Source organism: Flagellimonas algicola, from assembly GCF_005937185.1.
In the GTDB taxonomy this organism is placed as follows: Bacteria; Bacteroidota; Bacteroidia; order Flavobacteriales; family Flavobacteriaceae; genus Flagellimonas; species Flagellimonas algicola.
The window spans coordinates 288,356-346,026 of record NZ_VCNI01000002.1 but is presented as its reverse complement, the minus strand read 5'-3'; the positions used below and the strand labels follow the sequence as shown (position 1 = coordinate 346,026).

37 protein-coding genes (2 of these 37 running past the window's edge) are annotated in these 57,671 nt (G+C 40.6%); 16 read left to right on the top strand and 21 right to left on the bottom strand.

Features of this window, described 5'->3' with window-relative positions:
• Positions 1-1,976, bottom strand: the 5' portion of a protein-coding gene (locus FGG15_RS10415) for a LamG domain-containing protein (protein WP_138835970.1). 211 nt of this gene lie to the left of the window's left edge; the window shows 1,976 of its 2,187 coding nt (coding positions 1-1,976); its start codon is at positions 1,974-1,976; the stop codon falls past the left edge of the window.
• A 158-nt stretch (positions 1,977-2,134) separates the two neighbouring features.
• Complete coding sequence (locus FGG15_RS10410; protein WP_138835967.1) at positions 2,135-3,742, bottom strand: alpha-L-fucosidase; 1,608 nt, start codon at positions 3,740-3,742, stop codon at positions 2,135-2,137.
• Between the two features lie 481 nt (positions 3,743-4,223).
• Between FGG15_RS10410 and FGG15_RS10405 the strand changes: the two genes are divergently transcribed.
• From FGG15_RS10405 to FGG15_RS10370, 8 genes are all read left to right on the top strand, one after another.
• The gene (locus tag FGG15_RS10405; protein WP_138835965.1) at positions 4,224-5,096 is read left to right on the top strand and encodes a hypothetical protein; all 873 of its coding nucleotides are present in this window, start codon (positions 4,224-4,226) and stop codon (positions 5,094-5,096) included.
• 24 nt (positions 5,097-5,120) lie between these two features.
• On the top strand, positions 5,121-8,156 hold the full coding sequence (locus tag FGG15_RS10400; RefSeq protein ID WP_138835963.1) for a SusC/RagA family TonB-linked outer membrane protein: 3,036 nt from the start codon (positions 5,121-5,123) through the stop codon (positions 8,154-8,156).
• A gap of 10 nt (positions 8,157-8,166) precedes the next feature.
• Positions 8,167-9,681, top strand: a complete 1,515-nt coding sequence (locus FGG15_RS10395; RefSeq protein WP_161991953.1) for a RagB/SusD family nutrient uptake outer membrane protein — start codon at positions 8,167-8,169, stop codon at positions 9,679-9,681.
• A 174-nt stretch (positions 9,682-9,855) separates the two neighbouring features.
• Positions 9,856-12,255 (top strand): glycosyl hydrolase family 95 catalytic domain-containing protein, encoded by a 2,400-nt coding sequence (locus tag FGG15_RS10390; protein WP_138835959.1) that lies wholly within the window; start codon positions 9,856-9,858, stop codon positions 12,253-12,255.
• Between the two features lie 37 nt (positions 12,256-12,292).
• The gene (locus FGG15_RS10385; RefSeq protein ID WP_138835958.1) at positions 12,293-13,675 is read left to right on the top strand and encodes an SGNH/GDSL hydrolase family protein; all 1,383 of its coding nucleotides are present in this window, start codon (positions 12,293-12,295) and stop codon (positions 13,673-13,675) included.
• Positions 13,676-14,171: 496 nt separating this feature from the next.
• Positions 14,172-14,747 (top strand): sigma-70 family RNA polymerase sigma factor, encoded by a 576-nt coding sequence (locus FGG15_RS10380; protein ID WP_417936031.1) that lies wholly within the window; start codon positions 14,172-14,174, stop codon positions 14,745-14,747.
• Between the two features lie 92 nt (positions 14,748-14,839).
• Positions 14,840-16,918, top strand: a complete 2,079-nt coding sequence (locus FGG15_RS10375; protein WP_161991952.1) for a LamG domain-containing protein — start codon at positions 14,840-14,842, stop codon at positions 16,916-16,918.
• 41 nt (positions 16,919-16,959) lie between these two features.
• Positions 16,960-17,943: an aldo/keto reductase gene (locus FGG15_RS10370; protein ID WP_138835951.1), complete on the top strand. Its 984-nt coding sequence runs from the start codon at positions 16,960-16,962 to the stop codon at positions 17,941-17,943.
• A 113-nt stretch (positions 17,944-18,056) separates the two neighbouring features.
• Here FGG15_RS10370 and FGG15_RS10365 read toward each other — a convergent pair whose 3' ends face one another.
• From FGG15_RS10365 to FGG15_RS10350, 4 genes are all read right to left on the bottom strand, one after another.
• On the bottom strand, positions 18,057-19,037 hold the full coding sequence (locus FGG15_RS10365) for a phosphotriesterase family protein (protein ID WP_237561801.1): 981 nt from the start codon (positions 19,035-19,037) through the stop codon (positions 18,057-18,059).
• 68 nt (positions 19,038-19,105) lie between these two features.
• Positions 19,106-21,862, bottom strand: a complete 2,757-nt coding sequence (locus tag FGG15_RS10360; RefSeq protein WP_138835947.1) for a LamG domain-containing protein — start codon at positions 21,860-21,862, stop codon at positions 19,106-19,108.
• A gap of 281 nt (positions 21,863-22,143) precedes the next feature.
• Entirely contained in the window at positions 22,144-23,694 is a 1,551-nt protein-coding gene (locus FGG15_RS10355; RefSeq protein WP_138835945.1) for a RagB/SusD family nutrient uptake outer membrane protein, read from the bottom strand.
• Positions 23,695-23,721: 27 nt separating this feature from the next.
• Positions 23,722-26,898 (bottom strand): SusC/RagA family TonB-linked outer membrane protein, encoded by a 3,177-nt coding sequence (locus FGG15_RS10350; RefSeq protein ID WP_138835943.1) that lies wholly within the window; start codon positions 26,896-26,898, stop codon positions 23,722-23,724.
• Positions 26,899-27,333: 435 nt separating this feature from the next.
• On the opposite strand from FGG15_RS10350, the gene FGG15_RS10345 reads away from it, so the two are divergent.
• Together FGG15_RS10345 and FGG15_RS10340 are read left to right on the top strand one after the other, a co-directional pair.
• Positions 27,334-28,998: a ribulokinase gene (locus FGG15_RS10345; RefSeq protein ID WP_138835941.1), complete on the top strand. Its 1,665-nt coding sequence runs from the start codon at positions 27,334-27,336 to the stop codon at positions 28,996-28,998.
• A 1-nt stretch (position 28,999) separates the two neighbouring features.
• Entirely contained in the window at positions 29,000-29,704 is a 705-nt protein-coding gene (locus FGG15_RS10340; protein WP_138835939.1) for an L-ribulose-5-phosphate 4-epimerase, read from the top strand.
• A 26-nt stretch (positions 29,705-29,730) separates the two neighbouring features.
• Here FGG15_RS10340 and FGG15_RS10335 read toward each other — a convergent pair whose 3' ends face one another.
• From FGG15_RS10335 to FGG15_RS10285, 10 genes are all read right to left on the bottom strand, one after another.
• On the bottom strand, positions 29,731-30,483 hold the full coding sequence (locus tag FGG15_RS10335) for an SDR family NAD(P)-dependent oxidoreductase (protein ID WP_202619547.1): 753 nt from the start codon (positions 30,481-30,483) through the stop codon (positions 29,731-29,733).
• Between the two features lie 141 nt (positions 30,484-30,624).
• Positions 30,625-31,617, bottom strand: coding sequence for a ThuA domain-containing protein (locus FGG15_RS10330; protein WP_237561800.1), 993 nt, complete (start codon positions 31,615-31,617; stop codon positions 30,625-30,627).
• Positions 31,618-31,637: 20 nt separating this feature from the next.
• Positions 31,638-32,858: a hypothetical protein gene (locus FGG15_RS20190; protein WP_138835936.1), complete on the bottom strand. Its 1,221-nt coding sequence runs from the start codon at positions 32,856-32,858 to the stop codon at positions 31,638-31,640.
• 26 nt (positions 32,859-32,884) lie between these two features.
• Entirely contained in the window at positions 32,885-33,697 is an 813-nt protein-coding gene (locus FGG15_RS10320) for a sugar phosphate isomerase/epimerase family protein (RefSeq protein ID WP_237561799.1), read from the bottom strand.
• A 4-nt stretch (positions 33,698-33,701) separates the two neighbouring features.
• Positions 33,702-34,502 (bottom strand): alpha/beta fold hydrolase, encoded by an 801-nt coding sequence (locus FGG15_RS10315; protein WP_161991951.1) that lies wholly within the window; start codon positions 34,500-34,502, stop codon positions 33,702-33,704.
• Complete coding sequence (locus tag FGG15_RS10310; RefSeq protein ID WP_138835930.1) at positions 34,499-35,398, bottom strand: sugar phosphate isomerase/epimerase family protein; 900 nt, start codon at positions 35,396-35,398, stop codon at positions 34,499-34,501. Before FGG15_RS10310 ends, FGG15_RS10315 begins: the two co-directional genes overlap by 4 nt.
• A 13-nt stretch (positions 35,399-35,411) precedes the next feature.
• Entirely contained in the window at positions 35,412-36,251 is an 840-nt protein-coding gene (locus FGG15_RS10305; protein ID WP_138835928.1) for a sugar phosphate isomerase/epimerase family protein, read from the bottom strand.
• A 63-nt stretch (positions 36,252-36,314) separates the two neighbouring features.
• Positions 36,315-37,535, bottom strand: a complete 1,221-nt coding sequence (locus FGG15_RS10300; protein WP_138835927.1) for an MFS transporter — start codon at positions 37,533-37,535, stop codon at positions 36,315-36,317.
• Positions 37,536-37,653: 118 nt separating this feature from the next.
• Entirely contained in the window at positions 37,654-40,776 is a 3,123-nt protein-coding gene (locus FGG15_RS10295; protein ID WP_237561798.1) for a DUF6797 domain-containing protein, read from the bottom strand.
• A gap of 273 nt (positions 40,777-41,049) precedes the next feature.
• Positions 41,050-41,640, bottom strand: a complete 591-nt coding sequence (locus FGG15_RS10285; RefSeq protein ID WP_202619545.1) for an endonuclease/exonuclease/phosphatase family protein — start codon at positions 41,638-41,640, stop codon at positions 41,050-41,052.
• A 972-nt stretch (positions 41,641-42,612) separates the two neighbouring features.
• Between FGG15_RS10285 and FGG15_RS10280 the strand changes: the two genes are divergently transcribed.
• On the top strand, positions 42,613-43,383 hold the full coding sequence (locus FGG15_RS10280) for an HNH endonuclease signature motif containing protein (RefSeq protein ID WP_138835923.1): 771 nt from the start codon (positions 42,613-42,615) through the stop codon (positions 43,381-43,383).
• A gap of 12 nt (positions 43,384-43,395) precedes the next feature.
• Here the strand turns inward: FGG15_RS10280 and FGG15_RS10275 are convergent, their stop codons facing one another.
• The 3 genes from FGG15_RS10275 to FGG15_RS10265 all read right to left on the bottom strand — a co-directional run bounded on the left by FGG15_RS10275 (position 43,396) and on the right by FGG15_RS10265 (position 51,055).
• The gene (locus FGG15_RS10275; RefSeq protein ID WP_138835921.1) at positions 43,396-45,135 is read right to left on the bottom strand and encodes a hypothetical protein; all 1,740 of its coding nucleotides are present in this window, start codon (positions 45,133-45,135) and stop codon (positions 43,396-43,398) included.
• A gap of 170 nt (positions 45,136-45,305) precedes the next feature.
• Positions 45,306-48,047 carry a hypothetical protein gene (locus FGG15_RS10270; protein WP_138835919.1) on the bottom strand — a complete coding sequence of 914 codons (2,742 nt, stop codon included), beginning with the start codon at positions 48,045-48,047 and terminating at the stop codon, positions 45,306-45,308.
• Positions 48,035-51,055 carry an SIR2 family protein gene (locus FGG15_RS10265; protein ID WP_138835917.1) on the bottom strand — a complete coding sequence of 1,007 codons (3,021 nt, stop codon included), beginning with the start codon at positions 51,053-51,055 and terminating at the stop codon, positions 48,035-48,037. Before FGG15_RS10265 ends, FGG15_RS10270 begins: the two co-directional genes overlap by 13 nt.
• 155 nt (positions 51,056-51,210) lie before the next feature.
• Here FGG15_RS10265 and FGG15_RS10260 point away from each other — a divergent pair, with 155 nt between their 5' ends.
• Positions 51,211-52,302, top strand: a complete 1,092-nt coding sequence (locus FGG15_RS10260) for a Fic family protein (protein ID WP_138835910.1) — start codon at positions 51,211-51,213, stop codon at positions 52,300-52,302.
• Positions 52,303-52,391: 89 nt separating this feature from the next.
• On the opposite strand, the gene FGG15_RS10255 is transcribed toward FGG15_RS10260, so the two are convergent.
• Positions 52,392-52,787, bottom strand: coding sequence for a helix-turn-helix domain-containing protein (locus FGG15_RS10255; RefSeq protein WP_138835907.1), 396 nt, complete (start codon positions 52,785-52,787; stop codon positions 52,392-52,394).
• Positions 52,788-52,932: 145 nt separating this feature from the next.
• Here FGG15_RS10255 and FGG15_RS10250 point away from each other — a divergent pair, with 145 nt between their 5' ends.
• The 4 genes from FGG15_RS10250 to FGG15_RS10235 all read left to right on the top strand — a co-directional run bounded on the left by FGG15_RS10250 (position 52,933) and on the right by FGG15_RS10235 (position 56,751).
• Complete coding sequence (locus FGG15_RS10250) at positions 52,933-54,138, top strand: HEPN domain-containing protein (RefSeq protein ID WP_138835905.1); 1,206 nt, start codon at positions 52,933-52,935, stop codon at positions 54,136-54,138.
• An 18-nt stretch (positions 54,139-54,156) separates the two neighbouring features.
• Positions 54,157-54,498 (top strand): hypothetical protein, encoded by a 342-nt coding sequence (locus FGG15_RS10245; RefSeq protein WP_138835902.1) that lies wholly within the window; start codon positions 54,157-54,159, stop codon positions 54,496-54,498.
• Positions 54,499-55,410: 912 nt separating this feature from the next.
• Entirely contained in the window at positions 55,411-56,163 is a 753-nt protein-coding gene (locus tag FGG15_RS10240; protein WP_138835901.1) for a DUF4230 domain-containing protein, read from the top strand.
• 198 nt (positions 56,164-56,361) lie between these two features.
• Positions 56,362-56,751 (top strand): hypothetical protein, encoded by a 390-nt coding sequence (locus tag FGG15_RS10235; RefSeq protein ID WP_138835899.1) that lies wholly within the window; start codon positions 56,362-56,364, stop codon positions 56,749-56,751.
• A 404-nt stretch (positions 56,752-57,155) separates the two neighbouring features.
• Here the strand turns inward: FGG15_RS10235 and FGG15_RS10230 are convergent, their stop codons facing one another.
• Positions 57,156-57,671, bottom strand: partial view of a Fic family protein gene (locus FGG15_RS10230; protein WP_138835897.1) — the end only. It continues 600 nt past the right edge of the window; only the last 516 of its 1,116 coding nucleotides appear in the window; its start codon lies beyond the right edge, outside the window — the gene reads right to left on this strand; the stop codon is at positions 57,156-57,158.

Here is a 57,671-nt window from a genome sequence, read left to right as displayed (position 1 = left end):
GCATCCAAAGTAATGGCCAAAGAAGGTACTTGATCATCAAGTGCAATTGTATAGGCTTTTTCCTCCGGCTTGTAATAGGCCTTGGAAGCATTATCTCCCAATGAAATGGCAGCGGGATTGGACCAACTTTTATTTTGTTTGACCACGGTCTCAATATTTTGGTCCGTCATTCCACATAGCATGATCTTGGTCATGGAACGATCCGTTGTTTTATAGGCATTCCAGAAGTAATGGGACAGAGAGGCATGGGAGCCGCGATCCGCTACCATGGCAAATCTACCGTCGGTGGGCCTTGTTGCCACAGGCCAGTGATTCCACCATGGGAATACACTGATGTTTCTTCGTAACTCCCCTGCATAAACATCCATACTGGCGGGTTGGCCACCGTTGATCCCACCTGCAATATCTTGTGGACGAAGGGATGAAAAAGGCTTGTATTTCGATTTTGTGTTTACAATCTGATTGGTGATGTTTTGCGGATACGGAGGCCATAAAGGGGGTGCTTGGTGCTCCCAAGAATAGGTTTTACTATCACCACCAATGTTGGATACGGTAAGGGCTTCAAATTCCAATACACTTTCAGGCCTTTGACCAGGTTCCATGACCACCATACTCTCCTGCCATTCATGGGCAGCGTTGGGAGCATTACTAAGCAGAACATCTTCACGTACCGCGGACATGTCTGGATAAATAGTATAGGTTTCATTGGTCCAGTCGCCCCATCCGGTCTGTGGATCTTCAAAAGCGAAGTTCCCAACCACATCAACCAATCCGTAGCGCCATTGTACCACCACCCGGGCGGGAGTACTCTCAATGATCTTTACGCTGGAGTATTTGGTTTTTTTGTCCGACATCGGCTCGCAACTTCCATGGTCATTCCAGCCTTCATTAAAACCATTGTTGAAGAAAATACCATTTTCACTTACCCAGCTGGGGATATAGCCTGTGCCTCTCCAGAATACGAACTTGCAATCCGTTTCATCAAATTGTACCACAACATCCGCATGTTTGTCCACGGCCCATGGGGCATCCCATCCAGGGTAATATTCCAAGGTAGTATTAACTGCTCTAAAAACACCGGGAGATTGTGGCCCGGATGGGAATTTTCTTTTCGGGAGGGCAGGTGCGCTCAATGATTTCGATTCCTTTTTGTAGGCCGTAGCAATGGTTTTTGCGTCCAAAGATTTATCATATAATTTTAGTTCATCTAGAATCCCGTCCAAATAGGTCAATGACTTTTCGGTACCTTCAGGCCGAATGGTTCCAGTAGGTCTGGCGGCTACCCTGCTTCTACCTATTAGCTTTTCTACATCACCATGGTAATTGATAGTGGAGAAGGTGCCTTCAAACTTTCTATTGGCAACTTGTTCCCCGTTGATATAGAGGGTCATTCCACCTGCTGGTGAATAGGTTCCTGCAACATGGGTCCATGCATTGAGTTCCAACTGTTTATCGCTCATCACCGTTTCCATTTTTCCCTCATAAGTTCCCAACTTTAGAACAGGTCTTCCCCAGGAATCCAATTCCAGACTGTAACCTTCAGTGGAGCCGTCGGATAAAGGTCTTCGGTGATTGAATATGGAACAGAAATTTTTAGGATAGGCACCAAGGGCCACCCAGCTTTCAACAGTAAATTCTGTAAGTTCATCGCGAATTGCTGCGTCAGCTTCCTCATCAAATTCCTCCTCAATGTTTACGTAAGCAGTGTATCCGTCCAACAAAACAGCATTTCCCTTTACACCGGGAACGCTTTTGTAATATTTTCCATTTAGATTGTGTTCTTTTCCACTTGCTTCGGTAACATAAGCAAATACCTCCTTGGGCACATAGGTTTCTCCTCTTTCCAAATTGGCCTTTTGCCGTTCCACCCTGATCTTGTCAAAATCGAAGTGCTGGATTGGGTTGACCTGGCTCCAGGAGTAGGTCAAGGAAATTAGAAATAGCGCAATGGCTATCGCATAGGATTTAGTTCTCATCTTTTTTATTTTTCCAATTACATATAGTTGTATTCTTTCAGCGCTTTCCTTACCAAATTAAGTTGTGCGGAATCCGCTGTCTCCAAACTTACTAAATTAAAGTTAGAAACTAATAAATATTAACATATAGTTTCTGAACTCACCTTTACATTTATGCTCTATTTGCGAACTATTTTAAGCACATAGGCGTATTCACAGGGGCGGGACTTGGGCATTTGCACTTTGAGTCCCACAGCAGGGACGAGTTCCCAGTCCAACGCATTTCCGTCGCCCAACATGGTTATGGATTCAATTTCATCTGGGTAAAGGTAATAGCCCGAAATGTGATTTTGTGCATCCTCGTCCAAATCAACATAGCCCCAGGCTTTTTTGCCTTTCGTATCGCCTGAATGCCGTACTAATGATTTAATGGTCACCGAATCACCGGGCCAACCCAGTATGGTTGCATACAGCACATTGCCTTTAGTGGTGAATCGGATGTCCTCTTTTCCAAAATCCATGCCTTCGTCCTCGTCCTCTTCATCTGGATTCAGGTCTTTTAGATCGTCCACCACTTCATATTCTTCTTCGGTTTCTTCGCTTCCAGGTCCTTCTCCCGATTTGGTCCAAGCCCTTGTACCATAGATGGCCTCACCATTGATTTTTAGCCAATTCCCCATGCCCAATAGGGCATTTTTGGCTTCTTCGGGAATAGTTCCATCCCATTTTGGTCCTATATTCAATAATAGGTATCCGTTGTTGCTCACCCGATATACCAAATTATCGATGAGGTTGTTTACGGGTTCATATTCCAAATTAGGTCTGTAGCCCCATGATGGCCCATTGTCAATAGTGGTATCCGTTATCCAATCGTAGTGGGTTAATTTGGAAGCTGCGCCCAATTCTAAATCAAAGAGTCCCACCCCAGGAGGTAGGTCATGGTGCTTGTATGAAATGATCACCTCTTCGTTGCGGTCCAATCCAGAGTTGTAGTAATGCGTCACGAAGTCTTTTACATAATCTTCCCGGATAATGTCCAGCGCAAAATCAAACCACACAAAATCTGGCTGGTAATTATCCACCACCTCGATCAACTTCCCTTTCCACTCCTCCATATATTCCTTGGTGGGCACATCGCCTTCTTCATGAATTGGGCCATAAAGGCCAGAAAATTCGGGATTGCTTGAATCCTTGGTTTTATCCCAAGTAGGGAAAAAGTACCAATTGGCCGAGTGATGAAAAGCGGTGACGAATTTCATTCCTTTGGCTTTAATGGCTTTGCCCAGCTCGCCCACCACATCTCTTTTGGGTCCCATTTGGGCGGCGTTCCATTTGGAATATTGGCTATCCCACATGGCAAAGCCATCGTGATGTTCTGCCACAGGCCCGGCGAATTTGGCGCCTGACTTGGCAAATAAATCCGCCCATTCATCTGCATCAAATTTCTCGCCGGTAAATTTGGGAATTAGGTCCTTATAGCCAAAATCGGGGGTAAGCTTGCCATGCACCCGTTCAAAATCTTGTCCCCATTCACTTTCAGGATTCATATACGCCACACTCGAGTTCCAGGTAACATTTCCATTGATTCCGGAATAGCAGTAGATGCCCCAATGGGTATAAATACCAAACTTACCATCCTTTAACCATTCTGGGGTTTGATGTTGGGAGAGCGACTCCCAATTGGATTCATAATATTGGATTTGGACCACTTCATTGCTTCGGTTTTCATTGCAGCTATAAAGAATAAAGGTCGCCAATAGTAAGGCTGTATTGCGCACTAATCTCATAGGTTTGTCTTTTGGAATTCTTATTGATCTCTATTAAAAGGATACAACTTAGTAAAAGTTCAAAAGTAAGTTATTTAATTTATATGATTTTTAAGCTAAAACAGATATTTTAGAGAGATCAACCTATACTAAACAACGAACAGAATGATAATAGGTGTTGTTTTTGCGCTTAAGGTAACATTGAAAGGTGTAAAATAAGTTGCGATTGAGATTTAACAAACCATGTGGTAAAGTAGGAATTAGCTTAAATTTTGTCGATTGATTTGTTAAATGTGTAAAATGTAGTATGAAAAAATACTGAATTCATAATTGGTTTAATAATTGGGAACTGCCCTATAAAATATAGGGGTCGGGCTGATCGAAAACCAAAATGGGTGAAGTGCGTATTGCCAACTTAACAAAACTTACTTACTAAATTTTAAAAAGTAAAAATAATTTTTATACATTTATCCGAACTTTACAACAATTAACTAAATAACTCATGAAAAAAATTATTGGAAAAATTACTTTGATGGGTCTGATTCTGATTTTGGGCTTTTCTTCGTGTGAGAACCCAATTGAGGTTGAATTTCCAGAAGTACTTATTATTAATCAGGCTCCCCAAGTGACCCCGATTAGTAGCAAAACCCTAAAAGAAATAAGCGGACCAAAAACGTTTGATCTATCTACCAATGTAAACGATCAGGAAAACGATGCCTTGTCCTTTGTTGTTAATTCCAGTGACCCGGGTGTGGTAGAAGCCAGTATTAACGGTTCTATATTAACCTTACGGTCTGTTTCCATCGGAACTGCGGTTATTAGCGTTGACGTCACAGATTCCAACGGGAATGCGGTGAGTACCACTATAGGCGTATCGGTAGAAGAAGGAGTTGATTTGGTATATGCTCTTGAAATTAATTTCGATGTGCCAGATGGAGGTTTTACAGAGCAGATGCAAGGTGCTGTAGAAGAAGTGAACGACATATATTCAGAAGGTAGCTTTATTAGCAGTGGTTCTGCTTTGATTGGTCCATCTTCAGGCGATTGGGTCGGGATTGAACTGTTCACTCAAGAACTTGATATTTCTAACCAACCGAGATTCGAGTTTAGTTATGCGAACGTGAACGATGCTACAAACGTGAACATATTCTTTGGTGCTGGGGAGGAATTCTCCATTACCATGGCAGATTTGGGTGAAGACGTAGTTCTGGGCAACCCTGGCTTTAACACTATAGTGGTGGAAGACTTGCAGGCTGTTTTTGACGACTTGGACATTGAAGCTGATTTGTCCGCCGTATTCGCCATCGGATTTAATACGGAAGCTTCAGGAAATTCATTCAACGTTGACGATGTACGATTGGGCATCAAGGAATAATTCACGCATAACAAAGAGATTAAAATGAAATATATAATAAGATTTAAGAGTGCCCTATTATTTCTGGGGCTGATAGTTGGGCTGCAGTCAAGTGCAATCGCCCAAAATACAATTACAGGTACAATTACCGATGCAGATGGACAGCCACTTGCTGGCGCCACGGTAGTTGAGCAATCCACAACCAATGGTGTGGTGGCCGACTTTGATGGAAACTACAGCATCGTGGTAGGCGATTCCAATGCAGTTTTAACCTTTAGCTTTGTGGGATTTGTCACCCAAGACATACCTGTAGGGGCAAGAACCACAATCAATGTTAGTCTTCAAGCAGATCAAAATGTTTTGGATGAAGTAGTGGTGATTGGTTATGGTAAACAAAAGAAAAGTTCCTTGACAGGGGCTGTTTCCATTATCGATGTAGGAGAAACAGAAAAAAGTCAGTACACCAATATTACCGACCGACTTCAAGGTAGGGCTGCGGGGGTTACCGTTGTGGCCAATGGTGAGCCGGGATCCATTGGTGATATCAGGATTAGGGGTTCGGCATTCTTTGATGACAACAACCCGCTGTATGTGGTGGATGGGGTTATTCTTTCAGGAGCACCTACGATCAATCCCAACGACGTGGAAAACATCCAAATTCTTAAAGATGCTTCTTCCGCTGCCATATACGGTTCACGTGCTGGTAACGGGGTCATTGTGATTACAACTAAAAAGGGGCAAAAAGGAAAGCTTCGTGTTAGTGCCAATGTAACCACCGGTTTTCAGCAAATTGCTGAAAAACTTGATATGACCAATGCTGAAGGTTGGGCCAGAATTGTTAGGGCAGCCTTTGATTCGCCCAACGCTAGCGGACTTCAGCCTGCCCACGCCTTTAATCTACCAGGTATTGATACAGATTGGCAAAGCGAAGTGTTCAGAACAGCCACCCTTCAAGATTTTAACGCCAACGTTTCTGGAGGAGGTGATCGTTTCACGGTGTTGTTCGGGGTTAACCATACCTATCAAGATGGAACCGTTCCAGGACCGAAATTTGATAGATCGGGGATTCGATTGAATTCTTCCTTTGAAGTTATCAAGGATCGTCTTACAGTAGGGCAGAATGTTGCCTTTAATAGAGTTCGCTTAAGCGGTGGAGCAGAAGAGGACAATGCGGCTGCAGCGGGTCTAGCCGTTCCTACTGCCATAGATGCTCTTCCTGTTATTCCGGTATTTGATCCAACCAAAATTAGTGGCTATGGTCATGGAGATACCAATAATTTGAGCTTTATGGTCAACCCTATTGGATTTGCGGCCCTGTACAAAAACACCACGGAGACCCACAACATATTAGGAAATGTCTATGCAGACTTTACCATTTTTGACGGTTTGAATTACCACTTTAGTTTGGGAATAGAACGGGGAACAAGCTATAACAAGCTCTTTAACCCGCGTAATCAGATTCGTCGTACCACCTTAGTAGGTTCAGCTTTATCTGTAGCTGATTCGGAGGACCAGACTACCTATATTGAACATAGGCTTACCTATGAGAAAACCTTTGGTAAACATACCTTTTCACTTATGGGGGCATTCAATGATTTGGAGGAAACCTCTTTTGGCACTTCCATCGCATTTGATAATTCCCTCAATGCATTCGAAGCAGGTTTGTTTGAAGTCTCGGCTGCAACACCTCAAGGAACTGGAATCCCAACTGTGGGAAGCAGCAGGTCAACAGTGGCGACACACTCATTACTATCGAGATTCACCTATGATTTTGATGATCGATATTTGTTGAAGGCATCTGTTCGCCGCGATAGTTATTCTGTATTTCTTGGAGAGAACAGGGATGATGTATTTCCATCCCTTGATATAGGTTGGAACGTACACAATGAAGCCTTCTTTAACGTTGATGCCATTTCCCAGTTAAAGCTTAGGGCTGCCTACGGGGAGGTTGGGAACAATGATGCAGGGGATAATCCCTATATCGGAACCACAGGAATTTCCCAAGGCGCTGGAGGACCCAACTATAACCTAGGTCCAACAGGAACGGCAGCGGCAGGTGCAACAAGGGATGCTGCATTAGGGAACCCGGATTTGACCTGGGCCAGGGTGAGTGAGTATAACTTTGGTGTGGATTTGGAAATGTTTAATGGAAAATTGGCCTTTGAAGGAAACTATTACTTTGGTGAGGTTGAAAACTTGTTGGCCGATGTTCCTGTTCCCGCGTCAGCCGGTATTGGGTTTGGCAGTACTATAAGATTAAATGCCGTGACCAATGAACGTAAAGGTTGGGAAACTGCACTAACGTTTAGAAAGCTTGAAGGGGATTTTACCTATAGCATCAGTGCCAATGCATTTGCAACGGAGACCTCGGTAAAAAGTGTTCCTGCCGGTTTTACGGGTATTGTTGGAAGCTCTATTACATCAGTAGGATCTCCAAGAGCAAGATTATTTGTTTGGGACTACCAAGGATTGTACACTTCAGAGGATATTGCCGCCCTACCAGCTGGATTTATGGTGGGAGAGTTTGAACCCATTGTGGGAGATGCCAAATACAGGGACGTGAACGGAGACAATATTATCGATCAGAATGATAGGGTAGCCGTGGGGAATACCTTACCGACTGTCAACTTTGGATTAAATTTCACAGCAGCATATAAAAATTGGGATTTCACTGCATTCTTTTCGGGCTTGTTTGGAAGAGATGTACTGAATGGGCCTATTCAAGGATTGCATGCGGATATCGCGAGCAATTATCCGGCCAATTATAATCCATACATTAATGGGGTTGGAACCCATCCAAGGCCTCAGACAGCTGGCGATCACGGGAATTACGCAGCAAGTACCTTGTATGTAGAGGATGGCAGTTTTGTAAAACTGAGAAATCTGCAGATTGGTTATACGGTTCCTTGGAAAGATGTAGATAATTTAAGATTGTTTATTTCAGGACAGAACTTGTTCACGTGGACGGATTTCACAAGCATAGAACCAGAGTTTGAAGGTGGTTTCTTTACGGCTGGTGAAGCTGAACTGGGATACCCAGTGGTTCGATCTATAGCGTTAGGTTTAAATGTTTCTTTATAAAAAAATGATGATGAAAAATAAGATAAAATTAGTTTACGCTTTTGCATTGACCTTTTCGTTGGTTGCCTGTTCCGAGTTGGACCAAGTAGATCCAAACCAAGTATCGGAGTCCACTTTCTGGCAAACAGAATCGCAACTGGACCAGGGTGTCATTGCAGCTTATGATGTATTGCAGTTTGATACCATGTACGGACAGAACCTTCATATCATCTATTCGGGGCTTTCGGATGAAGGTACCAATGAGCATCCATTTGAATTCAATGCCTTGGTGCGCTTCACTCTTTCGGATACCGATGCCTTTGGAGGTCCACACTGGGGAAGCAATTATACCATGATTAGTAGGGCGTATCAAGTTTTGGAAAACGAGCCAAGATTTAATAAACCCGCCATTGCTGGACAAGCCGAATTTTTGATTGCACTGGCCTACTTTAATTTGGTAGGATATTTTGGAGAGAATGTAGCGTATGTTGATCGCGTACAAAATCCTGGTGACAGACCCTCCACAGCTGAGGATGGGCAGATTTACGCCTTGATTGAATCCATGTTGCTTTCTGCAATTGATAAGCTTCCCTTGGGTTGGTCGGAAAATGATTATGGACGTGCTACCAAAGGTGCTGCGCAGGCACTGCTGGCCAAGACCTATTTTCAACAACAGCGTTTTGCCGAGGCTGAGCCTTTGTTAAAAGCAGTTATTGATTCGGGGCAATATAGTTTGTTGGCGAATTATGCTGATAATTTTATGGAAACCGGCACCGTGAACCCAGAAGCTGTGTTTTTAGTTAACTTTATTGAGGACGGTCCCACGAACGAGACGGATTCCAACAGACGTCACCAAATTTTCAGTGTTTCTGAACAAGGAGGCGCCTTTGGGGATATCCAATGTTCCAATATGATTTTCAATGCTTTCAATAGGGAAGAGGATGCCACGGGAAGTAAGGACTCAAGAATGGATCAAACGATAATTTACCCAGGTTCGGAATTGACCTATTATGGTTTGAGCGGGCAAGCATGGGCGGATGAGGCACCCGACCAGAATTTGCTTACAGGGTTCTATAAATATTCGGAACAAGAACACACGGCCAACAATGTTGATCCAAGTTCTGGACTTCCAACCTTTATGACCATTTTGGCCGATGGAGGTACGGACTATATAGTAATACGCTATGCAGATGTTTTGTTGATGTATGCCGAGGCCCTAAATGCTGCGGGCAATACAGCACAAGCGGTTACTTATGTGGATCAAGTAAGGGCCAGATCGGAAAGACCGGCTTTGTTGGATGCCTACCCTGGAGCTGCAGACAGCCAGAGTGCCTTTCGGGATCAACTGGAGCAAGAACGTATTCTGGAATTGTCAGGCGAGAATTGGAGGTTCTTTGATTTGAAAAGATACGGCAAGTATAACAATGCGCAACAGGCAGAGGATGCCAATTTTGGCACTTTTACAGATGGTCAGGATGAAGTAGCGGGTATTCCCCAGAGTGAACTGGATACCAATGCGAATCTAAGACCTAACCAGGCCAATTAAAAAATAGTTCCTTGGATTTTGTTTTCCCTTTTATGGATTGTTTGGGGAAAACCATGTTGAAGTAACGTTGCACCATGCCATTTAAAATTAAGTGGTGTGGTGCTTTTCTTCATACCAGGAACAAATGAATCAGCTTTTTAAAGTCAATAGTTAACCAAATAGATACGATACAACATGAACGCAAAGAGATTTATGGCCATTCTAGTGGGAGCGGCTCTTGTGTCTTGCAACTCAGAAAAGCAATTGGACATTGCTTACGTTTTTGACCAAAACCCTCAACATGGTTTTATAAGCGATAAACCAGCTTCCAAATGGGAGGAATCCGCCATCAGCGGAAATGGGACGCTAGGGATTCTAATCCCGGGCAATCCTCATAAAGATAGAATGGTCATTAGCCATGAGAAATTGTTTATGCCGGAATATCCTCCTTATGATGCTCCAAATTTGGGGAGTCGGTTGGCTGAAATCCGGGAACTTGTTTTAGAAGGTAGGGAGCAAGAAGCTTCCATGATTGCCGTGGAAGAGGGGGTAAAAATTGGAATAGAAGACGAATTTATTTGGACCAATCCCCATATCCCGGCCTGCCAACTGGAATTGGAGAACCTAAATCCAATTAAGGATGACCTATATTCCCGAAAGGTAAACTACGAAACCGGAGAAATAACGGTTAACTATGGGACTAAAAATGAAGTTATCTCTCGAAGAGCCTTTGTTTCCCGTACTGACAGTGTTGCCGTTTTGCACATTCAAAGTCTTACTGCTGGCAAACTCAATTACAAGTTTAACTTGAACCAATTGCCCTTGCCCGAAGCAGAAGAAGAGGAAGATGCTTTTGATCCAACAGAATTTGTTTCGAAATTGGACATAAAGGCGCAAAGTGATTGTTTGTCCTATGAGACAACCTTTGAAAGGGAATGGGAAGGATCATTGAAATCGTACACGGTGGTATCCAAGATTATGCCACGGAATGGTTCTCTGAAGGTAGATGGAAACAGCATCCAGGTAAAGAATGCTGATGAGATTTTGGTGTTATCCACAGTTAAATTGAACTATAAAAAAGAAGAGGGCTCGCAATCCATCAAATTGAAGAAAAAATTGGATGCATTAGGGTCTTCCTATGATACTCTTTTGGAACCACATGCCCAAATCCATGGGGAATTATTTAACCGCTTTAGTTTTCAGTTGGGTGAGACTGACAGAAGAAATATCACTTCCGAAGCGCTTTTGAGCTCCTCCACATTTCAGGCCACTAATTCAGAATTGGTGGTTCAAACCGTAGAAGCTTCCAGATATAATGTGATTTGCAGTACTGGGGAAACCCCTCCAGCCTTACAGGGTATTTGGGGAGGTACCTGGCGGCCAGCATGGTCGGGGGATTTTACCCTGAACGGGAATGTCCCATCGGTAATTGCATCCGGGTTAAATACCAATTTGCGAGAACTTACGGATTCGTATTTGCAAATGATGGATGATATGTTGGCGGATTTTGAGAAAAATGCCAAAGGCCTTTATGGATTGGACGGCATCTATGTGCCATCCAGGGCAAGTGAATTTGGTAGTGTGTACCATTATTCAGAATATTTCCCCCATATCTATTGGTATGCTGGCACGGCTTGGGCAGCACATTTTCATTATGACAAATGGCTGTATACCATGGACGAGGACTACCTAAAGGAACAGGCATTGCCATTTATGCTCAAGGCCTATGAATTCTTGAGTCAGATCTTGTATCGGTCGGCAGATGGACAATACATGTTTGTTCCTTCGTATTCGCCCGAAGTTGGGCCATTGGACAAACATCCAGTTGCTATAAATGCCACTATGGATGTGGCGTCCATGAAGCAACTCTTGAGGAATCTGATCACTTTGGCCAATCAAGGATATATTTCAATACAGAAGATTGCTGAGTACCAAGGTATTTTGGACAATTTGCCAGACTATGCCGTTGACGATAAGGGTGAATTGAAAGAATGGATTTGGGCATCCTATGATAACAACAATGAGCATAGACATGCTTCGCATTTGTATCCACTCTATGATGGCGTGGATGAAGATTTCAAGAATAATCCGGAGTTGGTCGATGCCGCCAAAAATGCCATTGAGGCACGTATGGAATATAGACGGGGCAGGGAAGGGGGAGAAATGGCCTTTGGTTTGGTACAGCTGGGAATGGCCGCATCCCATTTGAAAGATGCCGAACTGGCCTACGAATGTATCCGTTGGCTGGTAAACTCTTATTGGACCCCATCCTTTGTGAGCTATCATGATCCACAAGAGATTTTCAACCTCGATATTAGCGGAGGCATGCCCGCCGTGGTCTCCTATATGTTGCTTCAATCCACTACCGAGGAGATTGTATTGCTTCCTGCGTTACCCAAGGAATGGCCCAACGGTAAGGTAAAGGGATTACCTGCCCGTGGAGGATTTATTGTGGATATGGAATGGCAAAATGGAAAACCTACCCATTTGAACATTAGCTCAAAAACGGAGCATACGACCAAAATTCGATTTGGGGACCAAGTTTGGGATGTACAAATCAAAAAGGGGGAATCCAGAGCATTGTCATTGAATTAATATTGATAAAACAAAATTCACCTGAGGCCTTTGTAAAATGAAATACAGCAAAAAATACATTAGTACCTTATTTTTCACCCTTGCCCTTGTTTCCACGCAGCTAGGGGCTCAGAATTTTAAGAACACCCAGCAGAAGGTTCAATTGGAAGATGGGGATACTTTTGTTTTTATCGGTAATAGTATAACCCACCAATGCGCCTACACACAGTACGTAGAGGATTTTTTCTATACCAGGTATCCTGATAAAAAGCTCAGTATTGTGAATGCCGGGGTTTCGGGAGACTTCGCTGGCGATGTGCTTAAGCGTTTGGAAGAAGATGTGTTAAAACATCAGCCCAAATATGCAAGTATTCTTATTGGAATGAATGATGGGGAATATGCGCGATGGAACGATACTATTTTCAATACCTACAAAAGGGATATGCTGGAACTCACCCAAAAGTTGGTGAATGCCCAGGTCAAACCATTGCTGCTTACCCCGACTATTTTTGATACCCATCAAGCTTTACTTGGGGAAAATTGGGTAGATAAGGAAAAGATACCCAATATGCATTACGATGCCGTTCTTGCCTACTTTGGCGCTTGGTGTTTGGAGCAGGCAAACTTAAGAGGTTATGGGTACGCAGATTTACATGGCTATCTTACCCATTACACCAGAGAAGCAAGAAAAAAGGATGCGGATTTTACCTTTATCCCTGATGCCGTGCATCCTGAGTATGATGGCCAATTGATTATGGCCGTTGCCTTATTGGAGGGTATGGGGGTGGATACTATGGTCTCGGAAATTGAAGTGGTCAAAAAAGAGGGGCTTTGGAACTATGCCTCCAAAAATGGGATTTTGAGCAATGAAAAATCTGAAGCCCTTGAGTTTGATTTTAAAGCAAACGCCTTACCGTGGGTGGTACCAGCAGATGCCCAATATGCATATAATTTGACCAACGCCGACTCAAGACTGGGATTAGAGATTATCCGTGTGGTCGGATTGGAATACGGGAATTACCATGTAATCATCGACAATATAACTGTTGGGACCTATTCCCATATGGACCTTGCCAAGGGAGTGGAATTGCAAAACAATCCAAGAACTCCTCAGTACCGGCAGGCATTAGCGGTGGCCGAGCTCAATAAGAAACGAAATGAAGAGGTAATCGAGAAAATCAGGGATGAATGGTTGTTGAGAAAGGGACTGGCTAATCCTGAGTTGATGGAAGAAGAGGAGGAAGAGGAAGACCTTTCTGGTGATCCTGAGCATCAGCGTTACTTACGGCTTAGGGAGATAGGGTACGAACGTTATGTCCAAGATAAATTTTCCAAGGTTATCCAAGAATTGGAGACCAAATCAAAAATCATGGTTGATGCCATCTATGAGATAAACCAACCTAAAACACTTCATTATTCCGTTGTGCGGGCGGACAAATAATACTTCAAAAAAAAGCATAACCATCAGGGTCCATTAGTATCCTAAAGGGGATTGGGCTATGCTTGATTTTAAGCATCCATTTTTTTTTGCTATTTGACCACTTCAAGGTTGGGTAAGTAGCTTACTGAGCTGTTTTAATTATGGTTCGGTGGTTTTTTGGGAATATACATTTTCCCAAATGTTGTTCATGGAAAAGGGCATCGTAAACGCGATGCCCTTTTTACCACTAACTCAATCAGAATTGACTAACTAAACTTAAAGTCTCTGTAGAATTTAAGACTCTAGAATTGCACTGTTATAATTGACTTTTTATAACATAGTAAATGTATGAAAAAAAGTATTATTATTTATTATAACAATGTTAAAGTTTAATAATAAAGAGCTTAAGGGTAAAATTATTAATTTTAGGTTCATTGAATAACAATTTATTATTTACTTTTAAAATATAAGAAAGTAAATAAAAATTCAATGGCCAAACAATGACGGCTATTTGATTATGGAAATTAAGGATGAAGTATTGGTTAAAAAGTATATGGAAGGAAATGAAGCGGTTCTTGGTCAATTGATCAATAAACACAATCGTCGCATTTCGGGGTATATTTTTTCCAAAGTAAAGGATAGGGAGATTACTGAGGATATTTTTCAGGACACTTTTGTCAAGGTTATCAAAACGCTAAAAAGAGGAGATTACAGGGAGCAAGGCAAATTTTTACCATGGGTAATGCAGATCGCCCATAATCTTATTGTGGATTATTTAAGGAAAAGAAGGCGACTGGCCATATTTGAGAGCAAGGATGACTTTGACATCTTTTCAGTAATTGAAGACGGCGAACCAAACGCGGAAAGTAATCTCATAAAGCAGCAATTGGACAAAAACCTGATTAGACTGGTGGAACAGCTCCATCATGATCAGAAGGAAGTTTTAATGATGCGAATTTTTCGGGGAATGAGCTATACCGAAATTTCGGAAAACACTGGTGTTGGAATCAACACCGCCCTGGGAAGAATGCGATATGCGCTTATCAATCTTCGCAAGTTGGTCGAATCCCAAAATGTAAATATTATGGAATAGATGGTTGAAACTGCTTTAGTTCCATTATGGAATCAAGCAAATTGTTGCCATCCAAAGTATACAATCTTTTAAACCCAGTTAAACTAAGTTTTATGAAAGTACGTACACTGTTATTTGTTGCCATTCTTGTGCTGTCCAATTGTTTATCAGTTGTGGCACAAAATATCCAAAATGAAGGCATTGCCTATTGGGCATTTGATGATTTGGATACCCCAGGGACCAAGGACATGGTTTCGGGTTATGTGGATCAAATTGACGGCCATTACAAATCGGTTGCCGGGGTGGTGGGTAAAGCCATTAAATGTGACGGATTTACCACATCCATTGTTCGGGATGAGGAAGAGGCGCCTGTCATATCAGGGCCCTTTACCATAGAGGCATGGGTCGCACCCCAGGCCTATCCGTGGAATTGGTCCGCTATTTATAATCAGGAATATAAAAAGCAAAGAGGTATTTTCTTTGGGATTGATGGCGAGGGCCGTGTTGGGCTGCATGCTGCGGTAGCTCGTCAATGGCGGGAATGCATCAGCACAGCAACCATCCCTTTTATGGAATGGTCCCATATCGCTGCCACATTTGATCCAGAGGAAGGTATGAAAGTGTATATCAATGGGGAGCTCTCCGGGTACCTAAAAGTACAGGGAGATTTGCTATACGACCGAGAATTTCCTATGCAAATTGCAAGAAACCACCAACCTTCGCCACCCTCTTCACTTAATAGGGCAGGCTTTGTTAACGTTCCGGCAAAATTCTCTTTTGATGGTATCATTGATGAGCTGAAAATTTGGAACAAGGTTTTGACGGGAGATGAACTGAACGGGAATTACCAAAAAATCAAACCTTCGGAGGCTCCTCAGTTAACATGGAGAAGGCTCCCGGAGATACAGTTGGATGAAGCAGCATTTGGAGCTTTCTATACCAAACTAAAGTACGATGAAGATTGGGATCGTCTCTGGAGGGATGACCAGTACCCGGACATAGTAGTGACTTTTGACAAAAAAAAGCATTCCATGGTGTTTTGGAAAGGGACCAATTACAATATGAACCTAGTTACTGAAAATGGGAAATGGATTGCCGATCAGAGTGCAGAAACCTTTGGTGAATTTGGTTGTATGGAACATATGTCCGACAAGCAGAATCGATACAGCCATGTACGGGTAATTGAAAACAACATGGCACGTGTGGTGGTTCACTGGCGCTATGCCCTTGCGGATATTAACTATACCATTGCCAATACAGATCCAGTGACCAACTGGGGAGATTGGGCCGATGAGTACTACTACATTTATCCGGATGGATACGCCATAAGGCATTATCGTATTCACGGTATGGACGATGGCTACAGCATAACGGAACCAGCCTTACTGTCAAATCCGGGCGAACGACCAGAGGACAATATTGATATGGTTGCCGTAACCTTGGCCAATGTCAACGGGGAAACCAGTAGTCATTCCTTTGAGACCTGGCCTTCCGATCAATTACAAGGAGGAAGATTCAAGAATTCGGTAGATGATGAGGTTCTTTCTATTATCAATGTTAAGTCGAACACAAAGCCCTTTTTTATTTATGAGGAACCCGGAGGTATTGGTCCGTATGGTGGGGGGCGTAAGGAAATTGACTATCGCCTTTCCAAATTCCACTGGAGAAACCATTGGCCCGTAAGTCAAATTCCAAGTGATGGTAGATTTGTGCTGGCAAATGACAGGGTGACCAGTTCGGCTATAACATCGCCCAAGGCTGGAATACAAAAAGAATATGAGGAAGGGGACTTTGAAGGGCGTTTTGTTCTTGGACTCAGTGATGGCCCTATGGAAGATTTGGTTCAATTCGCAAAATTTTGGTTGAATACTCCAGAAATTGCTCTATCGGATGATTCCTTTAGCTATGATGGCTTTAACAGAAATGATCGAGCTTATCATATGACCCGTAATTCCCAAACAACAGAGACATTACAAATGGAAATTGCTGCGGACAAGGAATCCCCGCTTGTAAATCCGGTTTTTATTATTCATAATTGGGGAGATGTCACACCTCGTATAAGCTTGGAGGAAGAAGTACTGCCATCAGAAAAGTTCAGGTATGCCGTACGAAATACGCTGGATTCCAGAGACCTTATCCTATGGTTTGATTTAGCTCTTGACAAGAAGACAAAATTGGTGCTGTCTAAGTAAAAAAGAGCTTCAATAGAGAACAAAACCATATATAGTTTATAATGAACACAAGAAAATTAGGGAAGAACGGATTTGACGTTACCGAAATTGGTCTAGGGTGCTGGCAACTTGGAGGCAAAAATTGGGGGACTCAAATGGATGATGACGCGGCCATGGAAATTCTTCAGGCTGCGGTTGATAACGGCATTCGCTTTTTTGATACAGCTGATGAATATGGGGAGGGCCAAAGTGAATTGTTAATTGGCAAATTCCTGAGGACTTCGAATGCTAATATCAAAGTGGCCACCAAATTTGGAAAATCTGTTCGCGTAGGGAATAATTTCAATGAAAAAATTCTTCGTGAATCCGTGGAAGGTTCTGCAGATCGTCTTGGGATGAAGACCCTGGATTTACTGCAGCTTCATTGTGTCCCCAAGGCAATTCTCGAGGATGGAGAGGTTTTTGACTGGTTGCGCGCATTGCGTAAAGAAGGTAAGATTGCCCATTTTGGGGCCAGTGTTGAAAGTGTTGAGGAGGCCATGATTTGCCTTGAGCAGGAGGGCTTGCTTGCCCTCCAGGTGATTTATAATATTTTCAGACAAAAAATCACATCAGAACTATTGCCCAAAGCCCAATCTAAAGGAGTTGGAATTATTGTAAGGTTGCCTTTGGCCAGTGGGCTTTTGACCGGAAAGTTCAAAAAAGACACCCGGTTCGCTGAAACCGATCATAGAAACTTCAACCAGGGTGGAAAATTTTTCAATGCCGGTGAAACTTTTGCGGGACTTCCTTTTGAAAAGGGCGTTGAACTTGCCAATAAAATCAAGGCGTTTTGTCCCGCAGAAATGACCATGGCGCACCTGGCTTTGCGTTGGATCTTGGAGCATGAAGCAGTTTCCACGGTAATTCCTGGTTCCAGTTCCCCAGAGCAGGCAGCGGCCAATGCCAGAGTGAGTGGTTTAGATCCTTTATCCGTAGAATTGATGGATTCATTGAAGCATTTTTATAGGAATGAAGTTCACAACTTTATACAAGGAGTATATTGATCCGTATTAGGTGGAATTCTGTAGCAGCTAAACCCAAATTAAAAAACTTTGTAGAGGCCATGAACATTAGCCGGCCAAGACGGGAAGTTTTGGCTTTTTATTAATCCATTTGGTTAATCAAATGGGTGATTTCTGATTTCTATTCCAAATGCTTTTGAGGGATTGACAGACATCAATACGTTAAACTCTTCATCCGTGAAGCCCCGCGATTTAAGTGTTGGGTAGAGCTTTTCAAATATGGCCGTATAGGGTTGAATGGATTGTTCTTCTTTTTGTGGATCGTACCAGCCAGCGTCATGGGAAATTAAAATCCTGTCCAGAATACCGTTTGATTTGGCGAATAGAATTTTCTCAACATGATTTTCCAGTTCCCAGCCTAAGCCATCCAGACTTATCCAGCATCCCATTTTTGCTGCTTTGAGATAGCTGTCGTTGTTGTTTTCCTCTTGAGAATGTACCCAAATAAAGGCCTCTGGAGAGACGCCCTTTTCCTTTAGAATCTTTAATTGTGGCCATAATCCTTTTGCTTTTCCCGTATGGGAAGCTATGGTTAATCCTGTTTTTAAATGGGTAAGCGCTGCGGCCTCAACTAATTTTTGATGTGAAGTGCTTAGGGTTTTCGAATTATCAATGCTAATTTTTATAAAACCTGGTTTTATCGAAGTTCTGTCAATACCATGAGTAAATTCCTTGGTCCACTTTTTAGCAAGGTCTTCAGCCGAACTTTCTTTGACGTAATCTGGGAGAAATTTATCTTTTTGTGCGCCATATAGGCCTGTATTGGTAAGAATTCTTAAGCCGGTTTTGGTTGCAATTTTTTCGAGAAGAACTACATCTCTTCCCAAGTAATTGGGTGTGGCATCTACAAAATATGTTACATGATGGTCTTTAAGTACTTCAAGATATGGTAGCACAGCCGCCATTATTGCATCATGGTCCCAATTGGCTTGTTGAATTTTTTTCGCTCCTATAAAATCAACCAAGATATGTTCGTGGGATAACCATATTTGATTTGGTGTCAACTGATGGGCTTGGTTCACATCCTGAATGGTCACCTGACTTTTGGAAGTAGCACATCCAAAAATTATGGTCAAGAAAAACAGTATGTATAATTTTTGCCTTTCTGTCATCGGGTTATGGCATTTTCCAATGCTGTTTGGTTCTACAGGGCTGTTATGCTTACGTTAACTGCGGTACTTGTTGTATATTTCAACCAAATCACCAGCCTTTTTTTGCCATTGGCATCTCTTTCAATCCCTGTTCTGATATCTTTGGAAACAGGCTGTCCATTAATTGAAAACTTTGCATCACCGTTCCAATTGGATAATACAAATGCAGGATTCACAATGGGTTGTTCTTCGGAGGCATTGATGGTAAAACTAATTTCATTTGCTGAGGAATCTATCAAAAATGCCTTTTGTTCCTTGGAATACGCTACGGATGTAGCTCCTTGCACTTGCGTAACTGGAGGAGGTAGTTTCCAGGATCGAGCCAAAGGAATTAGAGACTCAATACTTTGGTTGGTCATCCCATGCAATACCATGGCCCCAACCGAAGGAATAAAATCATTGGCTCCAAGTGCAAAATGCCCGATACGGTCATTGCCGATGGCATACCTGCCATCAGAGGGCAACAAATTAACCGGCCAATGATTCCAAGGACCGGCAAATGGGTCATCGGTATAGTCTGAATTCTCTGCAAGTCCCCATGGGGTAATATATCCACCTTGGAAAACCTCAAATGTTTTGTATTCAGATTTGGTCTTGACAAGTTCTATGGATGCATCATGAATTTGGACAAATGGGGTTTTGTTGGGCAATTCCCATTGTAGTTTTTGTACATCACCCTTAAGGTTGGCCACATCCATAGCATTTAAACCTACCAAATCAAGTGCTTTGACTCCTGGTGAAAGAAGGATCTGAACATCTTGAAATCCGGGTCCCGCGGCGCCTATGTTTTCTTCTGTCCAAGTGTCGTTTTCTGGGTGGTAATAGGTGTCCCGATATTCCGCCATGGTTTCTCCCCAAGCCATAGTGGCAAGTGAAAACTCCGAAAGTTCTTCTTCCTCTTCTCCCTCTTCCTCATCTTCGTCCACGGCAAAGGTATCTTCATCGTCCGTTTCAGGTAATCCCCTACCATTAAAGTTTACCTTTCGAACGGCGGTACCATCAGGGTAGATATAATAATACTCATCAGACCAGTTGGTCTCATCATTGTTGTTGATATAGCCCACGTCAACGCAGGGATATTTCCAATGGATAATGGCTCGTGCCGGATTGTTCTCAATAATTCGCGCATAACTCTGTCGATTCTGTTTGTCGGCCATGTGTTCTGAACATCCATGAGGTCCCCAGGTCTCGGTGCTTTGATCCGCCATCCAAATATTGTTGTCACTGATCCAGTTGGAGGCGTAGTTGGTCCCCCGCCAAAACTTAACGGACCCTTTTACATCGTCAAACTCCACCACGATATCCGGATTTTCTACGTTTCTCCAGAGGTTGTCCCAAAGCGCATTGTTAAGGGTCAAATCGGTATAGTATGCACCAAATTTTCCCGTTTCACTCTCTCCGGGTAAAACACTCAAAGCTAAGCTGGAAGTAAAGTCTTCGGGTTTGGTTTTGTCGAATAAATGGGTAAAGGTATCTGCGTCCAATGCGGAATCAAAAATGGCTAGCTCGTCAATTAACCCCTGAAATCCAATGAAGTAATCAATGTTTTCAGCATTGGTTCGGACAAAGTCCGAACCTCGGTCCAATTCATTGTTCATTCCTATTTGAATGGGAGCATCAATAAAATCAATGGGAGTTTTCAAGGTTTTGGAGACTTCAACTTTTCCATTTATGGACAATTCAACGGTAGCGTTGTTAACAGAAACACCTATAAATGACCATTTTCCAAAATCCACTTTGGATTTGGATTTGGTTTCTTCCCCATTGGCGGAGAAAATAATGTGTCCATAAGGATCCAGACCAAGGTAGAATCCTTCTTTTCCCCAGCCTTTGGATTGATGGATGATGGGTGCCTTGTTATAGGGGTAGGCATCCGGTGCGATCCAGCTACTTATTGAAAAAGTTTTATCCATCTCAGGAACTTTTTCTTCAGCCAAGGAAACGGAGGTGTAATAGCCGTCAAAGGCCAATGCGGTACCGGAAATCCCTTTTTCGTAGTGAGTGGAAAGGCCTTTAATTGGACAGTTGGTTTCGGTAACTGCTTCCACAACAAAATCTTCATGTGGTTGCATCCCATCGTTAAAGGTCCAGCTCAAAAGGGGGGTAGGAGCGGCGATTTCCAACACGGCATTTCCATCAAAAGGTGCCCTGGGGTAAATGGGCGCCGATTTTCCATGTTGCAGTTCACCATGGGTAATGCCACTTTGCTCCAACTGGATTTTTTGAATGGACCCGAATTCTGGATGTACCCAATCCTCGTATCGGGTGCCTTCCGCGTTTTTAAGGTATCGGGTAATACTGTAATCTTTTTCGATAATGAAAATTTCATGGATAACATTGGTAATACCTCCGGTATACAATGGATTTTCATCTATACTGGCAAAAAGCCCGGAAAGTTTGGGACGGTGTGTATAATGCACCACAATCTTGTCATCACTTTGTTCCATTAACCGGACATAGGAGTATCTGGAATTTTGATCCACTTCACGATTGGGAAATAAATCTTGTATGGGATAATTGTAATCTCCTACTGTCCAAACTGGGGCATACGTATTTTCCAATCTAAACTCCAACTGACCTGCATCGAGTTTTACAATGAGGTCTTCATAACGTTGATGGGCTTTGTCTGAATTTCTCAGGCTGGTGTGATAGGCAAATAATTCATTGCTCGGTTCAGGTGTGCTGTCATCTTTGCAGGAGAACACACTTGCAACCGCTAAAAGAACCACCCAAATAGTATTTCTGGACATAGGTCTATTGTTTTGGTTATTGACAACAAATATACAACTTAGTTATATACAGTAAGAAAGTATTGAATAATATTAACTTTTAATTACAATACACGGATATTTCCAGTGTGATTTTTCCATAATCTGTAATGGAAATCCTAACAAATCTTATGTTGGCCAGGGCTTATATACCTAAAATAAAAAAGCGGACAAACCTAATGGTCTGCCCGCTGGACTAATTCGCACTAGTTATTAATAAAACTTGCCTCATTCAATCCTTGGTTCAAGGACTGAATATCCAATTATCTCCATGGCTCACTTTGTTCTAAATTGGAGTTGTTCGTCACCTCGTCAACAGGTATCGGAAAATATTTATGCTTTGCGCTTACATTGGCCTGCTGGGTAGCGGTTCCGTTGGCGGCTACAAAAGATTCCAACTCGCCCCAACGAATAAGGTCGAAGTACCGCAAGTTTTCATAAGCAAACTCTATAGCTCTTTGGTGTTTGATTTCGTCAAGTAATGTGGCGGTATCGGCATAGTCAGATAAGTTGGCTCTGCGGCGTACCACGTTTACCGATTCCAATGCAGCGGTTAAATCCCCGCCGGACGCGACCAAGGCTTCAGCGTGCATCAGCAAAATATCTGCATATCTTAAAATACGCTCATTGTTATCTGGATCCGAAGAACCCTCCAATTCTGGTGGACAGGCTAAATGTACGTTGAGGTACTTTCTCCACCAGCCTCCTTCCGTATCGCTTGAACCATCGGGGGCACCACCACCATCACAGCTTAGGCCTTCTCCCAATTCATTATAAGGAACGCCAAACAAGGGGAGTCCTTCATTAAAATAGACCGCCTCCAAATATCTAGGATCAAACTCATCGGCCACCGTTCTTTCCAGAGACATCTCGTTCATCAACCATGGAGAGGGTCTAAGAAAAATCTCAAAACCAATTCCAGGAACACTATTAAAAGGTCTGGACTGGGTGGCTGTTTCCTGGTTGGAGAAAAAGTACTGGAATTCATATAGGGATTCGGAATTGTTTTCATTCTCAGAGGTAAAATTATCCCTGAAATTGGCAACAAGCCCATATGCTCCGGAATCAATGATCTGTTGGAATTCTGCGGCTGCCAGGGCATAGCTGGCAGCTTCATTCAAGTAGCCAGCACGATATAGGTAGGTCTTACCTAAAAATCCGGTTGCACTGCCCCATGTGACTCGACCTTCAGGTGCACTGTCTGCAGTAGGAAGTCCAGCCTTGGCCAATTGCAAATCGGCGATGGCCTGATCCCAAACTTCTCCAAAGGAAGCAGCAACGGAAGGGTTAAAGTCATCGTCAGTTACCGGTGTGTTCAAAACGATGGGAACCGCCCCGTACAAATGGGCCAATTGAAAGTAACTCACCCCCCTAAAAAAGTACGTTTCTGCCAACAAACGCTGTTTCGTTGCTTCGTCACCGCCAAAATCGGCCCCTTCAATGTTTTCCAAAATGGTATTGGCCCTAAAAATTGTGGTATAGGCCCCATTCCAAAAACTATCGCTGTCATTATCCTGCGGAGAACTACCAAAATTAAAGTAGTTCACCTGCGTTTGAAAGGCTCCGGCAGTGACCACCGATCCACCTCCCCTGGCATTCTGGGTAAAGATGGACTGATCTCCATCACCCCTCAAGGCGCCAGCGATACTATTGTACAATGTGTTTACGGCCTGCTCTACCTGGGTGGCATCTTCAAAGAAAACGTCCGCAGTGATTTCATTTGGGTTTTTTACCTCCAAAAAATCCTTCTCGCATGATATGGCCAAAAGAGCAAGCAAAACCAAAATCGCTATCCTGTTACTATTGCTTTTCATTATTTTATGCTTTTATATTTATTTCTTTTAAAAAGTAATGCTCACTCCGGCTTGGATAGATGCAGCTTGGGGTGCTGTATCTCGGTCTAAACCGGCGGTAAAAGGTGTAAATCCTGCCAAAATGGGAGATGACCCAACTTCTGGATCTAAGCCTCCAAAACCAGTGATGGTCCAAAGATTCTGACCCCGAACAAAGATTCTGGCATTGCCCATATAAAGTTTATTGGCCAGTGCCTTGGGCAAAGTGTAGCCTATTTCAAAGTTTCTTAGTTTCACATAATCCCCATTTTCAATAAATCGGTCCGATTGTGGTCTGGAGTTCCAATTTTCATCGATGTCATTGGGATTGAGTCTTGGAATGTTGGAATTTGGATTGTCCACTGGGTCAAATGCATTTAACAAGTGACGGCCATAGTTACCAAACTCATCGGTTTTGGATACCAAGTACAGGTGCGAGTTGTAGATCTGATGTCCAAAAGCACCCGTCAATATCAAGTTGAAATCGAAGTTTTTGTACTTAGCAGAGAAGTTGAATCCTGCATTGACGTTGGGTACACCACTACCGGCCAATTGTCGATCACCTTCGGAGGTAATTGCTCCATCGTCGTTTGCATCCACAAAGCGGATATCCCCAGGTTGTGCATCGGGTTGGATGATGGTGCCATTTGAGCTTCTGTGTGCGCTTACTTCGTCAGCGGTTCTGAAAATCCCATCGGTTTTGATTACCCAAAATTCAGAAAGACCTCCACCTTGGTGGACCTCCATCACATGAGGCACATCCCATTCAGGACCGGCATCCCCATAAATGATCAAGTCAGTGCCAATGTTGTCAAGCTTTGGGTTTTGCGTCCCCACATTAAACCCGACATTATAGGTAAAATCATCTCCTGCACTTCCTTCATAATTCAAGGAAAGTTCAATCCCGTTATTAGTGATTTTTCCATTGTTTTGGTTGATGGTACCGCCCCCTGCTGATGGTGCAATGGGTGCGGCAATGATCATATCCGTGGTAATATTGTTGTAGTATTCAAATGAACCGCTCCAGGAATTGAAAAGTTCAAAATCCATCCCAATGTTGGTCGATTCCAGTTTTTCCCAGGTTACATTTGGATTAATGGCCGTTCCGGTAATCAACCCATTGGCAACACCTGCCCCGAATACCACTGGCTCAAATTGCAAGGTGGGAAGGAATGCGAACTCAGGGACATTTTGTCTTCCAAGAATACCGTAACCCGCTCTAAGCTTAAGGAAATTGATGTCGGACAATCCGGCTTTGTCCCAGAATTCTTCATTGGAAATTTTCCATCCGAGGGATCCCCCAGCAAAATTTCCCCAGCGCACATCGCTTGAGAATCGGGAGGAACCATCCCTCCTAAAATTCGCACTCAGTAGATACCTGTCATCAAAAGAATAAGAGGCCTGGGCCACAATGGACGCCAAGGTGCTTACAAACCTTTGGCCTGATACAGATGGGTTGGCACCTCCAGGAGCTCCTAATGTGTTAATCCCCGTGGCTACATCGGCGAGGAAATTGTTTTTTCCAAAAGATCTAGCTGTAGAGGAGAATTTTTGTGCAACAAACCCGGCCAAGACATCTATATCGTGTTTCTCCCCGATAGTTCCCGAATATCTTAGGGTGTTGTCCACATTCCAGTTCCAGTCCCGGGAGGTGGAAATGTTAATGGCGTTATTGTCGTTAAAGTATTCGTCCTGATTAACACCTTTAAATCCGAACAAATAACGGTTCTCGTTGGTGAGCTGCGAATAGGCCCCACTTAATTTATAGGTTAACCCCTTTATGATATCGATCTCGGTGTACAAGTTCACAGAGACTTCATCTTCTATAATGTCAGTGTCCCAAATGGTTAAGTAATGTAGCGGGTTCCTGATCAATGCTTCTGGATTGTCACCTCCACCAAAATAGAATGATGACGTTTGAATATCCCCATCTGGATTGGTGTCCGGGAAGGCGGGATTCGCTACCCCGGAACCATTAAATGTTGGCGCAAAATAAGGCTTGAGTTTGATGGCCTGTTGGTAAATGGATCTACTAAAGGCATCAGCTTCGGGGTCTTGTTTGGAGCGGTATAAGGCAATATTGGCCCCCAACCTTATATGGTCATTGATATTGAACAATCCATTGGCCCTAATATTGGCTCTGTTAAAAGCGGTGCCCACGGTAATACCTTCTTGGTCCAGATAACTCGCCGAGACCCTGAAAATGGCAGATTCAGACCCACCAGAAATAGAAAGGTCATGGAACTGCATAGGTGCCGAGCTGTAAATAATATCTTGCCAGTCATAATCCCCAAAACCAGCTGGATTGGCCAGGTAGTCAATAGCCGCTTGTGGTATTAGGGCATCCGGGTTGTTGTCCAGATTGGTTCCGTACATCCGCTGTAAAATTTGGATGTACTCACTGGAATTAACTAAATCCAGCGGTTTTCTTGGAATTTGTGTCCCTAAATAGTTGGAGTAGGTGACCGTTGTTTTTCCTCGTATTCCGGTTTTGGTTTTGATCAAAATAACCCCATTGGCTCCTCGGGACCCGTAGATGGCCGCTGCAGAAGCGTCTTTAAGTATCTGAACTGATTCAATATCATTTTGATTGATATTGTTCATCCCGCTTTCGGTTTGTACGCCATCCACAATAATGAGCGGGGAATTGTTCCCTCCAAATGAAGAAACACCTCTAATGGTAATGTTCACATCGGAACCTGGATTTCCATTATTGGATATAATATGAACACCTGCTGCTGTACCTTGGAGGGCCTGTGCGGCATTGGTCACACCTCTTTTTTGCAGACTTTCCACATCTGCCGAAACTATGGACGCGGTAACATCCCTTCGTTGTTGGGAGCTGTACCCTGTGATGATGACTTCATCCAAAGCTCGGATATTTTGACCCAGCACCATATCAATTTGGGTCCTACCATCAATTGCGACCGTTTGGGTCTCAAAACCTATCATGGAAAATGTTAGACTTTGCGAACCCTCAGGGGCTGCAATAGAATAATTTCCATCAAAATCGGTGACAGTGCCCACTTGGCTGCCCGTCACAACAACATTTACTCCGAGGAGCGGTACTCCCCCAGTATCCGTAACCGTTCCAGTTATTTGTTGCCCAAATAAACTGGCACCACCAAAAATCAAGGCGCACCATATTGCGAATCCTGATTTAGGTAAAAGCTTGATTAAATTCATGAGTTTGTTAATTGATTAAAGTTTTTAGTTAAAAATGTAGAGTAGTTAAAATTACAACTTATTTTCTAACATTAAATAAGTAAATGTGATTTTTAATTGTCAAAATACCAAAAATTCTCCATTTGCACCCTGTTTGAGCGGGTTTGGAGGGCTTTTTATTTTGATCATTGATTGTTGATTTGATTTAGGATTTGGTTCAGTTTAGTCTTTTAGGTGACTTATGTTCAAGCAAATACATTGTTTATGGATGACGAAATATGAAAGGCTCCTATGGGTAAAGGGTTATGGCCCTTATATAAATTTTGTGTACAGCTGGGTTTCAAGGTAGGTTGGTATAATAGGAATGCCTTTTGGTTCTTGATGCTAATTCAACTTATTTCTTAAAAGTTAGAAACTAATTTAAATTATGTAAATTTGAACACTACAAAATAGACTATGCCTGATCAATATGTAATTGGAGTGGATTTTGGGACCGATTCAGTTCGTTCGCTCTTGGTGAACGCCAAAAATGGTCAAACATTGGGAACAGAAGTGCATTGGTATGCCAGATGGAAGGAAGGATACTATTGCGATTCTTCAAAGAACCAGTATCGACAACATACTTTGGATCATTTGGAAGGAATGGAATGGGTTATTCGCGAAGTGGTAAAGAATGCAGGGGTCGACCCACAGACGATCCAAGGTATTTGCATTGATACCACGGGATCATCACCCCAGGCATTGGACAAACAAGGTACTCCCCTATGTCTGAAGGATGGATTTAAGGATAATCCCAATGCCATGATGATTTTATGGAAAGATCACACCGCCATCCATGAAGCCAACGAAATAAATGCAGTTGCCAACCAATGGGCTACGAACTATACGGAATTTGTTGGAGGTATTTATTCCTCGGAATGGTTTTGGGCAAAGATGCTGCACATTTGTCGTACAGATCATGCCGTGAAATCCGAAGCATATACCTGGATGGAGCATTGTGATTTGATGACTTACATACTAATTGGGAGCCCTCCGCTAGATTCCTTTAAGTATAGCCGATGTGCCGCTGGTCATAAAGCCATGTGGCATGCCAACTGGGATGGTCTACCTGATAGTTCTTTTCTGTCTACCCTGGACCCCTATTTAGGCCAAGTCAGGGATCGCCTGTACGCCCAGACCTATACCTCCAATCAGAAAGCGGGTAACTTATGTGAAGAATGGGCCAATAAACTTGGACTCACCACATCTACCGTTGTATCCGTTGGTACTTTTGATGCCCATGCGGGAGCGGTGGGGGCAGAGGTAAGTGCGAATACCTTGGTCCGCGTTATGGGTACCTCTACTTGCGATATAACCGTATGCGATGAACATGTTATAGGCGGTAAGGCTGTCAAGGGAATTTGTGGACAAGTCAACGGCTCTGTAATTCCTGGGATGATTGGTCTAGAAGCCGGACAATCTGCATTTGGCGATGTGCTGGCGTGGTTTAAGGATGTGTTGATGGAGCCGACTCGGGATATCATCCAGCAGAGCGAAGATATTGATGTTGCGCAAAAGGAAAAATTGATCAAAAAGTTGGAAGATGATATGATCAAAAATCTGTCCGAACAAGCTGCAGCCCTTACTCCAGAAGATACCGCGCCTGTAGCCTTGGATTGGATTAATGGGAGACGTACGCCAGATGCCAACCAATTGTTGAAGTCAGCCATTGTCAATTTAAGTCTGGGGACCAGTGCAGCCCATATTTTTAAATCCCTTGTGGAAGCCATATGTTTTGGATCCAAGAAAATCATCAACCGATTTGAGGAGGAAGGTATAGCTATAGACTCCGTTATTGGAATTGGTGGGGTGGCCCAGAAATCCAGTTTTGTAATGCAGACTTTGGCCAATGTATTGAATATGCCGATTAAGATTTCTGCTTCCAAACAAACCCCGGCCTTAGGAGCAGCTATGTATGCATCCGTGGCAGCTGGAATCCACAATTCAGTTCCAAAAGCCATTCAAACCATGGGACAAGGTTTCAGAACAACCTATATGCCCAGGGAAAAAGAAGTAAACACCTATAAGAAAATGTTTGCCGAATATGAGATTCTGGCATCGTTTGTAGAATCACAGGAATAAGATGAAGAGTAAGTATCATCAGTTGAAGAAACGTTGTTTTGAAGCCAATTTGCAATTACCACAATTAGATTTGGTCATTCAAACCTTTGGTAATGTGAGCGTAGTGGATAGAGAAAATAGTTGCTTTGCGATCAAGCCAAGTGGTGTTCCTTATCCAGAGCTAAAAGCGGAGGATATTGTTATTGTAGATTTTAACAACCAGGTCATTGATGGCGATATGAACCCATCCTCGGACACCAAAACCCATGCTTATTTATACACTAAATGGAATACCATCGGCTCTATTGTGCATACCCACTCTGCCTATGCCGTGGCTTGGTCGCAGGCCCAAATGGGCATTCCTATTCTGGGAACCACCCATGCGGATCATTTGGTGCAGGATATACCCTGTGTACCTCCCATGAGGGATGAGTTAATCAAAGGCGATTATGAACACAATACCGGGATTCAGATTGTGGAATGGTTTTCGGAAAATGCACTTGATCCTTTGGAGGTAGAAATGGTCTTGGTGGGTAGCCATGGACCATTTATCTGGGGGAAAGATGCCGATTCTGCCGTTTACAATGCCAATGTGTTGGAGGAGCTTGCCAAAATGGCCTATTTGACCCTGCAAATTAGTCCACAAGCTGAAAGACTCAAAGCGTCATTGATTGCCAAACACTTTCAAAGAAAGCATGGTTCCAATGCGTATTACGGCCAAAAATGAGGAGCGAAAATTCCTTTTAATCTTGATTACAAACTTGCTCCCCCGTCAACTGGAATTGATGTTCCCGTAACAAAGCCGGAACTAGGCGAGGCCAGCCATAAAATTGCACTTACCACTTCCTGTACCTTACCAAACCTACCAACAGGATGCATGGCGATGGCAGCTTTTCTTTTTTCGGGTTCATCAAATGCTCTTTGCGCCATAGGTGTTTCTATTACGGCAGGGCAAATTGCGTTTACCCTAATGTTATCTTCTGCATATTCCAGGGCGACGGCTTGCGTTATGCCTACCACACCAAATTTGCTGGCATGGTAAGCTACACCGGCTCCCCCGCCTTTTAAGCCAGCCAGGGATGAAATGTTGATGATGTTTCCTCCTCCATTGGACAACATGGCCCTTAACTGATGTTTCATGCATAGCCAAACGCTTTTTAGGTTGACATCCAGTACCTGATCCCATACGTCTTCTTCATAATCCATGGCCTTAACGCCCGGGGTTCCTTCCACTCCTGCATTGTTGACGGCGATATCCAATCTCCCAAAGGTTTTCATTGTTTCAGTTACCATGTCCTGGATATCCTTGGATTTGGACATATCGGTAGGTATGAAGATGGCCTCGGTCCCCAAGGATTCTATTTCTCGCAACAGTTCCAAATTCCGTTCCTTATTTCTGGAGGCCAGCACCACTTTAGCTCCTTTTTGGGCAAATTCCAAGGCGGCTCCTTTTCCAATTCCGGAGCTTGTGCCGGTTATCAATACAACTTTGTTTTTAAAATCCATGTTCATTCTATATTAGCAATAAATTTATTGTTGGCTATAGCCCAACTTTTAGTTGGAACGGCTGAATAGAAATTCGAGCCTCAGTTCGCAGAAAAACCATTTAATACTAAATGTGGGTATGGGAATTGGCTCCCTGTTCAATTACTCCCGAATCTTTCCGTCCCATCCTCTTAAATCATCTGTAATGCCTACCATTCCATTATTTGTAATGCCCTCAAATACTAAGGGCACAAAGCGATTTGGATGTTGGTTTGCGACCCATGCCATAGCTCTGAAAAGAACAATTCGAAATTCGGGATCGTAATACGTAAATGTATGGTGACCTGTGCTTGTCCCGAAAACTTTGCCTTTCCCAATCTCATAGGTCCAAAAGAGAGGTGATGCCTTTTCAGAAAGTTGGCTCGGTGGAATGGGTCCGGAGCTATCTTCCTCTGGTCCAGTTCTAACCGTACCCAGTATGTTTACATTATCCTCTTGGTATAAATCCCAATAGAATTCATCCGGAATGGTCATTTTATTTTGAAAACCCATAAATATTGGGTGTTTGTTATCAATGGATATGGAGTCAAAAATGGCACCCCATTTAGAGGTTCCCTCTTTCCAGGCAAACCCAAGACATTCTGCTAGTTTTTTTCCTTTAACTCTCGGCCTCATGATTACAGTTTCATGTAAAGAGATCAAGCCACCTCCTTTTTCAACAAATGCTTTGAGTGCCCTAAATTGCTTTTTTTTCAGCTGCGGCAAATGCAGATACATTGCTACTAGATCAGCATTTTGGAGTTGTCGTTCGGTAGGAAATCCAAAGGCTTCCTCAACTTTGGTCTTGGGGGACTTTGATAAAAGATCAACCATAAGATCCTTTACCTTAACATAGTCGTGGGCACCGGCAATATGATGTTCGTCATAACCATATACCCAAACAATTTTTAATTCCTCTTTGGGTTCTTCCACCTGAAATTCCCCGATAATCTTATCAAGATGGGATTTCTTCATTGGAGTCTTTGGTTGCTGATACAAGTGTTGCCCAAAAACTCCAGAGATGGCGCACAAAACCATAATCGTAAATGAAACAATACCCAACTTCAACTTTTTAGGTCGGGTTAAAAGGATGCCAACATCAATTACTGCTAACATTGAAAACAATGGAATACGGATTACTTTATCGATGAAATACTTTTGTTTAAGTTCTCCCAATGCTCATCTTCTAAAAATGCGAAAGGAGTTGGGTTGTACTCCCCAATAAGGTCCACATTGGCCTTTTCCGGCACCTCCAAATTCAAACACCAGTATGTGGCATTGATGAACATTCGTCTTGTTCCTTCGGCCACAAGATCTGTGGATGCCCCTATGGTAGTGGCAAAGGCTTTTCCTTGTTTTCCTCCAGGCAATTGGTAACTTTTTGTCCAAGCAATGGGCATTAAGGGGTTGTTTGGATTGTACTCTTCATCCTCTTCTTCCCAATCCTCATCCTCTTCTTCTTCGTCCTCTTCCTCTTCCTCTTCCTCATCCATTTCCATTTCCTCTTCTTCTTCGTCCTCTTCCTCCTCCTCTTCAATTTCAATTAAATTGGTTGTAGCCAGCTTATTATCGGAGATACGCATTCCATAAAGGTTGTCGTTTTCGTCATAGGCTGCTTCACGATCTATCACTTGCCCCAAAACAATGGGTTGGGCGTCACCGGGCAGGGGCAATCTAACACCATAAACATCTGACGGTCCCCAAATGTCACCAGCTTCAATGCCATTTAGCAAGGAGTGGTCTTCCACCCCCTGCGCGGGAATTCCCCTGGTGCTTTGATGACGGTGTACGCCATGGTGAGAAATCCACTTTTCGCCCAATACCAGTCTGCCAAAACCATCTTTCCAAGCATCGTCACCTTCATAAAAATTCCCGTAGTGCTTGTAACTCGACTCAATTCCCCCGTCTTCAAAATTAAAAGCGTGGGTGGCTGTTCGTATCCCAATTACAGGCTTCCCAGCTTTGAGGTAGTTGTCAATATGCTGCATTTGATCATCAGGTAAAGCTCTAAATCGGGTAAATAAAATCATCAAATCCGCGGATTCGAGCTGCTCTAGACCTGGGATGTTGTTCACATTGTTCGGATTCAAAATACCTGGTTTTTTGGGATCTTGAGCGAAGAGCACGGTGCAGTTAAAACCATGCCTTTCCGTCAAAATCTTGGCCATTTGGGGAAGTGCCTCTTCAGAGCGGTATTCCTCATCTCCGGAAACCAAAACAATATGGGGTTGGTTTGCATCGCCCTTGTAACTGATCCATTGTTGCGCAGTTTCTCCTTCAGCTTTTTGGTCCGCGCTTTTCTCTTTGCAACTCCATATAAATACGCAGGCAAAGAAAAAATAATAAAGTGATTTCATTGTATTCGTCTTTAGTTATGGCTGCTTTAGAGCAGCGGCTGTATTTGTGTTTGCGTGTATTTACCATCCAAGAGGGTTACCCCGTCTGGATCTGTGATGGCCCGATCACATTCATCCTCAAAAATGATCCAGCCCTTGTAGTCCGTATCCACCAAATATTGGGTGATGTTTTTAAAATCGATGATGCCTTCTCCCGTGGGTGCCCACCTGCCATCAGCGTACATGTCCTTGTAGTGGACCAAATTGACCAGTTCCCTATACTCTTTAATTATTTCCAAAGGTTCCATGCCGCCCTTGGCAATATGACCCACATCTGGGCAATATCCAATGTGTTCAGCATTGAGGGCATTGATGATGATGTCGTAATCTTCCTCTACCCGACAAATAGATCCTTCTGGGGAATTGGGGTGATGGGAACAAACTATTCCTCTATCAAAGGCACGTTGAGCAATTGTATTTAAACAGGAGACCAAATTCCGTTGTCGATTGATCAAATCACGGCGATCTGAACCTGGCATCTGGACCAGGAGATAGGTCGTATTTGGAAAATGGGATAGAAAATCCATCCATTGGTCAGCTCTTTGTCGTTCGGCCTCTGATTCTTTGTTATACCGCCAATCTTCCACATGGCATAAAACGGCCAATTCAAGATCGTACTTGTCCAGGGCCTCTTTCATTTTGATGGGGTCTTCCAAGGTCCCAAAAAAACTGGTTTCAGGTTCTATTCCTGAAAATCCGGCTTTGGAAGCAACTCCCATGATGTGATCTAGTTTGCCCTTATAGGACTCCCCGGTCATTTGCCAAGTATAGGTTTCGCAGCCAATCTTTATGCTGTCCATGGTTTTAGTCATTGATTAAAAATTGTGTTGTCAGTTGGTTAAACCGTTCCAAATCCTCCCAATGGTGCACATGTCCTCCGTCAGGAAAGGACTCATAACGGGAATCTTTGATTCCTTCATGAAGCACTTTGGAAAATTCTGGAGGAGTAAAAATGTCTTTTTCGCCAACAGTGATCAAGGTAGGCACCTTGATATTGGCAAGTCGAGCTACAGTATCGTGTTGTATGCATGCATCCAATTGACCTTCAAAACCAAATCTGGACTGGGGATTGGAATTGGAAGCGGCGGAACGTTGTCCTTCTTTTAGACTTTGCAAACCTCCTTCAAAGTAAGGTGGCGCAAATATCCAGAGCTGCAATAGCTCCATAAAATCTTCAGGCTTACTGGCAACCCGTATTTTCTTCAGATTTTCATAAACTGTTTTGGCATAGGTATTAAATCTGGGCCAAGTACTGATCAAGGCCAGTTTCGATACTCTTTCTGGAAAGTTCAGCGCCAGTTCTTGCGCAATGGCTCCCCCCATGGAGATACCGGCCACTTTTGCCGTGTCAATACCCGCATGGTTTATCACGGCTATGGTGTCCTCTGCCATCATTTTGGTGGAATAAGGTCCTTTGGGCTGGTCCGAACCGCCTACACCTCTGTTGTCAATTAAATAGCATTTAAAATGATGCTGGTATTCGGCCACATGCTTTTCCCATGTATCTCCATCGGCCCCAAATCCCATGAGCAGTACCAGCGGCTCTCCTTTGCCTTTTATTTGATATCGAATTTTTATTCCGTTGGAATCCGCGAAGTAACTCATCCTATTTTTTTGATTACATTTTCCACAAAGGGAATGGCCTTTTTTGCATCCACCTCCGTAGTGGGACAAAAACAAAAATCGAAGCACCACCATTCCAAAGGTTCCACGTCCTTTCTTAAGGCAATTAGTGCCCGTTCAAAATCAATATTTCCGTTCCCAAAGGGGGTATGGGTGCTGGTTTCATTGTCATGCAAGGTGCCATCGCTATCAATTAAATGAAAATGACCAATGTGTCCTTTCAAGTGCTCAGCAAGCTCCACGATTCCATTGGCAAGTATCTCTTTGGACCCGTTATGTCTGGCGCCAATAACCGAACACATATGGGCGTGACTGGTGTCAAACAGCAGCTTAAAATTTGGATGGTCAACAGCTTCCACAATGGATTTTATCTCGCTGGGCTTGTTCAGCCAGAATCCGGGTTCAAACTCCCAAACCAAGGTCACACCATGCTTTTTGCATAATTCAGCAGCGCTATGCCAGGCCTTGGCTAGGTTATCAAACCTTTGCAAATAGGTCTCCAGCTCTAAATAATTGGGAGGACTCACGGTGTCTACACGCAGGGTTTTAATCCCCATGGCATTGCAAAAGTTCAGGGATTTTTCAATTTCCAAGAGATATTCCTTTGGGTTCACTTCTGCAGGGGGCACAGCGGTAAAATCAGGAGCGTAACCTGAAATGCCCAATCCATAACCGTCAATTTGCTTGCGAAGTTCACTGCACTTTTCCTTAGTATTGTATACATCAGGGTGGGGGTGCGGACGGAAACCATTGATCTCCACTCCGTCGTACCCAGCCTCGGCCGCATAGGACAAGAAACCTGGAAAGGACCAGGGGTTCTTTTCAAAGGGGCCAAAGGAAAATGCCCAACTGCCTAAAGAAAACTTAGGTCTATTCATGTGCCTATTCTATTTAATCGTGCCATTTAGATTGAATTAATTGTATCCCTTCCTTGTAAATTTCCTCTGTTGGGGAAAAATCACGCCACACGTTGATGGAATTTGCAAATCGTGGAATGGCGACACTAAATGCCTCAATGGTTAGCCAGCCTTGGTAATCGATCGCTTTTAAAGCTTCGAAGACTTCATCCCAATCGATTTGACCTTTTCCTGGGGTGCCGCGATCGCTGCCACTTATGTGAACATGTTGTAAATCGCTGCCCAAATGGGCTATGGCTACTTGATGGCTTTTTTCCTCAATATTGGCGTGATGGGTGTCGTAAATGGCCTTAACGTTTGAATGGTTTACCGCTTTCAGCAATTGTTTTAAATCTGCCGCCGTGTTCACCAAATAGCATTCAAAACGGTTTAAGGCTTCGGGAGCCAAGATAATTTCGGCTTGCTTTGCATAGTCCCCGGCTTCACGCAAGAGTTCGGCACTCCATTTTTTTTCTTCCAGTTCTGGAGGCCTTCCTTCAAAATGAGCGAAAGCGGAATGTATGGGGCCGCACAGTACATCGGCTTTGAGGGCATGGGCCCGATCTATTGCCCACTTTAATCTATCTATTCCTTTTTGCCTGATATAGGGATTGGTACTGGCAATGTTTGCCTCTTTGGTTAGGGAAGTCACACAGGTGGTTCCCATTCCCATGTTCGCAAGCTGTTCCCCTAGGGCAGTATAATGGGCAACACTTCCCTCGCCCAATGGAATTTCTACCCCGTCATAGCCCGTTTCCTTAAGCTCTTCAAAGATGGGTTGAAGTTCTAAGGTGACATAATCCGTCCACAGTAGCATGTTCATGCCGATTTTCATATCTGGCTATTCTTTTTTAGTATTTGTGTTTTCAATGATTTTACTGAGCCATATCTTCCGAAGTTATGCTTGTTGTGTTTCTGATTTTATCTTCTTTACCCAAAAAAACAAAACAATGAACAAGACAATCAATATACCTGGAAAAGAAATCATTTTCTGCAATGTAGCCTGACCTGCGGCCAATTCCATAGCATCACCCGATAATCCCATGGATGCTGCTTTTTCGCCAGCTTTATCAATCCAATTGCCGATAATCGGTTGGAATATGGATGTGGAAAACATTCCAAAAGCACCAACAATAGACATTCCAAAGGCTCCACTCAGAGGGATTTTTTCCGCCACAAGTCCAATCATATTTGGCCAAAAATAACAGACACCAAGGGCAAAGCATATAGCTGCTACATAGGCCATTGGCCCAGCAGAAATGCTGAACAGGAATATTCCAATAGTTGTTAGGATTGATGAACCTAAGAGTACCCCGGTTTGGTCAAACTTATGTACAAAATCGCCTCCAAAATATCTTCCAATGGCCATTACACCGGTTATTAAAGCCAGGATGACCATGGGTTCAGCGCCGCTTTTGGACAAAATGAGTTGCGCCCATTGCGTAGGTCCGAACTCTGATATTGCGGTCAAGGTCATGCAAAGACAGATAAAGAGAAATAGGGGAGACCGTATTGCGGATAAATTTGTTTTTAGGGACTTGGTTTCCAGATTTTTAGGTACCGGAAATTTTTGCCCATAAAATAAATAGGCATAAATGATTGTCGGCAACAATATGATCCAAATTTGGGCTTCCCAACCCAAGTTTAATTTGGTCATCAAAAGTGAAATCAGACTTCCCAAGACAATACCCCCAGGAAACCACATATGGAATCGATTCAACAGCGTATTCATGGTCTTGCCCGAGTAACTGTCGGCAATCATGGGATTACAAGCGGCCTCTGTACAGCCATTCCCAATTCCAATGAGCAAGGTGGAAATCAGAAGTCCTACATATCCTCCAGAATATATGGTAAGCAGAATACCTAATGTATGGGTTAAGAATGCAAATTGCATTATTTTTTTAGGCCCAATGGCATTATAAAAGATACCCCCCAGAACCATTGATATTGGAAATCCCAAGAACCACATTTGGTTGATGAAGCCCAATTGTTTGGCGGACAGTTCAAAGGTTTCACCCAATTGTGGGAGCACCCCAGCCCTAATACTGAACGAAAAGGCGGTTGTGATCAAGGCAAAGCAACTGCCATAAAAAAGTCTATTTTGGTTTTGCTGATTCATCTTTGGTTAAAATATGGTTCGTATTTAGGTTTGGCTGCGAAATATTTTAAGCACACAATATACTAATTAAAGTTAAGAAAGAAACTTAAATAACAAAATTCTCTATGGGTTAATGCCATTAATTTGATTTGGCCAAGGTGTGCAAGGTACTTTGAACAGTACCTTGTAAAGCTACCCCAGCTGTCGAATTTAAACTGTATGTAATGGTCATGGCATCTACGGGTTGGATACCTTCAATAACCAAGTCCACCGTCATTGCATCAGCTTGTAAAGCTACTTTTGATACCTCACGCTTGGTAACGTCATAGCGCTCAGATCCGTAATCGCTGCTTCGGATAAAGTTCCATGTGTTGACCTCATAGTTGGTAATTTGCGTAGCAGATTTTGGATCAAGTTTTTCAGCAAACTTTAAGGTCATTCCCTTGTCTGTGGCATGCATCTCAATAGGCATTGGAATAGGGTTCCCAGTATAGCGAACTCGATACAGGTCTCCAGGTCTTACATTGCTGGAAGTGCTCCATGCCGCCATACCGCACAAGTACAAATGTTCATCAGTAGGATGGAATCTTCCGCGCATGACCCCGGTATAAAATTTGGTGCCGGGAATATCTATAACACCACCTTGTGCTTGACCATTGAGCTGTTCATGCAGTACCATTTGAATTTTGCCATACCCATAGGAAAAGCTCAATAGGCTACCATTCATAGCTCCCCATTTTTCACTATCCACCCATAACAACTCCGAAGGAGAGCGGTCAAATTCCATATCTACCCATACCATGGGTTTTTCCATAGCCAATCGGGTGGTATCCTTGGGAGGGTTGTAGCTCCACATATTGCCATAAAATTTATCTTCTGCACCGGCCTGCACCCAATTGATGCGGTTGGCGGGATTCCAATATCCTTCCTGATCTGTGACCAGAAAGCTGCCGTCAGGATTGATGCAAACTCCGTTTGCTGCTCGAAATCCTGATGCGATAACTTTTGATTCCTTACCGTCCTTGCTCACCTTTATTAAAGTGCCATGTTGTGGAATAAGTGCTTCCCTGGCGTGTCTTCCGCTTTTGGCATAGTAGAGATTACCTTGGGAATCGGTCTGCAGTCCCATGGCAAATTCATGGAAGTGGTCCGTAACTTGGTGATCATGATTGAAACTTTCATAGAAGTCGGTTTCCCCGTCTCCATTTAAATCTTGTAGGCGAACAATCTGGTCCCGGCAACTGACATAGATCAACCCATCAATAACCTTGATTCCAAGTGGCTGAAATAATCCGGCTCCAATACGCCTCCACTTAAGGAACATATTGCCTTCAGAAAGGCCCTTAACTGACCAAATATCACCATCTGTTGTGCAGAGTACCGCTTCATCGCCCCCCGGTATAAAATCTATACCACTAAATTTCATTTGGCAGTTCCAAGGGTTGTCAAATGGAGGTGTAAGTTGATCTATGGCCAACAATTTGTCTTCCGACCCTTTAATAATGGAGGTGGTCAATACTTCTGGATAGTGAGCCTTGCCTCCACTAGTGTATTTCTGAAGCGATTCAGGCCCGCTTGAAGCTCTGACCACTTCGTCCATTACCGTGTTTTCTGCATTGGCAATGAACAATTTTACATTGGCTTTTTGCGACTTGGCAATGGTCATGATTACAAAGCCATTTTCGGTGGAGAGGGAGGCTCCCTTTCCCTTAATTCCAACCTTGGTTTGGGCTGGAGCCACTCTCATTTTTAAAATGTCCGAAGTGGGACTAATATTCAGGGTTCGGGTAAAAATAGTTTGCCCATTTTTGTGTTCCCTGCCCAATTCTTCCAAAATGTTGGCTTTGCCAACGGAATAAGAAAACACAATGTGTTCTTCATGGTGGTAAAGCCCGTTGTAATCTGCCCATTCCCTGGGCAATGGCCCAAATTTCCGTCCATCCCTGGCGGTATATCTAGGATCCTCAAAGGAACCATTTTTAGGATTGGCCCATCCTGGCCCAACTGGAGTTTCAAAATGGAGTTTTCCCACGGTACGCGGATAGGTTTCATGTTGTTCGTTAAGTAAAATGGCGTTCCAGTCAATGAAACCTTCGCCGGTCCAACCCCCGGCCACCCGAAGCACATCATGATCAAAAATCATCCACGAATTGCCCTTGGCAACACCTCCTTCACCTTCATCCAATCGCACAGCTATTCCCTTATAAGCAAAATTGTTTTTTGAATAGTCTTCGTCGGCATAGGGCACTGGTCCTGGGGAATGATATCGTTCAGGTCCAGTTTCAGAGTCTACAAGTTCTATGGTATTTGAAAAGAAGTTGCCATAATCCTGTTCTGACCATGGCTGGTTCTCTTCAGAGTCAGGCCCTGTTAAACTCCCTGCCGGCAGGGTACTTAAATATCCAGGGGTTATGGTAAAATAATCTTCTGGATTTCCCTTTCGGATATACTGCTCCCTGATGTAGGTGAGTACGTTGTATTTCTGTTTTGGCGTCAAGCTCAATTGAGGTGGCATAGCCCCAAATCCTTTGGAGATGGTTTGGTACATGGAATAGGGGTCGCTCCCTGATTTTAACGACTGCTGCCAGAATTTGGATGCTGTGGGCAAGGACCCTTCCAAATCAGGTGTGCCATGACAGTTTATGCAATTGGAATTGTAAATTTTGGCACCGTCGGAGTATCCTTCACCATCCATTTGTTCGATGATACCGCGATGGTCCAGGTCGAATTCGGTTTCACTTAGATCATTATCCGTCAATATGTAGGTGATATCCGACCTATCAATGGAGATGGGTTCATCAGATAGGCGTGTGGCCGTGAAAGGAATCTTTTCGCCTTCAAAGCGGAAATACCCCTTAAAAATGGAGCCATTGAATTTTCCAGAAAGTACAATACCATTTTCTTCATCAGTATCATCATCCTCGTCTGCTTCGTTCTCATTTTCTTCATCCTCGCCTTCCTCCTCCTCCTCATCACCATCTTCGTCTTCCTCTTCTTCGAGTTCGTCCTCGTCCTCGTCCATCAAAAAACCGGTTAAGGTTTCGTTGTTGGAAAGGCTTATGCTGTCCAAATCAATGCGTTCCATTTGATATGAAATCAACGATACCTGATATTGGGAATCCTTCAGTTCAATTTTCATGACCCCATCAATCAATTGGTATTCTGGTTCCTCCGGTATAGAAGCTTGATAGGCCCAGGAACCTTCGATGCGTTGATTGGAACATCCACTGAAAAGGAAAATACAAAGTAATGCAAGGGCCAAAAATTGGAATGTTAATCTACATATATTGGTTTGGGACCTATTTGATCTTGAAATGATTGGGAAGTCAGGGCTACTTAGCATGTTATTTTGATAAAGGTGGTTGGGCGGGATTCAGAACAAAAGCTTTAAACCGCAATTCAATATACTTTCTTACATTATAAAAGTATGTTTGATTTACATTACTCACAAGCTTTTAACAAATTTTTACCAGATATGGTCAAAACCACATTGAGCATACCATGTTGGGAAGGTGACTTTTAGGGGAATTGTTGCTCACAGAAGTAATACACTCCTTAATTTTTCATCCACATTAAAATCTCCTGCAATGATTACTGGAGTCTTTATGGAATCGATAACAAACTTCGAAAGAGCTTCAATTTCGCTTTCCGGGTCTTTGTTGTAGGGTCTGGAATGATAATTGACTACCGCTAATGTTCGCTCATCCAAGAAAAAGTTCAATAGAAATGGCTCCCTATCGATTAGAGAATCTAACTGAGAAATCAACAACTCCCGATCTTTGATTTTTATATATCTTGTTTTCCAGATAAATGCATAGCGTTCGGTAACATACTTTGGACTGTTAGTGGGTTCACTTATAACATAGTCCCACTTACTACCTTTACGATTTAGGATGTCTGTAAGTTTGGCCACAGCTTGTGCTTCTCCAAACCCGGCAACTACTTCCTGTATGGCAAGAATGTCCACATCCATTACAATTTCTGCAATTTTGTTCAATTCCTCGCTGTTCTTGGTTTTTCCAAAATCTTTGATATTCCAAGAGATTAAGCTGATTTCATCTTTCTGGGAGAATACGGAATAACAAGAAAACAGTAGAAGTATTACAAAGATTGTTCTTTTTAGCATGGGGTTGGTTTTGGATCGGCTGCTCCAAAATACTCAAAATTGGAATCAAGATTTTACACAAATCTGTAATTGATAATATAATTGTTAGGATGTTGAGCTAAATAATAGTGTTAATCAACTCATATTTTTATTGTTTCTGAGTCGAATAACGCCTCTAATCGGCTCATGAGCTATAATCGGCAACAAAAAGATTGACCCATTTTTAATATCAATCCACTGATATTGAGGATAGCCTCTTTGATTTCGCCTAAATTCAATACTTAGGAATAAAAATCTCTGAAGAAATAGTAGTTTTTGCGGTCCAAACGTTTTTACAGGATTTTACTCCCAATTTTTAATCTTGAAGCACCTTTATCGTAATTGTCTGATAATCAATATATTCCGAAATATTATTTGCTTTAAAGAAGATCATTCTGCATAAAATATGCAGCACGAATGCAGCACGGAAAAGAATCAAGGTTTTTTTGACTCAATGTATTTAACTGAAATACAGCTACTTAAAAGCAAAAAGCTCCGAATCCTTCGGAGCTTTTGCGGTCTGGACGGGACTCGAACTTTTAAGAGTTTATGCCCATTTTATAGGGCTTGCAAAAGGGTCATTTTTGAGAGGCACCGAATTGCTCACTTTTTAACATACTTTAACAGTTTTATCAATGCTTTTTCATCTTGAAATAAATTTACTCAATTTATAATCAAATTCTACTTTTAAGAATTCTTCAAGTTCCAATTTGATGTATTCTATTTTTAATGCTAGAAATCCCAATTAATTATTTTGATTAATCGACTTTGAATTTTCTTGGGCGAAACCCTGAGGATCCTATAAAAACCGAAATCTTCCCACTGAAATACTTTTTCTTTCTATGCTTTGCGTAGCAATGTTGCCCAATATGATAATTGTTTAGTTTAGTGATTTTTAAATAATTAGGGAGTGTGACTTCATTTTTAGTATTTTGTTAGTTCAATTCAATAGTGTTGAAGAGAAAAACAAATATTCCTCAAAAGACCAAGATAAGATCTATACTTCAAAAAGAAATTGGATCTGTATGTCCTTTCTGTTCTAATGAAGATGTTGGACATTTCGAAATTCATCACATTGACGAAAATCCAACAAATCATGAAATACATAATTTAATTCTGCTATGTCCTACATGTCATTCGAAAATTACAAAAGGGGATATTTTGCAACAAGATGTCTTAGACAAAAAAATAAGTTTAAAAAACAAAGACTCCAAAATACAATTCATCTCAGTTTCAGTTGATAAAAAAAGATGTGGTTGGATTCCCATCGAAAATTCAAAAAATGCATTTAAGATTGCGGTTTATAAATCCTTTTTTCCTGTATTCAATTTCAGTTTTATCAATCAATCGAACAAAACTTTATTGCTTACGAACATCAAAGTAAGAACCAAGAGACTTCCGATGGGCATGGCTGGACCCGTTCGACATGACATGCCAAGGCTGAACATATTGCGGCCATCGATAACATATAAAATTAAAATGCCTTTGGATGGTGAAATATCAACTGTTGATTTAGAAGAGGAACTTGAGGTGCCAACGACTAGGGCATTTAAATTCCAAATTGAATTGTTTACTGAATATATGGAAAAGTTTAGGCCTCCATACAATAAATATGCTCTCTTCTTTGAATTTGGATTTAATAATGATTTTTATTGTAAAATTCCTATGATTCTGCTAAACAGTAGTGAATACTATGAGAAATTAAAACATTATGGATTAGGGTGATTCAAAACATTGTCAATCTTCTACTAGTCTGGAAATAACTATTAGTTTCTGTAAATCGGCTTTATATTCTTGACTAATGTTTTTTAGATAAAATGATAAGGAATCATTCATCTCAATCCACTTTGTATACTTGGTGAGAAAGATATTGTAGATGCTCAACTCGTTAAATGTATTTCCTAAAATAAAATACTCTTTTTGAAGCAATTTGCGATTGTTCTCATTATCAAAGAAGATTTTGATTGTGTGTGAGTTTGAAAAACCAAAGTTCAAACCTTTCTCAAGAAATATTGTATCCAAAAATCTTATTGTAATTTCAATGGCATCTTTAACCTCATTTTGGAGGTTAGAGACAATTACCTCTAAGTTTTTGTTTTCAACTAGCTTTTCTTTTAGAAACTTTTTTATTTCATGGGCGTGTGTTTTTACAAAACCCCTTAAAGATTCATTCTTATCACTTAATATTTGGAAGAACGAAGTTATCTCTTCGATAGTGGAAAATGTATAATTTGAATTACTTAGTATCCGCTTTAGTTTGACCAACGGATTGTCTAACTCATGAAAAATCATCAATAAATACCTAATATCCGTTAGTAAGTCAAAAGAGTTTTCCTTAATACCTTCTTCGCCATCCAAAGCTCCATGCATAAATTTGTTGCGCAATTGAGGAATATAGTATTGGTAGTAATCCAAGTTTCCGGTACTATCAGAATCTTTAATTTCGTTAATCTTATGGTACATAGACCTTTTACCCTTTGTCCCAACAACGTTGGTCATTTCTAGGAACAAACCTTCAATTTGAGACAAGGCTATTCCATAAAAACTGACCCACTTCTTCTTCTGAAATAAAAACTCCAATTCATTTAAAACATTTTTTCTAGTATTGCTCAGAGGTAATATTTGCGAGTAATATTTAATATCTTTAAAATATTGACTTGAGTGGTACTCCTTAAATAATTTTGAATAAAAAATACGTTTATTTCTAAAATATAGCTTCGTGAGATTCTCATCCTCCTCATGGACTGTAGTCTCCACAAGTCTATGATATACCGTATCTATTTTCTCATGGTCAAAGTATCCTTCTGAATATGTTTTAGAAGAGTAATATGGAAAATCAAAAAAGTCAAATAAGTTCATCGGAAGGTTTATCGGCATTTTAGTGGCTTTGACTATAGCTCTTTCCTTTATTTTTTCTCCAAATCTATAGGATAATATGAATTGCTGCTCACTTAAACATCTTTTATAATAATCAAGTAGCATTCTCTCGTTTTGATTGGATGGTACTTTTTCCTCTTTCCAAAACATCTTTGCTATAAATGGAGTTTCGAAATACCTGTTTACTAATTGTGTCATTTTTTTTAAGTGATATTCAGAATTGCCAACGAGATACTCCAGATGCGCTTTAGGCACCTGTTTGAATCTAATGATTTGATTTAAGAATTTTTGTTTGGGGCTCAATAACCTATTTTCTTCATTCAAAAGAATTCTTTCCCCATTCTCTCCTCTGACCGAAACATGGATTTTTCCAGTTCTATTGAACCCAAAATGTTCCAAAACTTTTAAAGACTTGTTCTGTAAACTCTGATCTTCATTCTTCAGATTTTTATACACAGGATGTATGACTTTGAGACTTTTGTAAACCAATTGATCTAGAGTATTACACTCAAAGATTTCATCACCTAAGCACTTTATTATATCATTTCGAAAATCATCCAAATTGTTTACCTCAATTCTCTTGAAAGTGTATTTTTTCATGTAAACATATTTGTTTGGCTTCCTGTTGTCTCCCATCGAAGTATTACGTATAAACAATTCTATTTTTTAAGCAATAATCTTTCTTGGTTTGGATAAGGAACTGAAGTGTTTGAGGATTCATGCCTAGTTTATCCAGAAGGATATTCAATTGTTAATTGGTATAAAATCTGCTAGGCTATAACATCGTTTTCTTTGACATAATTTTCATCAGACTCTACATTTTCAAAACCCGTACGCATTAATACATTGTAGCTGTCTTTTGAAAAGAAATCTTGATACAACTTTTCGTAGGGTTGAACAATTGTCGCTTTTGAACCAAGGTCATAATCTTTAGTTAGTTTTAAGAAAATATCTGACATATTCAAACTTTTGTCGGATACGCTCCTCATAATATTATTTAGTGTTGATAGAACAAGTGGGTAATAGGGTTTTGGCTTTTTTTTCTCTGGTAATGATACTTTCCATGATATTTTACCATTAGAATTATCGACCTCTTTAGGAGGGATTAACTTATCTCCTTTTTCAAGTACAATATGAACTTCCTTGGTTTTTTCGCAAAATTTTAAATCTTTAAAATTAATACACATTTCAGATAGAAAAACTTGAAAAATGGCACAAAACTCTTCTCCCAAAATGTTTAGTTCATACTCATTCCCGAATTCTATTGCCCATAGAATACCAAATGCGTTAAACCGAATTATTCTACGTGGCCCTAAATCATTTAAAGGATTATCAATGATTTTCCCTCTAATTAATTTAGCTACATTTTCATCTGAGTCAAGCTGCAAGGTCCATTGCTCAATAAGCCCGTCGAAGTGAACATCCTTTAATTCTCCTAGTCCGATTAAATGTTGATTTACAAGAACCGAAGTTTGAGGTGATAAAATCGGTGTTGCGAAAAGCACAAGGGAATGGTTAATAAACGCTTCTCTCATTGAAACATTCTGTTCCATATCCCAGTTCCCTATGAATTCTCTATGTGATTTGAGGAATGGTTCTATATCCATCATACAATTAATCCATGCTCCTTGAATAAAATCATAATGATGAATTAGCGCGGCTGATTTAGGAACTTTATTCAGATATCTTTCTTCACCAATAGCCATATAAAATCCCGCAAGTGCATAAAACTTAGCCGCGATATTGAATCCAATTGCGCTATAAACTTGCGAAATATTCAGAAGAGCAAGTATAAAACCCTCTTTTGTTTCCTCTTGAAATAGTAGGAGTTTTGCTTTTTGAAAATAATCCAAAGACTTTAATAAATCTTTTCTTCTTGTTGAGGATTTTAAATAATCTATTCCTCGATTTCTATATTTTTTTGCCAAAGCAAAACTACCTTCTCTTTTTTCGATTATTGGGCTAAGCCTATCACTAAGTCTTTCCAGCTCATCAATCAAAACATCATATTCTTTCGTATAACCTTTTAGAATAAGCCCTCTAATCATACCGTTTATTCTTTCATATAAATTAGAATAATTGTAAAGCGGCGCATCATTATTTAATTCAATTATTTGCTCAACAATAGCGATACTTTCTTTAAAGACCTCTTCTTTATTTTTTGTATTTGGATATTTTAGTGTTAGAAGTAAAAAAGAGTATGACTCCAAGTACCCACACCTGTGATTAATATTCTCCGTTTTTGTTTTGTCCAACAAACAAGCCTCCAATCTTGCCAAGCATTCTTCAAAAAATTCTTTGTTTAAATCGATGATGTTGAACAGGTTTGCCGTTCTTAGAATTGAAAAAAGATTAACGGCATCTTCAATACTGTTTGTATCATTGAATTCATTGGGAACCAATTCAAAATACCTCTGACCATATTGAGCAACATCCTTTGAGTCTGGGTCCTTAAACTCGAAATTTAGTGTTGGTTGAAGTTTTAGGAACAACAGCTCATAAAGAATATCTTTTTTGCAAAAATCTGGAGTGTTCTCGTGATTTAAATAGTTTGCTAAAACATTATTCCAAATAACCTTATGCCCATCTAAGTTTTCATGTTGACGGTAATATCTGGACCAACTTATGGTTTCGTACACCTTTCCAAGAAAGAAGTTTGTAACTTCTTGATTCTCCCTGTATTGTTCAATTGCATTCCCGTATTCCTCAGCATCTCCCCCCAAGACACTAAATACGAGTTTTTCCAACAAGTCATTACTCAAAAGTCTGTCTTGAGGATTTTCCTTGGTTGCAGCTTGGCTTACATGAAAATGAAAAGAATTTAGTAAACTTTGAACATGATATTCTTCAAGTGGATAAGGAAGCTTAAATATTAATACACCTATATCTCTTAAGGAATTCGTGATAGCTTCTTCCGGCTCAACTCCCTCAAATTGCCATCGAATTGTTTTTGTGAATTTTTTCCAGAATTCATCATCTTTTTTTAAAGTTTCAAATACTTTTTTTGCTTTAAGAATCTCAGAATCTTCTTTTTTAACAGCATTGATAAAATCAGAAATGATTTGCTTGACCTTTTGTATACAATTATCCAAAACTTCTCCTTCCAAGGATTCTTGATTTTCAAACCATTCTTTGAGAAGTCTCGCATCATTACCATCATATGGTTTTGATATATTAGAATTAGCCTCAAAAACAAATTTAACCTGATCTAATGCATATTCTTCATGGCAATAAAGAGTGAAAAAATGAGTGATGGCTTTCTTTATTTCAACACTTGAAAAAGAAAAATTTGATGAATAGAGTTTCAATTGCCTAAAAGTAGATTTAAGTTCATCAAGATTTCTTTGAAAAATATCATCTTCATAATCGTAATAGATTACCTCTTCACTATTTGATAATTTATTTTGAAGCCATGTTTCTATGGTTTTCAATTTTTGAAATTCATAACCTCTCTCTGTAGAAGTGGCATCAGTATTTTTGTGAAATAAACTTAGTTGAGTTATTTGATCCATTTTTTCATTTTGAAATAAACTCTACTTAGTTTTTCATCAAATTCACTTTCCAAAGACCTTTCAAGCGCCAATATGATATATTCTAACTTAGCATAACGTTCACAATAAGAATCCCAGTTAAAATATTTTAACCAATCGGTCCTAAAATTTTGTTGAGAAAACCTTTCAGGATTCAATAAAAACCTAAACCTTTCTTCAGAAATACTTTTTACATCTATACCTTTTGTGTCAATGAGTCCCTTATTTACCAAATCAAAAAATTGCTTAATTCTAAATAGAACAAAACTGTCATCTACGTCAGAATCTCCCATGTTTAATTCCAATTTTTTACTAATTAATTTTTTGTAGTGAGTTTTAATTTCCTGAGTTGCCAATACTTTGTTTGAAATGGATATGTAGAACATTTGACCATCCATCTCTTCCACAAGTTTAGTCTTAAGAATCTTTTTGAAATCTTTTTTCTTTTCAGGAGGTAATATTTTGAATATTGTGGAAAAGCCAGGACTGTGTTTGTTTAAATCATAATTGTCTATTGGAATATCTCGTGTGAAGTTTTTGTTTTTCTTTCTTAGAGCGTCCAGAATGGACATGTAGGCGTCATTTATAATGCTTTGACCATCAAACAAGTCTAAGGTTTTTACAAGTTCAGTCTCATCAATAAATTCAAATTTTCTTTTATAAAATCTTGTTAGATATGAGTAATTTTCATCACCTATCCCAACGAAATTGATGTAGTGATTTAGGTTGGAATATATCGTTTTTAAAGCATGTTCGTTTAAATCAAAATATGACATTACTATGAGTATGCCATTTATCTTCTCAATCATATGTTCCCTAAGACTTCGATTTTGGACAATGGTGGAAGTGAGTGTTCTATCTTCAACAGGTTCTTTTCCAAAATATTTGGGAATCTTATAACTGGATTTCAAGAAATTATTAATCTTAGAAGTGATTTGTCCAGAACTTTTTTTCCCAATTTGAATGTTCTTTATTTTGTTTTTAGCTAGGATTTGAACTAATTCTTTGTGATTTGAGTTTTCAACAATTAACTTAAATAAGAATGTGTCGAATTCTGTAATATGAGCAAGTCCAAAACCTAAAAAACTGTGTTTTTTAATACCTGCAAAATTTTTAAGATAATAACCTAAAACAAAAGAATTAATGGATTTATTTAGGGTGTACTGAATTGGTGAAAATCCATTTCCTAATAGGAAATTTCCCTCCAAAAACTCTTTTAAAAGACTAACAGAGTTATAGAGATTTCCAAAAACATTACTACTGTGAGATCCACCTTTCTCGATACTCTCGACAGTTTTAGGGACTTTAACAAAAATCTCATCTATTTCATTACACAATCTTTGAATATAAACTCCATCTCTAACCTCCTTTAAAAAAGAGTATAAATCTTCATCAACAAAATATTTTGCCTTATCCAATTCTTCATCTAAATCAATCTTATCTATCTGCTTTTCAATATCCTGAATATCTTTCCAATTTATTCTATCATTTAAAAAATCATTTCTTATAAGCCATTTTAGTTGTTTCAAATTGTATTTTGCCAAAAAACTAACTTCCATTTTTTTGAGTCTATTGGCCTTGACAATGATATTTCTCAAAGCCAAAAAACAATTGTAAAAATCCTTTGTTCTGTATAACCCATAAAAGTAAATGAGGTCATCCCATAAAGAAGTTTTATCATCAATATTGTATTTGAAGATTTTGTTCAGAGCAGTCGAATAGTCGTAATCATTTAAAGTACAATCTATACAGTCACAACTACTGTAATTGATTTTCTTATGGAAATCCATCTCATCTTTAATTGGATAGCTTCCCATGGAATCAATATTTCCAGCATGGCCTATTGTATGAATCCCGGACATAGCTATTCTAGACAGAGAGTAGTTTAATTTTTCTTTTTCATCATCTGAAAAATTGTCGTCATCTTTTCCCTTATATTCTGATATTAATTGATATAAATCCTCGTTGAAGACTTTTAATGAAGTGTCAAGCACAAGATATCCAGGTTCTTGTTTGGCATTTTTGTATATTGGATATAATCCAGCTAAATTCTTTTGAGGAAGTACTCTTATGTAGTGAAACCTAGCCAGAGAATTATACAATTCATCAATAATTTTTGAATTGTTTGGTTTAATGCCTGCATCAGCACTTCTATAATCATATACTTTAAAATCTCTTATATGTAGTAAAGTCTTATATGCTTTTAACCCTATTTCAGATAATTTAGAATTCTTTTTTTCTTGGGATTTGACCAAATCCTTATCCGCTATTACAATATTGATTCCTAAACTCTCAAAGTATCTTATCTCAGTTGCGTTCACTTCTTCTTTAGAAGTTAGCATGTACGCTCTTTGGTGGTGTTTTTTTAGTAAATATTGAATTTCTCTAATCAGTAATTTAAGATTCGGGTCAGAAACACTATAGCCAACAAATAGAATTACCTTGTTACTAAATAATGATTTTACGAAAACCTCTTTTAAAGTATGATTTTTAGAAAATTCTAAATAGTCATTCTCTTTTAAAACAATATTGTGATTTTCAAAATCACCATGGTACTTTATTAGTAGTTTTTTTTGAGAGGCATATGGCAAGTCCTCATCTTTTGAGACAATAGAGAATGGTAGTCCATGATCATTAATTATTGATTCAAAATGATGATCATAGTTTGTTGTAATGATATGCTGAGGGTTCAGTTCAAATAATATTTCGTGAAGTTGGTTTGGGCTATCTTGCTTCTCAAACAAAAGCTTCTTTAAAATGTCGTTGTATTCTTTTTCGCCTTTTTCGTTATAGAGAAGCTGAGCTATTTTTAATGGATCAACTTCGCTTGTTTCCTCATTTAATCTTTCTCTGATTCCTTCTTGTAGTTCATTCCATAAGGGAATTCCAGAATCTTTTGACACCCCTGCACCTGCAAAGACAACCAAACGGTCATTGTTGATTGCCTCTTTTATTGAGGATGCATTATTATTAAATTCATTCTTTAACATAGTCTAAGATAATTCAATTGCAATACTTTCGAATAATTGGATTTAAAATGAATTTGTAATCGATTTACTAACATTTCTGGGTTTTGAGCCATTTATTTTAGTAATCAACTCATATTTTTTATATTTTTGAGCCGATTAGAGATTCTATTCGGCTCATGCGATACAATTGGCAACAAAAAGATTGGCCTAATTTTCGATATCAAACCACTGATATTGACGACTTACTCTTTGACTTTGCACAAAGAACTGGACGAATCAGTGGCGTTTTAGAGGGACTTTCTGAAAAGGAACAAACTGAAGCCATGATAAACCTTATGGTTTCTGAGGCAATAAAGACCTCAGAGATAGAAGGTGAATATCTGAGTCGAAATGATGTAATGTCTTCTATCAAAAGGAATTTGGGCATTCAACCAGATGTTCCCTTGACCAAGGACAAAAGAGCTGAAGGCGTTGCAGAACTAATGTTGGCAGTCCGAAGGAATTTCAATGAACCCCTTAGTGAAAAAGAATTGTTGGGTTGGCATTCCATGTTGATGAAAGGCAACACTTCTTTGGAAGTGGGTCAATGGAGAACTCATGAGGAGCCTATGCAAATTGTATCCGGGGCCATGGGCAGGGAGGTGGTTCATTTTCAGGCACCATCTTCAGAAAAAGTGCCTTCTGAAATGGATAATTTCATTATATGGTTCAATAAAGCTCAGGATACTATAAAGAAACCCATCTTAAGAGCCGCTATTGCTCATCTGTATTTTGAATCTATCCACCCATTTGAGGATGGCAATGGAAGAATAGGACGAGCGATTGCTGAAAAAGCGTTGTCCCAAAGTATAAATCGTCCAGTACTTTTCAGTTTGTCTAAGTCCATTGAGAGCAACAAAAATGCCTATTATGATGCTCTAAAAAAAGCGCAAGGTTCTAATGAAATAACGGAGTGGATCAATTATTTTATACAGACCGTACTTGATGCACAAATAGATGCTGAGCAAGAAATCGAGTTTACCTTAAAAAAGACCAAATTCTTTGATCAGCACAAGGATAGACTCAATGAGCGTCAGAAAAAAGGAGTTCGACGGATGTTAGACGAAGGACACAAGGGGTTTGAAGGAGGCATGAACGCGCGAAAATATGTTTCTCTTACAGGAGCTTCCAAAGCTACGGCCACTAGAGATTTGCAGGATTTGGTTGAGAAAGGAATCTTTGTTCCGATAGGTGGAGGACGGAGTGCTAGATATGAAATTAAACTCTAATCTTGTGAGAAGAAGGCAAACGAAGCATAGCTGAGTGCTGCAAGCCCCAAATCTTACCAGGGACTAATACTACTGAGCGCGGTAATCTTTTAGTTTTTATTCAAAAGCTTTTCCAAGTAGGCCACTTTATCTTTTTCTGCTTCAACAAGACGCTCATATAGCTCTACTACTTTGTCCAATGGATTGAAAGTACAGTCATAGTTTACAGTTGGCCCTGAATGAATCACAGAGCCATCATAGTTATTCTGGATATTATTGAAAACTGCTTCATCACTGTAGTTCTCTATTGCTTCAGGAGATACACCTAGGACTTTAGCAATTTCTTCTAATTTTTTTGGTTCAATGGTTTCAGATTGCTCTAATTTGGAAACACTCTGTTGGCTAACTCCCAATGCCTCCGCTAAAGTTTCCTGTTTCATACCCCGAAGCTCACGGATACGGCTAATCTTACGTCCTATATGTTGGTTCTTTTTTACTGTCTCCATATCCCAAAGATAGGGTGTTTCCCACAATTTTCCGATTGTAAAATACAAAACAATAGCAATAATATACAAGTGCCTATGGTGAGATACTTGGGAATGTGGTCTTAATATGGTCAGCGATTCTCGAACCCGTTAAAAGAGCGAACCAATGACACACTGTACAAACATACCGGAAAACTTTGAAAAGGCGGAAGAGCTTTCCAATTTGGTAGATAGCATCCTGAACAAAGTAACCATTGACGCTGTCTTTCTATCCGCAAAACAAAAAGAAGGTGATACAGAATACCATGTCCTTACTTTTTTTGTGGATGTCAACAACGACCCACTTCCGAACGAAATACTTTCCTTGGTCTCAAAGATTGGAAAGGAACACCCTGACTTCAGAACTAGGGTCTATACAGAGAACCAATCCGAAATTGGCCTTGAGAGGGGAGCACTCTATTTCTTGGAACATTGTTGTCTTGGGGAGACAATCTTTGCCCACCCCGAGGGCGAGAACATCATGGACTATTCGGAAATGGCCCACAAAACTCTGATCAATAGAGCTATCCGTTATTTTGATTCCGAAATGAAAAAAGTAAATGTCTTTGCCAATACTGCGGATATATTGATAAAGGAAGGTGACCATTCCATAGCCACGTTCAATATGCACCAAGCCTTTGAACTTGCCTTTCGGTTCATCGAACAGATGTGCATTGGAAGGAGCAAGGTGACCCATAGTATCATCAGCCATATCAACTATTGCAGACCATTCTTTCCTACATTATGTCCATTCCCTGAAACCTCAAAGCTGGACAACAACGAACTGTTGCTCCTCTTGGAACATGCCTACAGTGTGGCACGTTACGGCAATGAATTTGAGATTGGCAAAGAACAGATACAAAGAATCCAATCGGAACTAAAGGGGTTTATCCAAGAAGTGGAATCAATTTTCAAGAGGCACCTTGCCAATTGTAGGGAACGAATCGAAGGGAAGAATCCAGTTTCTTCGGAAAAGCTGCAACCTGATCAAAACAACAAAAAAAACAAAGGTGAAGGGACGCTGTTTAAAAAACTAAAGGACTTGGAAGAAGAACACTTTTGCACTTTGAGACCCTATAACCCTGAAAAGGAACTTTACAGCGTAGAACTGTTAACCGAGGGCTATCTGGAAACCTCGTTCATGATATCCAACCTGATCAAGGTCTGTATTACCGCACTGGAAGTGGAAAATTTTCCAAATCGAACTGTTCCACAGCCCGAACACAATGTACGGGAAGTATTGGGGTACATATTGGACTTGGTGCCACATGAAGAAATGGAATTTCTGGATAAGATCGGAAAGCTGCTATCTGAATCGGCAGTCAATGATTGAACCATAAACAATGCTCTCATGAACCCAAACGAAGAGAAATTGATCAATGATCTAAATCACCATGCAAACGACCATACCCCGACATTGGTTCCACACCCATTTTTTGAGGGAAAGTTCCAACCCTTCTTTTTTTATGTTGACGGCCATGCAGATCTATTGTTGACGGTACGTGCACTGGTATACCTTTCCATGAGGACACTTGACCCAGAACTGGGCACGGACGATGTTCAGGAAAAAAGGGAAGAAGTATATATCCGTCAGGCACTGATCGTTGCCAACCGTTTGATGCCAAATGGTGAAGAGGCCCTAATGGATCACTTGAACAGATTCTACAGAGAAGAAAAGAACGGACATGAATAGGGAAATCAGAGGGTAATTTTATGAATGCATAGAGTATCAATTTACCTTTGGAGATCACTATTTTTCGATTTTTCCATTAAAAATGCCCTAGTTCTATTGGGCTGAAAGCCTTTTTCCGTGAAAAATGGATTATTTTCAGAATTCACAACCTACTAAAAATTTTGGCAAAGAGAAACCCTCTTCCTGTTTTCCAAAAATCATTTTTGTGACAATAATTCATTGACTTTACTGGGCTGAGAGCATTTTTGCGACAAAAAATGTTAGAATCACCAACAATGAATATTTTGGAAAACCTTAAAAAAAACGGGCTTTTCCGAAGGAAAATGAATGAGTAGCGCCGCGCTTGCGCGCTACCCTCTTGCTTTTCCATTCTCCGTCCTGCTAGCAGGACACAAAATGTAAACGCTAGGTGCATTTAATTGGCAAAACTTTTCAAACCAATTCATCTTTAATAAAGCTTTGAATTGATCATTTTGTCGCACTGGACAAATGCAAATGAATTGGATAAGTTATAATTCATGTTTTCTATTAGTCGATTAACAAAGCTTAGATGATCTTTAAGTATATCAGGAAACTGCATTGAGAGATGGAGGAGGGCTGTCGGGGCTGGGAGATTGATAAGGGGCACGATTATTACATTATAGAAAAACCATGATTATTCAAGGTGATTTCACTACACTAATTGTTCGAAAACCATAGGGTTGTTAAGGTTTTTGTTTGACTTTTGCATTACATCCAAGTTATTGGTTTTTAATCGATTACAATTTATAGAAATTCACGTATTAATATCTTCATTTGTCTTTTACTTTATTTAACACCTCTAAATTAGGTCGTATGTTTAAGTATTCAAGTAAAAAGAATCTGGAAAATCTTTAAAGAGAGATTATTTCAGGTAAATATAAATTTTGGAACATGAAAACCGTTCAAATTTTATTGCTCGTATTAGGTCTGATTATTGGAAGTGTAGTAGGATATTATGTTTTTAAAAGATTTGGCAAAGAGACACCAATCTCATTCTACGCAGAAAAAATAAAAGACATAACCGAATTTCATACCGTTAAATATGAGTCTAACTATCTTTATTATGGATATAAAAATGACAAGCCAAAAAAGAAATTGTTATCTATAATTGAAATTCCAATTGAGGTTGGTATATTTTTTGACATGAGTAAATCTATCATTCATTACTCCAGTAAGGATTCTAAGATGGAGAAAGTTGTTCTACCTGAACCAGAATACACACGAGTTTTTTTTGATATTCAAAACTCAAGACCAGTCCCAATTAATAGGACAAGAATTATTTGGAAAAAAGATCCTGAAAGTAAATTCTATCAAGATCTTCAGGAAAAATTAAAGAAAACAGAAAAGCATCTCATAAGACGCCTTGATACTTTGAAGGTTAAATCAAGGGCAAAAAAAAATCTGAAAACTTATGTTTTTACTCTATTGCAAAACTTCCAACAAGAGAGATTTGATATTGTTTTTGAAAAAGATAATTCGGATTTACCACCTCCACCCGCTCCCCCAATATTAAATGAAAAGACCTCTGTCGTTTTGCAAAATAAGAATGATACTATCCAAATTATGGATTGGCAACTTCTAGAACTGGACTCCGTCCCTTTTGAAGCATATGAAAACATATATTTTAGTGATTTTGAAAATTAACTCCTGCGATTAACAATTGTCTAGAAAAATCTTTTTTTGGATACATATAGAACAGGCGCAATTAGAGTTGAGATGGTTAAAATTATTGGGACATCATCTAATCCTCTGTGAAATTAAAATAGCGATGGCTATAAAATATCCAAATCCGTAGTGTGGTTGCATAAGAATAAAACTATGTAAATTATAAAAAATAATGTTATGTCCAAACTGTACCTATTAGTAACCTGTCTTTGTTTATTATTTTCGAGTATTATTACAGCTCAATCGGAATTTTATGTGGGGAGGTTAAAGAAGAAAAAGGTGATTCTTTTTGAACCTTGTAATCCTCAGCAGCCGCAAGATCCTTGCTCGATTAAGGTTGAAAAACTGGAGTGGCGAGTTAATTCGAGACAAAATACATTTACTGTGTCCGAGGAGAATACAGCTAAATTATCTGAGGGATATGGCACAAATAAATTTGTGATTATTGAGAAAATTGGTTCAGATATTTTTGTCCGAAAACTATGTTCGAAAAAAGATTATCGCCAATATCGAGGAAAAATTGATTCGGATATTTATTCCACAATTTGCTCCGAACTCACTGAGTAAAATCGAGCTTCAATTTATTTTTACAAGGAATTCAATTAGTTTTGGTTAAATGTAACAAACACATCGATAAGGTTTTACACGGCCGTCAAAATTTCAAACCAATTGATCTAAATAAGAATTTGGCTGTTTTCAAAAAAGAAGTCACCTATTATCCGATGAGTAAAAACCCCTGCCCTCTTAAAACATCTGAAAACAAGGCCTTACAGCCTAGGCTTTGGTTTCCCGAGTAGTACTAAAAGTGCTTTCACTTTATTCAAATCTAATTGATATTTGTTTTATTGCACTTTTAGTTTTGGTACGGGAGAAGGGAATCTAATCCCATGTCACATGGTATCAAACCCTAAGTTTGGTGTGCCTACCAATTCCACCGCATCAGCGTTTAAATATTTTTGAACTTTCTTTGCCTAATACACTAAGTTTAGTGAATACCGGGTGCCTTTGAGCTCTCCTGTTTTGACAAGTATGGATTTGTCTGCCAAGTCCTTTAGGTCACGGGTAGCTGTTGATGCAGAAGTGCGGGCAATGCTAATATAGTTATCCGCGCTGAGTCCACCTTTAAAACCTGTATATCCTGCTTTGAACATACGTTGTACCACTTTAAGTTGACGGTCATTCATTAATGGGGAGAAACGGTCAAAAAATCTTGCTTTTTGAATTAAAAAATCAATAGTTCTAATCGTATGTTGTTGAGCAGTAATTATGGTTTCTCCAAAATACACAAGCCATTCGGTAAGATCTAATTTGAAATTATGGGCTTCCAAAGCAGAATAGTAAGCCTTCTTATTGGATTCAATAGTTTGTGACAATGAAATAAGTGCTGATCTCCCCAAATCCATGGACACTGATTTTTCAGAAAGTCCTCTGGCTATACGTCCATTACCATCTTCAAAGGGATGAATAGCTAAAAAAAAATAATGTGC

Excerpts from the sequence above, each read along its gene's own strand:
- FGG15_RS10260 (WP_138835910.1), top strand. The coding sequence starts at position 51,211 with ATGCGATACAATTGGCAACAAAAAGATTGGCCTAATTTTCGATATCAA.
- FGG15_RS10270 (WP_138835919.1), bottom strand. The coding sequence starts at position 48,047 with ATGGATCAAATAACTCAACTAAGTTTATTTCACAAAAATACTGATGCC.
- FGG15_RS10285 (WP_202619545.1), bottom strand. The coding sequence starts at position 41,640 with ATGCTAAAAAGAACAATCTTTGTAATACTTCTACTGTTTTCTTGTTAT.
- FGG15_RS10345 (WP_138835941.1), top strand. The coding sequence starts at position 27,334 with ATGCCTGATCAATATGTAATTGGAGTGGATTTTGGGACCGATTCAGTT.
- FGG15_RS10255 (WP_138835907.1), bottom strand. The coding sequence starts at position 52,787 with ATGGAGACAGTAAAAAAGAACCAACATATAGGACGTAAGATTAGCCGT.
- FGG15_RS10390 (WP_138835959.1), top strand. The coding sequence starts at position 9,856 with ATGAACGCAAAGAGATTTATGGCCATTCTAGTGGGAGCGGCTCTTGTG.
- FGG15_RS10335 (WP_202619547.1), bottom strand. The coding sequence starts at position 30,483 with ATGGATTTTAAAAACAAAGTTGTATTGATAACCGGCACAAGCTCCGGA.
- FGG15_RS10370 (WP_138835951.1), top strand. The coding sequence starts at position 16,960 with ATGAACACAAGAAAATTAGGGAAGAACGGATTTGACGTTACCGAAATT.
- FGG15_RS10310 (WP_138835930.1), bottom strand. The coding sequence starts at position 35,398 with ATGAATAGACCTAAGTTTTCTTTAGGCAGTTGGGCATTTTCCTTTGGC.
- FGG15_RS10265 (WP_138835917.1), bottom strand. The coding sequence starts at position 51,055 with ATGTTAAAGAATGAATTTAATAATAATGCATCCTCAATAAAAGAGGCA.
- FGG15_RS10250 (WP_138835905.1), top strand. The coding sequence starts at position 52,933 with ATGACACACTGTACAAACATACCGGAAAACTTTGAAAAGGCGGAAGAG.
- FGG15_RS10305 (WP_138835928.1), bottom strand. The coding sequence starts at position 36,251 with ATGAAAATCGGCATGAACATGCTACTGTGGACGGATTATGTCACCTTA.
- FGG15_RS20190 (WP_138835936.1), bottom strand. The coding sequence starts at position 32,858 with ATGAAATCACTTTATTATTTTTTCTTTGCCTGCGTATTTATATGGAGT.
- FGG15_RS10320 (WP_237561799.1), bottom strand. The coding sequence starts at position 33,697 with ATGGACAGCATAAAGATTGGCTGCGAAACCTATACTTGGCAAATGACC.
- FGG15_RS10235 (WP_138835899.1), top strand. The coding sequence starts at position 56,362 with ATGTCCAAACTGTACCTATTAGTAACCTGTCTTTGTTTATTATTTTCG.
- FGG15_RS10245 (WP_138835902.1), top strand. The coding sequence starts at position 54,157 with ATGAACCCAAACGAAGAGAAATTGATCAATGATCTAAATCACCATGCA.
- FGG15_RS10330 (WP_237561800.1), bottom strand. The coding sequence starts at position 31,617 with ATGTTAGCAGTAATTGATGTTGGCATCCTTTTAACCCGACCTAAAAAG.
- FGG15_RS10405 (WP_138835965.1), top strand. The coding sequence starts at position 4,224 with ATGAAAAAAATTATTGGAAAAATTACTTTGATGGGTCTGATTCTGATT.
- FGG15_RS10360 (WP_138835947.1), bottom strand. The coding sequence starts at position 21,862 with ATGTCCAGAAATACTATTTGGGTGGTTCTTTTAGCGGTTGCAAGTGTG.
- FGG15_RS10355 (WP_138835945.1), bottom strand. The coding sequence starts at position 23,694 with ATGAAAAGCAATAGTAACAGGATAGCGATTTTGGTTTTGCTTGCTCTT.
- FGG15_RS10350 (WP_138835943.1), bottom strand. The coding sequence starts at position 26,898 with ATGAATTTAATCAAGCTTTTACCTAAATCAGGATTCGCAATATGGTGC.
- FGG15_RS10275 (WP_138835921.1), bottom strand. The coding sequence starts at position 45,135 with ATGAAAAAATACACTTTCAAGAGAATTGAGGTAAACAATTTGGATGAT.
- FGG15_RS10380 (WP_417936031.1), top strand. The coding sequence starts at position 14,172 with ATGGAAATTAAGGATGAAGTATTGGTTAAAAAGTATATGGAAGGAAAT.
- FGG15_RS10340 (WP_138835939.1), top strand. The coding sequence starts at position 29,000 with ATGAAGAGTAAGTATCATCAGTTGAAGAAACGTTGTTTTGAAGCCAAT.
- FGG15_RS10300 (WP_138835927.1), bottom strand. The coding sequence starts at position 37,535 with ATGAATCAGCAAAACCAAAATAGACTTTTTTATGGCAGTTGCTTTGCC.
- FGG15_RS10395 (WP_161991953.1), top strand. The coding sequence starts at position 8,167 with ATGAAAAATAAGATAAAATTAGTTTACGCTTTTGCATTGACCTTTTCG.
- FGG15_RS10375 (WP_161991952.1), top strand. The coding sequence starts at position 14,840 with ATGAAAGTACGTACACTGTTATTTGTTGCCATTCTTGTGCTGTCCAAT.
- FGG15_RS10410 (WP_138835967.1), bottom strand. The coding sequence starts at position 3,742 with ATGAGATTAGTGCGCAATACAGCCTTACTATTGGCGACCTTTATTCTT.
- FGG15_RS10385 (WP_138835958.1), top strand. The coding sequence starts at position 12,293 with ATGAAATACAGCAAAAAATACATTAGTACCTTATTTTTCACCCTTGCC.
- FGG15_RS10315 (WP_161991951.1), bottom strand. The coding sequence starts at position 34,502 with ATGAGTTACTTCGCGGATTCCAACGGAATAAAAATTCGATATCAAATA.
- FGG15_RS10240 (WP_138835901.1), top strand. The coding sequence starts at position 55,411 with ATGAAAACCGTTCAAATTTTATTGCTCGTATTAGGTCTGATTATTGGA.
- FGG15_RS10400 (WP_138835963.1), top strand. The coding sequence starts at position 5,121 with ATGAAATATATAATAAGATTTAAGAGTGCCCTATTATTTCTGGGGCTG.